The 57671-nt window shown below is 53.4% G+C and carries 53 protein-coding genes, 3 pseudogenes and 1 other annotated feature (2 of these 57 running past the window's edge); of the genes and pseudogenes, 38 read left to right on the top strand and 18 right to left on the bottom strand.

Annotated features, from left to right (window positions below; translation table 11 throughout):
• From atpD to IP582_RS25125, 12 genes and pseudogenes are all read left to right on the top strand, one after another.
• A protein-coding gene (gene atpD / locus IP582_RS25180) for a F0F1 ATP synthase subunit beta (RefSeq protein WP_039080006.1) crosses the window boundary here: on the top strand, positions 1–283 show its 3' end. It extends 1100 nt beyond the left edge of the window; 283 of the gene's 1383 nt are visible here — the last part of the coding sequence; the start codon falls outside the window, past its left edge; it ends in the stop codon at positions 281–283.
• Positions 284–303: 20 nt separating this feature from the next.
• Positions 304–723, top strand: coding sequence for a F0F1 ATP synthase subunit epsilon (locus IP582_RS25175; RefSeq protein ID WP_039080007.1), 420 nt, complete (start codon positions 304–306; stop codon positions 721–723).
• A gap of 331 nt (positions 724–1054) precedes the next feature.
• Positions 1055–2425 carry a bifunctional UDP-N-acetylglucosamine diphosphorylase/glucosamine-1-phosphate N-acetyltransferase GlmU gene (gene glmU / locus IP582_RS25170; protein WP_193794750.1) on the top strand — a complete coding sequence of 457 codons (1371 nt, stop codon included), beginning with the start codon at positions 1055–1057 and terminating at the stop codon, positions 2423–2425.
• A gap of 171 nt (positions 2426–2596) precedes the next feature.
• Positions 2597–4426: a glutamine--fructose-6-phosphate transaminase (isomerizing) gene (gene glmS / locus IP582_RS25165; RefSeq protein WP_039080009.1), complete on the top strand. Its 1830-nt coding sequence runs from the start codon at positions 2597–2599 to the stop codon at positions 4424–4426.
• Between the two features lie 68 nt (positions 4427–4494).
• Positions 4495–5067 carry a hypothetical protein gene (locus IP582_RS25160; protein ID WP_193794749.1) on the top strand — a complete coding sequence of 191 codons (573 nt, stop codon included), beginning with the start codon at positions 4495–4497 and terminating at the stop codon, positions 5065–5067.
• Between the two features lie 273 nt (positions 5068–5340).
• Positions 5341–6381, top strand: coding sequence for a phosphate ABC transporter substrate-binding protein PstS (pstS, locus tag IP582_RS25155; RefSeq protein WP_039080011.1), 1041 nt, complete (start codon positions 5341–5343; stop codon positions 6379–6381).
• Positions 6382–6511: 130 nt separating this feature from the next.
• Positions 6512–7471, top strand: coding sequence for a phosphate ABC transporter permease PstC (pstC, locus tag IP582_RS25150; protein ID WP_193794748.1), 960 nt, complete (start codon positions 6512–6514; stop codon positions 7469–7471).
• Positions 7471–8358 carry a phosphate ABC transporter permease PstA gene (gene pstA / locus IP582_RS25145; RefSeq protein WP_039080013.1) on the top strand — a complete coding sequence of 296 codons (888 nt, stop codon included), beginning with the start codon at positions 7471–7473 and terminating at the stop codon, positions 8356–8358. Before pstC ends, pstA begins: the two co-directional genes overlap by 1 nt.
• A 46-nt stretch (positions 8359–8404) precedes the next feature.
• Positions 8405–9178: a phosphate ABC transporter ATP-binding protein PstB gene (gene pstB / locus IP582_RS25140; protein ID WP_039080014.1), complete on the top strand. Its 774-nt coding sequence runs from the start codon at positions 8405–8407 to the stop codon at positions 9176–9178.
• 136 nt (positions 9179–9314) lie between these two features.
• Positions 9315–10040 carry a phosphate signaling complex protein PhoU gene (phoU, locus tag IP582_RS25135; RefSeq protein ID WP_039080015.1) on the top strand — a complete coding sequence of 242 codons (726 nt, stop codon included), beginning with the start codon at positions 9315–9317 and terminating at the stop codon, positions 10038–10040.
• 608 nt (positions 10041–10648) lie between these two features.
• Positions 10649–12181: pseudogene (locus IP582_RS25130) on the top strand (carbohydrate porin); the annotation flags it as partial.
• 51 nt (positions 12182–12232) lie between these two features.
• Positions 12233–13411 carry an esterase gene (locus tag IP582_RS25125; protein WP_228007932.1) on the top strand — a complete coding sequence of 393 codons (1179 nt, stop codon included), beginning with the start codon at positions 12233–12235 and terminating at the stop codon, positions 13409–13411.
• 38 nt (positions 13412–13449) lie between these two features.
• On the opposite strand, the gene yieH is transcribed toward IP582_RS25125, so the two are convergent.
• A complete protein-coding gene (gene yieH / locus IP582_RS25120) occupies positions 13450–14115 on the bottom strand; it encodes a 6-phosphogluconate phosphatase (RefSeq protein ID WP_039080018.1) in 666 nt (221 codons plus the stop codon).
• Positions 14116–14283: 168 nt separating this feature from the next.
• On the opposite strand from yieH, the gene IP582_RS25115 reads away from it, so the two are divergent.
• On the top strand, positions 14284–15621 hold the full coding sequence (locus IP582_RS25115) for an NCS2 family permease (RefSeq protein WP_039080019.1): 1338 nt from the start codon (positions 14284–14286) through the stop codon (positions 15619–15621).
• A 92-nt stretch (positions 15622–15713) separates the two neighbouring features.
• Here the strand turns inward: IP582_RS25115 and IP582_RS25110 are convergent, their stop codons facing one another.
• The 8 genes from IP582_RS25110 to rpmH all read right to left on the bottom strand — a co-directional run bounded on the left by IP582_RS25110 (position 15714) and on the right by rpmH (position 21739).
• Entirely contained in the window at positions 15714–16280 is a 567-nt protein-coding gene (locus IP582_RS25110) for an NADPH-dependent FMN reductase (RefSeq protein WP_071195141.1), read from the bottom strand.
• A gap of 20 nt (positions 16281–16300) precedes the next feature.
• Complete coding sequence (locus IP582_RS25105; protein WP_193794746.1) at positions 16301–17047, bottom strand: 4'-phosphopantetheinyl transferase superfamily protein; 747 nt, start codon at positions 17045–17047, stop codon at positions 16301–16303.
• Between the two features lie 161 nt (positions 17048–17208).
• Positions 17209–17892 (bottom strand): hypothetical protein, encoded by a 684-nt coding sequence (locus tag IP582_RS25100; RefSeq protein WP_228007931.1) that lies wholly within the window; start codon positions 17890–17892, stop codon positions 17209–17211.
• Positions 17889–19253 (bottom strand): tRNA uridine-5-carboxymethylaminomethyl(34) synthesis GTPase MnmE, encoded by a 1365-nt coding sequence (mnmE, locus tag IP582_RS25095; protein ID WP_193794745.1) that lies wholly within the window; start codon positions 19251–19253, stop codon positions 17889–17891. The genes IP582_RS25100 and mnmE overlap by 4 nt, the downstream gene beginning before the upstream one ends.
• A gap of 103 nt (positions 19254–19356) precedes the next feature.
• Positions 19357–21000, bottom strand: coding sequence for a membrane protein insertase YidC (gene yidC / locus IP582_RS25090; protein ID WP_039080024.1), 1644 nt, complete (start codon positions 20998–21000; stop codon positions 19357–19359).
• Between the two features lie 2 nt (positions 21001–21002).
• Positions 21003–21260 (bottom strand): membrane protein insertion efficiency factor YidD, encoded by a 258-nt coding sequence (gene yidD, locus IP582_RS25085; protein WP_072039764.1) that lies wholly within the window; start codon positions 21258–21260, stop codon positions 21003–21005.
• Positions 21224–21583 carry a ribonuclease P protein component gene (gene rnpA / locus IP582_RS25080; RefSeq protein WP_071195137.1) on the bottom strand — a complete coding sequence of 120 codons (360 nt, stop codon included), beginning with the start codon at positions 21581–21583 and terminating at the stop codon, positions 21224–21226. Before rnpA ends, yidD begins: the two co-directional genes overlap by 37 nt.
• A gap of 15 nt (positions 21584–21598) precedes the next feature.
• Positions 21599–21739, bottom strand: a complete 141-nt coding sequence (rpmH, locus tag IP582_RS25075) for a 50S ribosomal protein L34 (protein ID WP_000831330.1) — start codon at positions 21737–21739, stop codon at positions 21599–21601.
• A gap of 653 nt (positions 21740–22392) precedes the next feature.
• On the opposite strand from rpmH, the gene dnaA reads away from it, so the two are divergent.
• The 4 genes from dnaA to gyrB all read left to right on the top strand — a co-directional run bounded on the left by dnaA (position 22393) and on the right by gyrB (position 28619).
• On the top strand, positions 22393–23790 hold the full coding sequence (dnaA, locus tag IP582_RS25070) for a chromosomal replication initiator protein DnaA (RefSeq protein ID WP_193794744.1): 1398 nt from the start codon (positions 22393–22395) through the stop codon (positions 23788–23790).
• 4 nt (positions 23791–23794) lie between these two features.
• Positions 23795–24895, top strand: coding sequence for a DNA polymerase III subunit beta (gene dnaN, locus IP582_RS25065; RefSeq protein ID WP_039080027.1), 1101 nt, complete (start codon positions 23795–23797; stop codon positions 24893–24895).
• A 207-nt stretch (positions 24896–25102) separates the two neighbouring features.
• Positions 25103–26176 carry a DNA replication/repair protein RecF gene (gene recF, locus IP582_RS25060; protein ID WP_039080028.1) on the top strand — a complete coding sequence of 358 codons (1074 nt, stop codon included), beginning with the start codon at positions 25103–25105 and terminating at the stop codon, positions 26174–26176.
• 28 nt (positions 26177–26204) lie between these two features.
• On the top strand, positions 26205–28619 hold the full coding sequence (gene gyrB / locus IP582_RS25055; protein WP_193794743.1) for a DNA topoisomerase (ATP-hydrolyzing) subunit B: 2415 nt from the start codon (positions 26205–26207) through the stop codon (positions 28617–28619).
• A gap of 33 nt (positions 28620–28652) precedes the next feature.
• On the opposite strand, the gene IP582_RS25050 is transcribed toward gyrB, so the two are convergent.
• Complete coding sequence (locus IP582_RS25050) at positions 28653–29588, bottom strand: LysR family transcriptional regulator (protein WP_193794742.1); 936 nt, start codon at positions 29586–29588, stop codon at positions 28653–28655.
• Positions 29589–29698: 110 nt separating this feature from the next.
• On the opposite strand from IP582_RS25050, the gene IP582_RS25045 reads away from it, so the two are divergent.
• Together IP582_RS25045 and yidA are read left to right on the top strand one after the other, a co-directional pair.
• On the top strand, positions 29699–30724 hold the full coding sequence (locus IP582_RS25045) for an NAD(P)-dependent alcohol dehydrogenase (protein WP_071195133.1): 1026 nt from the start codon (positions 29699–29701) through the stop codon (positions 30722–30724).
• 115 nt (positions 30725–30839) lie between these two features.
• Positions 30840–31652, top strand: a complete 813-nt coding sequence (gene yidA / locus IP582_RS25040; protein WP_039080032.1) for a sugar-phosphatase — start codon at positions 30840–30842, stop codon at positions 31650–31652.
• A 21-nt stretch (positions 31653–31673) separates the two neighbouring features.
• On the opposite strand, the gene IP582_RS25035 is transcribed toward yidA, so the two are convergent.
• A complete protein-coding gene (locus tag IP582_RS25035) occupies positions 31674–32759 on the bottom strand; it encodes an FAD-binding protein (RefSeq protein ID WP_193794741.1) in 1086 nt (361 codons plus the stop codon).
• Between the two features lie 241 nt (positions 32760–33000).
• On the opposite strand from IP582_RS25035, the gene dgoR reads away from it, so the two are divergent.
• The 6 genes from dgoR to IP582_RS25005 all read left to right on the top strand — a co-directional run bounded on the left by dgoR (position 33001) and on the right by IP582_RS25005 (position 39174).
• The gene (gene dgoR / locus IP582_RS25030) at positions 33001–33690 is read left to right on the top strand and encodes a D-galactonate utilization transcriptional regulator DgoR (RefSeq protein WP_039080034.1); all 690 of its coding nucleotides are present in this window, start codon (positions 33001–33003) and stop codon (positions 33688–33690) included.
• Complete coding sequence (locus IP582_RS25025; protein WP_193794740.1) at positions 33687–34562, top strand: 2-dehydro-3-deoxygalactonokinase; 876 nt, start codon at positions 33687–33689, stop codon at positions 34560–34562. Before dgoR ends, IP582_RS25025 begins: the two co-directional genes overlap by 4 nt.
• Complete coding sequence (locus IP582_RS25020) at positions 34546–35163, top strand: 2-dehydro-3-deoxy-6-phosphogalactonate aldolase (protein WP_110295990.1); 618 nt, start codon at positions 34546–34548, stop codon at positions 35161–35163. The genes IP582_RS25025 and IP582_RS25020 overlap by 17 nt, the downstream gene beginning before the upstream one ends.
• The gene (gene dgoD, locus IP582_RS25015) at positions 35160–36308 is read left to right on the top strand and encodes a galactonate dehydratase (protein ID WP_107222679.1); all 1149 of its coding nucleotides are present in this window, start codon (positions 35160–35162) and stop codon (positions 36306–36308) included. Before IP582_RS25020 ends, dgoD begins: the two co-directional genes overlap by 4 nt.
• 250 nt (positions 36309–36558) lie before the next feature.
• Positions 36559–37896: an MFS transporter gene (locus tag IP582_RS25010; protein WP_193794739.1), complete on the top strand. Its 1338-nt coding sequence runs from the start codon at positions 36559–36561 to the stop codon at positions 37894–37896.
• 51 nt (positions 37897–37947) lie between these two features.
• Complete coding sequence (locus IP582_RS25005) at positions 37948–39174, top strand: DUF3748 domain-containing protein (protein ID WP_193794738.1); 1227 nt, start codon at positions 37948–37950, stop codon at positions 39172–39174.
• Here the strand turns inward: IP582_RS25005 and IP582_RS25000 are convergent, their stop codons facing one another.
• Positions 39175–39507, bottom strand: coding sequence for a YceK/YidQ family lipoprotein (locus IP582_RS25000; RefSeq protein WP_107222677.1), 333 nt, complete (start codon positions 39505–39507; stop codon positions 39175–39177). It lies immediately after the preceding gene.
• A 239-nt stretch (positions 39508–39746) separates the two neighbouring features.
• Positions 39747–39821 (top strand) — a sequence feature (ROSE (Repression Of Heat Shock gene Expression) occurs in the 5'-region of heat shock genes and acts as an RNA thermometer to modulate expression.).
• On the opposite strand from IP582_RS25000, the gene ibpA reads away from it, so the two are divergent.
• From ibpA to IP582_RS24985, 3 genes are all read left to right on the top strand, one after another.
• Complete coding sequence (ibpA, locus tag IP582_RS24995) at positions 39815–40228, top strand: small heat shock chaperone IbpA (protein WP_039080040.1); 414 nt, start codon at positions 39815–39817, stop codon at positions 40226–40228. It overlaps the preceding feature by 7 nt.
• 87 nt (positions 40229–40315) lie before the next feature.
• Positions 40316–40744: a small heat shock chaperone IbpB gene (ibpB, locus tag IP582_RS24990; RefSeq protein WP_193794737.1), complete on the top strand. Its 429-nt coding sequence runs from the start codon at positions 40316–40318 to the stop codon at positions 40742–40744.
• Between the two features lie 208 nt (positions 40745–40952).
• Complete coding sequence (locus IP582_RS24985) at positions 40953–42614, top strand: putative transporter (RefSeq protein ID WP_039080042.1); 1662 nt, start codon at positions 40953–40955, stop codon at positions 42612–42614.
• Here the strand turns inward: IP582_RS24985 and IP582_RS24980 are convergent.
• Positions 42561–43327: pseudogene (locus tag IP582_RS24980) on the bottom strand (GntR family transcriptional regulator). The gene IP582_RS24985 and the pseudogene IP582_RS24980 overlap by 54 nt on opposite strands.
• A gap of 222 nt (positions 43328–43549) precedes the next feature.
• On the opposite strand from IP582_RS24980, the gene IP582_RS24975 reads away from it, so the two are divergent.
• The 4 genes from IP582_RS24975 to IP582_RS24960 all read left to right on the top strand — a co-directional run bounded on the left by IP582_RS24975 (position 43550) and on the right by IP582_RS24960 (position 47269).
• A complete protein-coding gene (locus IP582_RS24975) occupies positions 43550–45172 on the top strand; it encodes an alpha-glucoside-specific PTS transporter subunit IIBC (protein ID WP_193794735.1) in 1623 nt (540 codons plus the stop codon).
• Positions 45169–46491, top strand: a complete 1323-nt coding sequence (locus IP582_RS24970; RefSeq protein ID WP_193794734.1) for a 6-phospho-alpha-glucosidase — start codon at positions 45169–45171, stop codon at positions 46489–46491. Before IP582_RS24975 ends, IP582_RS24970 begins: the two co-directional genes overlap by 4 nt.
• A gap of 90 nt (positions 46492–46581) precedes the next feature.
• A complete protein-coding gene (locus tag IP582_RS24965; RefSeq protein ID WP_193794733.1) occupies positions 46582–46929 on the top strand; it encodes a YidH family protein in 348 nt (115 codons plus the stop codon).
• Entirely contained in the window at positions 46919–47269 is a 351-nt protein-coding gene (locus IP582_RS24960; RefSeq protein ID WP_039080047.1) for a DUF202 domain-containing protein, read from the top strand. The genes IP582_RS24965 and IP582_RS24960 overlap by 11 nt, the downstream gene beginning before the upstream one ends.
• A 3-nt stretch (positions 47270–47272) precedes the next feature.
• Here IP582_RS24960 and dsdA read toward each other — a convergent pair whose 3' ends face one another.
• Positions 47273–48607 (bottom strand): D-serine ammonia-lyase, encoded by a 1335-nt coding sequence (gene dsdA / locus IP582_RS24955; RefSeq protein WP_193794732.1) that lies wholly within the window; start codon positions 48605–48607, stop codon positions 47273–47275.
• A 255-nt stretch (positions 48608–48862) separates the two neighbouring features.
• Here dsdA and IP582_RS24950 point away from each other — a divergent pair.
• Positions 48863–49546, top strand: a pseudogene (locus IP582_RS24950) (cellulase family glycosylhydrolase); the annotation flags it as partial.
• A 214-nt stretch (positions 49547–49760) separates the two neighbouring features.
• Here IP582_RS24950 and emrD read toward each other — a convergent pair.
• The 3 genes from emrD to tisB all read right to left on the bottom strand — a co-directional run bounded on the left by emrD (position 49761) and on the right by tisB (position 52244).
• Entirely contained in the window at positions 49761–51002 is a 1242-nt protein-coding gene (gene emrD / locus IP582_RS24945; protein WP_193794731.1) for a multidrug efflux MFS transporter EmrD, read from the bottom strand.
• Positions 51003–51177: 175 nt separating this feature from the next.
• The gene (locus IP582_RS24940; protein ID WP_039080050.1) at positions 51178–52011 is read right to left on the bottom strand and encodes a DMT family transporter; all 834 of its coding nucleotides are present in this window, start codon (positions 52009–52011) and stop codon (positions 51178–51180) included.
• Between the two features lie 143 nt (positions 52012–52154).
• Entirely contained in the window at positions 52155–52244 is a 90-nt protein-coding gene (gene tisB, locus IP582_RS24935) for a type I toxin-antitoxin system toxin TisB (protein WP_064572414.1), read from the bottom strand.
• Between the two features lie 519 nt (positions 52245–52763).
• Between tisB and ivbL the strand changes: the two genes are divergently transcribed.
• From ivbL to ilvN, 3 genes are all read left to right on the top strand, one after another.
• Positions 52764–52862, top strand: a complete 99-nt coding sequence (gene ivbL / locus IP582_RS24930) for an ilvB operon leader peptide IvbL (protein ID WP_103281084.1) — start codon at positions 52764–52766, stop codon at positions 52860–52862.
• A gap of 103 nt (positions 52863–52965) precedes the next feature.
• Positions 52966–54651 (top strand): acetolactate synthase large subunit, encoded by a 1686-nt coding sequence (ilvB, locus tag IP582_RS24925; protein WP_193794730.1) that lies wholly within the window; start codon positions 52966–52968, stop codon positions 54649–54651.
• Positions 54652–54654: 3 nt separating this feature from the next.
• Positions 54655–54945 carry an acetolactate synthase small subunit gene (gene ilvN / locus IP582_RS24920; RefSeq protein ID WP_071195124.1) on the top strand — a complete coding sequence of 97 codons (291 nt, stop codon included), beginning with the start codon at positions 54655–54657 and terminating at the stop codon, positions 54943–54945.
• A 17-nt stretch (positions 54946–54962) separates the two neighbouring features.
• Here ilvN and IP582_RS24915 read toward each other — a convergent pair whose 3' ends face one another.
• A complete protein-coding gene (locus IP582_RS24915) occupies positions 54963–55757 on the bottom strand; it encodes a DeoR family transcriptional regulator (RefSeq protein WP_193794729.1) in 795 nt (264 codons plus the stop codon).
• A 262-nt stretch (positions 55758–56019) separates the two neighbouring features.
• Between IP582_RS24915 and rbsK the strand changes: the two genes are divergently transcribed.
• Entirely contained in the window at positions 56020–56940 is a 921-nt protein-coding gene (gene rbsK, locus IP582_RS24910; RefSeq protein ID WP_039080054.1) for a ribokinase, read from the top strand.
• 93 nt (positions 56941–57033) lie between these two features.
• Positions 57034–57671 carry the 5' end (the start) of an L-fucose:H+ symporter permease gene (gene fucP / locus IP582_RS24905; RefSeq protein ID WP_039080055.1) on the top strand. The gene runs 679 nt beyond the window's last position, so only the first 638 of its 1317 coding nucleotides appear in the window; its start codon is at positions 57034–57036; its stop codon lies off the right edge, out of view.

The following is a 57671-nucleotide window of genomic DNA, read 5'->3' as shown; positions in this document are numbered from 1 at the left end:
TTACCAGGAACTGAAAGACATCATCGCCATCCTGGGTATGGATGAGCTGTCAGAAGAAGACAAACTGGTGGTAGCACGTGCGCGTAAGATCCAGCGCTTCCTGTCCCAGCCGTTCTTCGTGGCAGAAGTATTTACCGGTTCTCCGGGCAAATACGTCTCCCTGAAAGACACCATCCGTGGCTTTAAAGGCATCATGGAAGGCGAATACGATCACCTGCCGGAGCAGGCGTTCTACATGGTCGGTTCCATTGACGAAGCCGTGGAAAAAGCCAAAAAACTTTAACGCCTTAATCGGAGGGTGATATGGCAATGACTTACCACCTGGACGTCGTCAGTGCAGAGCAACAAATGTTCTCTGGTCTGGTCGAGAAAATCCAGGTAACGGGTAGCGAAGGTGAGCTGGGGATTTACCCTGGTCACGCGCCGCTGCTCACCGCCATTAAGCCTGGTATGATCCGCATCGTGAAACAGCACGGTCATGAAGAGTTTATCTATCTGTCCGGCGGCATTCTTGAAGTGCAGCCTGGCAACGTGACCGTACTGGCTGATACCGCTATTCGTGGCCAGGATCTCGACGAAGCGCGAGCGCTGGAATCGAAACGTAAAGCCGAAGAGCACATTAAGAGCTCGCACGGCGACGTGGATTACGCTCAGGCGTCTGCCGAACTGGCGAAAGCTATTGCGAAACTGCGCGTTATCGAGTTGACCAAAAAAGCGATGTAACACCGGCTTAAAGTCAAAAAGCCAGTCTGATTATCAGGCTGGCTTTTTTTATGGGCAAATTCTGTACTTTTATTGGACACATGAATGTTTTGCTCAGGACTTTATTCATGGCTAAAAAAAATAGCAAAAACATTGTCCTGCTCACGATACCCATGCAGGAAGCACCATTTTTGAATATAAAGTACCATGTAAAAGCCAAAAAAATGCCCTAAATTACGATCTGGTAAGGCAGGTTGTGCATTTTACTTTCTTGCCATTTTGCGTTGAAAAAAATGTAGAATTTTCAAGGTGAAACAGTAAAACTTCCACTCAAATTAAAGTCAGGACGCGTATGTTGAACACGAAAATGAGTGTGGTGATCCTTGCCGCTGGCAAAGGCACACGCATGTATTCCGATCTTCCGAAAGTGCTGCATACCCTTGCAGGGAAAGCGATGGTTCAGCATGTCATTGATGCGGCAAATAATTTAGGCGCCGATCATGTACACCTTGTCTATGGGCACGGCGGCGATCTGTTAAAACAAACGCTGCCTGACGAAAAACTTAACTGGGTGTTACAGGCTGAACAACTGGGCACCGGGCATGCAATGCAGCAGGCTGCGCCATTCTTCGCCGACGACGAAGATATCCTGATGCTGTATGGCGATGTGCCGCTGATATCGATCGATACCCTTACCCGTCTGCGTGAAGCGAAGCCGCAGGGTGGCATTGGTCTGCTCACCGTGAAGCTGGATGATCCAAGTGGATACGGCCGTATCACGCGTGAGAACGGTAAAGTAACCGGCATTGTTGAACATAAAGATGCGACTGAGCAGCAGCGCCAGATTCAGGAAATCAATACCGGTATTTTGATAGCTAACGGCGGCGATATGAAACGCTGGCTGAGTCAGCTCACCAATAATAATGCGCAGGGTGAATATTACATCACCGATATTATTGCTCTTGCTTATCAGGAAGGCCATGAAATCGCAGCCGTCCATCCGCAGCGCCTGAGCGAAGTAGAAGGCGTGAACAACCGCCTCCAGCTCTCCCGCCTCGAACGTGTATATCAAACTGAACAGGCTGAAAAATTACTTCTCGCAGGCGTGATGCTGCGCGACCCGGCCCGCTTCGATCTGCGTGGAACGCTGACGCATGGGCGGGATGTTGAGATTGATGCTAACGTGATTATTGAAGGTGACGTCAAACTCGGCAACCGCGTGAAAATTGGCTCAGGCTGTGTCATCAAAAATAGCGTCATTGGCGATGACTGTGAAATCAGTCCTTATAGCGTGCTGGAAGATGCCACGCTTGAAGCCGCCTGTACGATTGGCCCGTTTGCCCGCCTGCGTCCGGGGGCTGAGTTGCAGGAAGGCGCACACGTAGGCAACTTCGTTGAGATGAAAAAAGCGCGTCTGGGTAAAGGCTCGAAAGCGGGTCATCTGACTTACCTTGGCGACGCGGAAATTGGCGACAACGTCAATATCGGCGCGGGAACCATCACCTGCAACTACGATGGCGCCAATAAACACAAGACCATTATTGGTGATGATGTGTTTGTTGGATCCGATACCCAACTGGTGGCGCCGGTGAGCGTGGGTAAAGGGGCAACCATTGCGGCAGGTACGACGGTTACCCGCAATGTCGCCGATAACGAACTGGTCTTAACCCGTGTGCCGCAGGTCCATAAAAAAGGCTGGCAGCGCCCGGTGAAGAAAAAGTAATTTTCATGCCGGAGTAATCCGGCAACCAGGGATGAGGGGATAACATAATCCCCCGCCCGACAAGCAGTACCATAAAAATAACCCCACTCTCTACAAGGCTCGGGGCGCCCGTAAAGGGCAAACAGGTCAGCGACAACGCATGGCACAATGCCATAATCAGGAAATCTAACTATGTGTGGAATTGTTGGCGCAGTTGCGCAGCGTGATATTGCTGAAATCCTTCTGGAAGGCTTACGTCGTCTGGAATACCGTGGTTATGACTCTGCCGGACTGGCAGTGGTTGATGCAGAAGGTCATATGACCCGTCTGCGTCGTCTCGGTAAAGTACAGATGCTGGCTCAGGCTGCGGAAGAGCATCCGTTACACGGTGGTACCGGTATTGCTCACACCCGTTGGGCGACCCACGGGGAACCTTCAGAAGGCAACGCACACCCCCATGTGTCTGAACACATCGTCGTAGTACACAACGGCATTATCGAAAACCACGAACCGCTGCGCGAAGAACTGAAAGCGCGTGGCTACACTTTTGTGTCTGAGACCGATACAGAAGTGATTGCTCACTTAGTGCACTGGGAGCTGGCGAAAGGCGGTACGCTGCGTGATGCTGTTCTGCGTACTATCCCGCAACTGCGTGGCGCGTACGGCACGGTTATCATGGATTCCCGCGATCCGAGTACACTGCTGGCAGCTCGTTCTGGTAGCCCGATGGTTATCGGTCTGGGCATGGGTGAAAACTTTATCGCGTCCGATCAACTGGCTCTGTTGCCGGTAACCCGTCGCTTTATCTTCCTTGAAGAGGGGGATATCGCTGAGGTAACGCGTCGCAGCGTGACGGTATTTGATAAAACGGGCGAGCTGGTTAAGCGCCAGGAGATTGAATCCAATCTGCAATATGACGCAGGCGACAAAGGCGCTTACCGTCACTATATGCAGAAAGAGATCTATGAGCAGCCGAATGCGATTAAAAACACCCTGACCGGGCGTATCAGCCACGGTGAAGTGGATTTAAGCGAGCTGGGCTCCCATGCGAATGATCTGCTGAGCAAGGTTGAGCATATTCAGATCATTGCCTGCGGTACCTCATACAACTCCGGCATGGTTTCTCGTTACTGGTTTGAATCGCTGGCCGGTGTACCCTGTGATGTGGAAATCGCCTCCGAATTCCGTTACCGCAAATCTGCCGTGCGTCGCAATAGTCTGATGATTACGCTCTCTCAATCTGGCGAAACGGCAGACACCCTGGCGGGGCTGCGTTTGTCTAAAGAGCTTGGCTATCTGGGCTCGCTGGCTATCTGTAACGTTCCTGGCTCCTCGCTGGTACGTGAATCCGATCTGGCCATCATGACGAATGCGGGTACGGAAATTGGCGTGGCGTCCACCAAAGCCTTCACGACTCAGCTAACGGTACTGTTGATGCTGGTGGCGAAACTGAGCCGTCTGAAAGGGTTGGATGCCTCAATCGAACATAGCATTGTCCATGGCCTGCAGACGCTGCCGAGCCGCATTGAACAGATGCTGTCTCAGGATAAACGTATCGCACAACTGGCCGAGGACTTCTCTGACAAGCATCACGCGTTGTTCCTGGGGCGTGGCGATCAATACCCGATTGCCCTGGAAGGCGCGCTTAAGCTCAAAGAGATTTCCTATATCCATGCAGAGGCCTATGCCGCCGGTGAACTGAAACACGGCCCACTGGCCCTGATTGACGATGATATGCCAGTCATTGTTATTGCGCCGAACAATGAACTGTTGGAAAAATTGAAATCCAACATTGAAGAGGTTCGCGCGCGCGGCGGTGTACTGTATGTCTTTGCCGACCAGGATGCGGGGTTTGTTGGCAGCGACACTATGCATATCATTGATATGCCTCACGTTGATGAAGTTATCGCTCCTATCTTCTACACTGTTCCGTTGCAATTGCTGGCCTATCACGTGGCGCTGATTAAAGGCACCGACGTGGATCAGCCGCGTAATCTGGCAAAATCAGTCACTGTGGAATAAAGGCGTAACCACGTCATAACGCATAAAAGAGGTTGCCTGGCGGCAGCCTCTTTTTTTTCAGGATGATGATGAATCTGTTGAAACGCATTATCGGGCTTAAATTTTTGGCGCTCATCGACTACTGCGACAAGGTAGATGTGGGGATATCGGGTCGTAAAATGGCGCAATTAAAAGCGCTGGCGGAGGCTTTTCAGGAAATGCCGAAGGCTTACTACATCCGTGGGACGACATATTTCGCCAGCATATTGGTGTTGTTTTATACGTTGCTGTTGAGCTATGCCGGTCTTGCCATTGCGTTCAGAACCGTTACCGGCGGCTGGAGCGTTATTGCAGGTCTTGTTATCTTCATTCTGCTTGTGGTGGCGTTATCAGGAGCAGAGAAAGGAAGAACATTATCCCTGAGATTATTTTTAGCCGTCTGGTCGGCGTTATGTGTTTGTAATCTATTGGTGGCAGGATGGCTGTTGTTCGCCTCTTTCTCATGGCTAAGTGTCGGGTGTTGGGCCGGGAGTTTGCTTATCTTATGGCTGACGCGGCAGGTCATGAACGGGCCAGAACTGACGAAACTAATACAGTGGCGTGCGTCACTCAGAATAGCCCAGTATCGACGTCAGGCATTGACGCAACCCAGGCGAAAATGAATTGATCTAAGGCTACTTTTTGTCGCTTTTTGCTGGGACATCTCGTTGGCATCTACTACTTTTTTAGTGTCATAAAACTAAAATCTTGCTGACATCTCACTGTCATTAATAACGTTATCTTGCTGATAAATCATACAAGATAGGGTTAATCTATGTGAAAGCCGTCATTGTCATCAAACAGTAACAATCATTGCATATAACTGTCATCAAAGTGTCCTATTTTGCTCGTCGTAGCCACTTAAACAACGATTTACGATCCTTGCAGGAGACATTATGAACGTTATGCGTACCACTGTCGCAACTGTTGTCGCCGCGACCTTTTCACTGAGTGCATTTGCAGTTAACGCCGCTGCAAGCCTGACAGGTGCGGGTGCAACTTTCCCAGCGCCGGTGTATGCCAAATGGGCCGATACTTACCAGAAAGAAACGGGTAATAAGGTTAACTACCAGGGTATCGGTTCTTCTGGTGGCGTAAAACAGATCACTGCAAACACCGTTGACTTCGGCGCTTCTGATGCTCCGCTGGCTGACGACAAACTGGCTCAGGAAGGCCTGTTCCAGTTCCCGACCGTAATCGGTGGTGTTGTCCTGGCTGTTAACCTGGAAGGTTTCAAATCTGGCGAGCTGGTGCTGGATGGCAAAACGCTGGGCGATATCTACCTGGGCAAAATCAAAAAATGGGATGATGCGGCAATTGCTAAGCTGAACCCGGGCAAAAAACTGCCTTCTCAGAATATCGCTGTCGTACGTCGCGCTGATGGTTCTGGTACATCTTTCGTATTTACCAGCTACCTGGCGAAAGTTAACGAAGAGTGGAAATCGTCTGTAGGCGCTGGCTCTACTGTTAACTGGCCGACCGGTCTGGGCGGTAAAGGTAACGACGGTATCGCTGCATTCGTACAGCGTCTGCCGGGCTCCATTGGTTATGTTGAATATGCTTACGCTAAGCAGAATAACCTGACCTACACCAAGCTGCTGTCTGCTGATGGCAAACCGGTTAGCCCGACCGAAGCAAACTTCTCCAATGCGACGAAAAACATCGACTGGAGCAAATCCTTCGCGCAGGACCTGACCAACCAGAAAGGTGCCGATGTGTGGCCGATTACGTCCACCACCTTCATCCTGGTTCACAAAGAGCAGAAAAATCCTGAGCAGGGCGCAGAAGTGCTGAAATTCTTCGACTGGGCATACAAAAACGGCGGCAAACAGGCTAATGACCTCGACTACGCTACCCTGCCTGAGAGCGTTGTTGCACAGATTCGCGCTGCATGGAAAACCAACGTGAAAGACAGCAGCGGTAAAGCGCTGTACTAATACCCGCCATACTTCGAGCCTTAGCAGTGTTGGTGTTGGCTGCAACTCGAATTACTTAGGGTATGGCATTACGTTAGCCAGGAAGCACGATAAAATGCGCGCTTCCTGGCCCAAACTTAAAGAGTGATTTATGGCTGCAACCAAGCCGGCTTTTAGCCCCCCGGGCAAAAAAGGTGACATGATTTTCAGCGCGCTGGTAAAACTGGCTGCGCTGATTGTGCTATTGCTGCTTGGCGGCATTATCGTGTCTCTGATTTTCTCCTCCTGGCCGAGTATCCAGAAATTTGGTTTTTCCTTCTTGTGGAACAAAGAGTGGGATGCGCCGAATGAGACCTTTGGTGCTCTGGTTCCGATTTACGGCACGCTGGTAACGTCTTTAATCGCGCTACTGATCGCTGTCCCGGTAAGTTTTGGTATCGCACTTTTCCTGACGGAGCTGGCGCCTGGCTGGCTGAAACGCCCTCTTGGGATCGCGATTGAACTGCTGGCGGCGATTCCCAGTATCGTTTACGGCATGTGGGGTCTGTTTATTTTCGCCCCGCTGTTTGCCAAATATTTCCAGGAACCGGTCGGCAACGTTATGTCCGCGATCCCGTTTGTTGGCGCCCTCTTCTCTGGCCCGGCATTTGGTATTGGTATCCTGGCCGCGGGGGTTATCCTCGCCATTATGATCATTCCGTACATTGCCGCCGTTATGCGCGATGTATTCGAACAAACCCCGGTGATGATGAAAGAGTCTGCCTACGGCATCGGCTGCACCACCTGGGAAGTTATCTGGCGTATTGTTCTGCCGTTCACCAAAAATGGTGTTATCGGTGGCATTATGTTGGGGTTGGGTCGTGCGCTGGGCGAAACCATGGCGGTGACCTTTATCATCGGTAACACCTACCAGCTCGACAGCGCATCGCTCTATATGCCGGGTAACAGTATTACCTCCGCGCTGGCGAACGAATTCGCCGAAGCGGAATCCGGTCTGCACGTTGCAGCCTTGATGGAACTGGGTCTGATCCTCTTCGTCATTACCTTTATTGTGCTGGCGATTTCTAAGTTCATGATCATGCGCCTGGCGAAAAATGAGGGGGCCCGCTAATGGCTACGCTTGAAATGCAAACCACCGCTGAGCTGGCTGAATCCCGTCGCAAGATGCAGGCTAAGCGCCGTACCAAAAACCGTATCGCCCTGACGCTCTCGATGGCGACCATGGCATTTGGTCTGTTCTGGCTGGTCTGGATCCTCCTGTCGACCATTAGTCGTGGTTTTGATGGGATGTCTCTGGCGCTCTTTACCGAAATGACGCCGCCGCCGAACACGGCGGGTGGTGGGCTGGCGAATGCGCTGGCGGGAAGTGCGCTGCTCATCTTCTGGGCGACCGCTGTCGGTACGCCGCTGGGTATCATGGCCGGGATCTACCTGGCTGAGTACGGGCGCAAATCGATTCTGGCCGAAATTATCCGTTTTATTAACGATATTCTGCTTTCCGCACCGTCTATTGTTGTTGGCCTGTTCGTTTACACCATTGTAGTGGCGCAGATGCAACACTTCTCTGGCTGGGCAGGCGTGATTGCGCTGGCGCTGCTGCAGGTGCCCATCGTGATTCGTACCACAGAGAACATGCTAAAACTGGTGCCGGATAGCCTGCGTGAAGCGGCATACGCGCTGGGGACGCCGAAGTGGAAGATGATTTCCGCTATTACCGTGAAAGCTTCTGTCTCCGGGATCATGACCGGCGTGCTGCTGGCGGTTGCGCGTATCGCGGGTGAAACCGCACCGCTGCTGTTTACCGCGCTGTCGAACCAGTTCTGGAGCACGGACATGATGAGGCCGATTGCAAACTTGCCGGTCACCATCTTTAAGTTTGCGATGAGCCCGTTTGCTGAATGGCAGCAACTGGCCTGGGCCGGTGTTCTGATTATCACGCTGTGTGTGCTGCTACTGAACATTCTGGCGCGTGTCATTTTCGCGGCGAAGAAACACTAATTTTTGCGGCGCGGTGAAACGCGGTGCCGAGTGAGGAAAGAGATAAATGAGTATGGTTGATACAACGCCGGGCAAAATTCAGGTTCGCGATTTGAACTTCTATTACGGCAAATTCCATGCCCTGAAAAACATCAGCCTGGACATTGCTAAAAACCAGGTAACGGCGTTTATCGGGCCGTCAGGCTGCGGTAAGTCCACGCTGCTGCGTACATTCAATAAAATGTTTGAACTGTACCCGGAGCAACGCGCAGAAGGCGAAATCCTGCTGGATGGGGATAACATCCTCACCAATACCCAGGATATCGCCCTGCTGCGCGCAAAAGTTGGGATGGTTTTCCAGAAGCCAACGCCGTTCCCGATGTCGATTTACGACAACATCGCCTTCGGTGTGCGTCTGTTTGAAAAGCTGTCTCGTGCCGATATGGACGAACGTGTGCAGTGGGCCTTGACCAAGGCCGCATTATGGAATGAAACCAAGGATAAATTGCACCAGAGCGGATACTCTCTTTCCGGTGGTCAGCAGCAGCGTCTGTGTATCGCCCGTGGGATTGCGATCCGTCCGGAAGTCTTACTGCTGGATGAACCTTGCTCGGCGCTCGACCCCATTTCGACTGGTCGTATCGAAGAATTGATCACCGAGTTGAAGCAGGATTACACCGTCGTCATCGTGACCCACAACATGCAGCAGGCTGCGCGTTGTTCCGATCACACGGCGTTTATGTATCTCGGCGAATTGATTGAGTTCAGCAACACGGATGATCTGTTCACCAAGCCGAAGAAAAAGCAAACCGAAGATTATATTACTGGCCGCTACGGTTGATTTGCCATACTGCTTTCAGGCTCTAACTGTGTTGGCTGCCTTTGTTCACCCCGGTCGTGCCATATAATGCGCCCCGGGGATTCGCTCAGTTGCCGCCTTGTTATAGCCCAAAAATAGTTGGGCATCAGGAGACACCATGGACAACCTCAATCTTAACAAACATATTTCCGGCCAGTTTAACGCCGAGCTGGAAAGTATCCGCACTCAGGTGATGACCATGGGTGGGATGGTAGAGCAACAACTTTCTGACGCGATCACTGCGATGCATAACCAGGACAGCGAGCTGGCTCAGCGCGTTGTTGAGGGTGATAAGCAGGTGAACATGATGGAAGTCGCTATCGACGAAGCCTGTGTGCGTATTATTGCCAAGCGCCAGCCGACCGCCAGCGACCTTCGTCTGGTGATGGCGATTATCAAAACGATCGCTGAGCTGGAACGTATTGGCGATGTTGCCGATAAAATCTGCCGCACAGCGCTGGAGAAATTCTCCTCGCAGCACCAGCCGCTGCTGGTAAGCCTGGAATCTCTGGGTCGCCATACCGTGCAGATGTTGCACGACGTACTGGATGCTTTCGCGCGTATGGATATTGACGAAGCGGTACGTATCTACCGTGAAGACAAGAAAGTGGATCAGGAATATGAAGGTATCGTGCGCCAACTGATGACCTACATGATGGAAGATCCGCGCACCATTCCGAGCGTGTTAACCGCCCTGTTCTGCGCCCGTTCTATTGAACGTATCGGCGACCGTTGCCAGAATATTTGCGAATACATTTTCTATTTTGTTAAAGGCCAGGATTTCCGTCATGTTGGCGGTGATGAACTGGATAAACTGCTCGCCGGGAAAGACCCGAAAGAGTGATTTCCGCGCTCAGCAAATAAAAACGCCAGCGACATATCTGCTGGCGTTTTTTTGCTGATTTGCAGGAGAGTGTCAGATGCAAGGCACTGTTTATTTATAACCCCCACAAGCCTTCCCATTTCTTTCTCCCGAAAACCCGCCGTTCTGATTCTGGAATAAATTAACGACGTTTCTGTATCAGACCCGGTACCGGAATCTGGCCCATAAAAATGTACCGCTGCTGAAATGGTGAACTAAAAACCCGTGGTAAATCACAGTTTATTATTTTGCGCATTGCCGGTGGGTTAAAAATCGCTATGTTGTGGGCTGAAACTGGATTGCTACCGCTTTGCGGGCTAAACCTGACATCTCCCTTCTGGAGGTGCCAGGTTTTTTGTTTTTAGGGCTGAGTAAAAAACAGCCAGCCGCAAAGATGTGTCCAGTACAGGATTGTTACTGCTTTCGACAGGCAAAACCTGAACTCACACCCGATTCATCTCGGGTGGGTTCAGGTTTTTTTTTATCCAAAAAATGGTTGGATGGAAACCATGAAAAAAACAATACCCTTAATTCTGGCATCATCATTTTTATACTCAGTTACCCCTGCGATGGCCGCAACCGGAAATATGACCATCGAACAGCGCCTTGCGGCGCTGGAGAAAGATCTCAGCGAAACAAAAAAGGAATTACAGCGCTACAAGGATGAAGAGAAGAATAAGCAGGCGGTTTACTTTGCGCAGACCGCTTCTGCACCTGCTCCCGCATCTGCGACGGCAAGTACAGCGAAAACGACATCGGCCCCTGCTGCTGTGCTGGTTCAGACAGCGCCAGCGCCGGGTGCTCAGCCATCTAAAACTGAAGATGTTTCATCCATGTCGATAAAAGATCTCAGTAAGTTCGTCAAAGACGAAATTGGCTTTAGTTACAACGGTTATTTCCGCTCGGGATGGGCGACCACCACCAACGGATCGCCCAAATCCTGGGCTATCGGTTCGTTGGGGCGTTTTGGCAACGAATACACCAGTTGGTTTGATTTGCAGTTCTCCCAGCGTGTCTATAACGAAAATGGTAAGAGCGCGAAAGCTGTCGTCATGCTCGATGGTAACGTTGGGCAGTCCTATTCTGCTGGCTGGTTTGGCGACAACAGCACCAATGAAAACTACCTGCAGTTCTCTGATATCTACCTGACCACCACCGGTTTCCTGCCGTTCGCCCCGGAAGCGGATATCTGGGTGGGTAAGCACCAGCTTCCCAAATATGAAGTACAGATGCTCGACTGGAAAACGCAGCGTACTGATGCCTCTGGCGGCGTTGGGATTGAAAACATGAAGCTTGGCAGCGGTAAGCTTGATATCGCGCTGCTGCGTGAAGATATTGATCAATACGATCGCTCACTAAGCCACTCACAGAAACTCAACACCAACACCGTTGATGTCCGCTATAAAGCCATTCCGTTGTGGGATAAAGCAGAACTGATGGTCAATGGTCGTTACGCGATGGCGAACTCGACGGATACGCAGAAAGAGAACGTGAACGACAACGGGTATTACAAATGGAAAGACACCTGGATGTTTGGCACGGCGTTAACGCAGAAATTTAAAAACGGCGGTTATAACGAATTTAGCTTCCTGATGGCCAATAACTCACTGGCAAGCAGCTTTGCCCGTTACAGCGGTTCCAGCCCGTACATCGCGTTCAATGGTCGTTACTATGGCGATCACACCAACGGTACGGCGATTCGTCTGGTCTCGCAGGGCGAAACCTATTTGCGTGACGATGTGATCGTGGCCAATGCGCTGGTCTATTCACGAGGCGAAGATGTCTATAGCTATGAGACTGGCGCTCACAGTGACTTCACCAGCTATCGCGCGGTGGTACGTCCGGCGTATATCTGGGACAAATACAACCAGACGGGCGTAGAACTGGCGTATTTCAACCAGCAGAACAAAAATCAATACGGCGCGAAGTTCAAAGAGGCAGGGTATAAAACCACGCTTTACCATACGCTTAAGGTCAACACCAGTATGCTGACATCCCGCCCGGAAATTCGTTTTTATGGTACCTACATCCATGCGCTGGATAACGAACTGGATAATTTCAGCTTTGCTGATGAGAAAAATAACCAGTTTGCCGCAGGCGTTCAGGCTGAGGTCTGGTGGTAATGCCCGCTTAATAACGCTGCATGAACGACAAAAAAATACGAGGGATTTGATATGAAAAGAAACATCGCCTGTCTGACACTCGCCATCACCGCACTGCTTGGCAGCGCGGCTATTCCCGCCATTGCGGCCCCTTTTCCGGCAACCCCGGATTTGTCGGTGCCGGTCAGCCAGTATGTGACCCAGGTGAATGCCGATAAAAGCATCACCTTTCGCCTGTTTGCGCCAGCAGCAAAACGGGTGTCGGTGGTTACCGGTTCCACCCCGGACAGCTTTGTCTCCCATGATATGAGCAAAGATGAGAGCGGCGTCTGGTCCTGGAAAAGCGAATCTCTGGCGCCGAATCTGTATGAATATTACTTTGATGTGGATGGTTTCCGTTCGGTAGACACGGGAAGCCGTTTTCAGAAACCGCAGCGTCAGGTCAATACCAGCCTGATCCTGGTTCCGGGAAGTATTCTCGACGATCGCGCCGTACCGCATGGCGATCTCTTGACGGTGACTTATCACTCAAAAGCGTTGAGCTCAGAGCGTCGCGTCTATGTCTGGACACCGCCAGGTTATAACGGCAAAGGCGAGCCGCTGCCGGTCCTCTATTTCTATCATGGTTTTGGTGATACCGGTCTTTCGGCTATCGATCAGGGGCGCCTGCCGCAGATCATGGACAACCTGCTGGCCGAAGGGAAAATCAAACCGATGCTGGTGGTCGTGCCGGATACGGAAACCGACATCGCGCAGGCGGTTGCGGAAAACTATCCGCCGAAAGAGCGTCGGAAAACTTTCTATCCGCTGAATGCTAAAGCGGCCGATCGCGAACTGATGCATGACATCATCCCGATGGTTGATGCGCGGTTTAACGTACGCAAAGATGCAAGCGGGCGCGCGCTGGCCGGGTTATCGCAGGGCGGTTATCAGGCGCTGGTCTCAGGGATGAACCATCTTGATAGCTTTGGCTGGCTGGCAACCTTGAGTGGCGTAACCACCACAACCGTTCCGGATGCGGGTGTTACCGCTCAGCTTAACAAGCCTCAGGAGATCAACAAGCAACTGCATAACTTCACAGTGGTGGTCGGTGAAAAAGATTCCGTCACGGGCAAAGACATTGCCGGTCTGAAAAACGATCTTGAGAAGCAAGGCATTAAATTTGACTACAAGATGTACCCGGGTCTGAACCACGAAATGGATGTCTGGCGTCCGGCGTATGCCGAGTTTGTGCAGAAACTGTTTAAGTGATGCATTACGCCTCTCCTGTTAAGGAGAGGCGTTTACCGTTAGCGTGTAATGTTCCAGCCGCGCGCTTTCCACAATGCCGGAAGTTGCGACAACTCGGTGAACGTGGTCACCTGCGGATGGTCGATCGGTTTGTTATGCGGATCGGCACAGAAATAAAAGACTTCCATGCCTGCAGCAATACCCGACTGTGCGCCCGCCACCGAATCATCAATCAGAATGCAGCGCGTTGTATTCACATTCAGCGCTTTTGCCGCATGGAACATCAGTTCCGGGTCGGGCTTCCAGCGTTGAATATCGTAGCCGCTGAACAGCAGATTCGGGAAATGGTGCAGAAGACCGGTTTTGCCAAGTGAATGCTCCATTTTGCTTACCGGGCCGTTAGAGACCACACAGACAGGCACGGTGACTGCATCAAGTAGCTCTTTCGCCCCCGGAATGATTTCCAGCTCGGAATCAAACAGCCGCGCCACTTCGCTGCGAAATACTGGCTCCAGTTTGGTTTTGTCCAGCGTCACGCCGTGTTCTTCGCCTGTCACCTCGATTATCTCGTAGAGTTTCATGCCTTTGAAACGTTTGAACACCTCTTCAAGATCGAGCGTGATGCCAAATTCTTTAAACATATGCACATATGCGCGCGAACAGATGACTTCACTGTCTACCAGGGTGCCGTCACAGTCGAAAAATACTGCTTCAATTTGGGACATGCCGTTTCCTGTATATTGCAAGTTTATCGTTTACTTAAGGCAGATTACCCCACGCAATCGTTGCCGTATAAGCAAATTCAATGAAAAAAAGTGTGTGATAACCGTCAACATTGTCTCATTTTGGTATAGGATAGCGACGAATTTTCCCTCCTTGTTCGGAAATTGATAATGAGCCAACAACACACTACCCAGGCGTCGAGCCAAGGGTTGCTTGAGCGCGTGTTTAAACTGCGTGAACATGGCACATCGGCACGCACCGAAGTGATCGCCGGTTTCACCACGTTTTTGACGATGGTCTACATCGTTTTTGTTAACCCGCAGATTTTGGGTGTCGCCGGGATGGACACCAGTGCGGTCTTCGTCACCACCTGTCTGATTGCCGCGTTCGGCAGTATCCTGATGGGTCTGTTTGCTAACCTGCCGGTTGCACTGGCACCCGCGATGGGCCTGAATGCCTTCTTCGCGTTTGTGGTGGTGGGCGCGATGGGGCTCTCCTGGCAAATTGGGATGGGCGCGATTTTCTGGGGTGCAGTAGGTCTGCTGTTGCTGACTATTTTCCGCGTTCGTTACTGGATGATTGCCAACATTCCGGTGAGCCTGCGTGTGGGCATCACCAGCGGTATTGGTCTGTTTATCGGTATGATGGGCCTGAAAAACGCCGGTGTGATTGTGCCGAACAAAGATACGCTGGTGGCCATTGGTAACCTGACGTCTCACAGCGTCCTGCTGGGTGTTCTGGGCTTCTTTATCATTGCTGTTCTGGCTTCCCGCAATATTCATGCTGCGGTACTGATTTCTATCGTCGTGACCACTCTGCTGGGCTGGATGATGGGCGATGTGCAGTATCACGGGATTATTTCCGCGCCGCCGAGCGTGGCGAGCGTAGTGGGTAATGTTGATCTGGCCGGGTCGTTCAACATTGGCCTGGCAGGCGTTATCTTCTCCTTTATGCTGGTTAACCTCTTTGACTCCTCCGGTACCCTGCTCGGTGTGACCGACAAAGCGGGTCTGGTTGATGAGAACGGTAAATTCCCGCGCATGAAGCAGGCGCTGTATGTCGACAGTATCTCTTCCGTGGCGGGTTCGTTCATCGGTACCTCTTCGGTGACCGCCTATATCGAATCCTCATCCGGTGTCTCTGTTGGTGGCCGCACAGGTCTGACTGCCGTTGTCGTCGGCATCCTGTTCCTGCTGGTTATCTTCCTGTCGCCGCTGGCCGGAATGGTTCCTGCTTACGCTGCTGCGGGCGCGCTGATTTATGTTGGCGTTCTGATGACATCCAGCCTTTCTCGCGTAAAGTGGGATGATCTGACCGAAGCGGTCCCGGCGTTTATTACTGCCGTGATGATGCCGTTCAGCTTCTCAATTACCGAAGGGATCGCGCTGGGCTTTATCTCTTACTGTGTGATGAAGCTGTTCACTGGGCGCCTGCGTGACCTCAGCCCGTGTGTGGTTGTGGTTGCGGTGCTCTTCGTGCTGAAAATCGTCTTTATCGACGCCAAATAAGCAGTAAGCCCTTTTCGAAGAAAAGGGCTTTAGTGTTTGCGCGCTCTCCCACGCGGAGAGGGCTGGGGTGAGGGCATCACCCCGCACTTCGCTTACGCTTTTACCCGCTGAATATAGTCGCCAAAGGCCGTCAACTGCCCGGTCAGATGATCGAGCGTGCTTTGATCCACCACTTCTCCCGTCTGCTGATCGACTTTGCTTTGAATCACACCGCCCATAAATTCTGGCTTGTTCATTACCATGGCATCAAGGAAAACCAGGATTTGCCGCAGGTGATACTGGCAACGCGCGCCGCCAATCGCGCCCATTGAACTGGTCTGGATAAGCACCGGTTTGCCGGACAGCGGTTGTTCAGGAAGACGTGAAAGCCAGTCAATGGCATTTTTCAGCCCACCGGGTACGGAATAGTTATATTCCGGGGTCACAATGACCACGCCATCCGCTTCGCGAATCTGTTGTGCAATCTCTTCGATACGGGCGGGAAAACCCTCTTCCTGCTGCAAATCGGCGTCATACAGCGGAATATCACCGATGGACGGCAAAGGTAAGACTTCCATGCCCGCCGGGGCCAGTTTGGGTAGCGTCCGCGCAACCATCGCGTTAAACGATCCTTTACGCAAACTACCCAGTAACGTCACAACGTTAAGTGATGCAGACATAATGACTCCTTGCGATCGGGTCAGTTAATAATAAGGGCTTTTTCTGCTGGCAAACTGGTGAAGCGCATCAGGCGGGAGACGGGATCGTTCGCGCGTGTCTGCACGTCTGGCAGAAAGCGCCACCCATTTTTACTATCAAACTCCCAGATCTTGAGGCTCTCGATGGCCGGCGTCACCGCAACCGACCAGATCAAGACGTCCTCAGCATCACATAAAACTTCGACCTGAGCCAGTTGGGGAACGCGCAGTCGTCCGGCGCCAGGTAGCAGTTGCAACATGCCGGGGGAATCCTGCATTTGATTGAGAAGCTTAAGCACGCTTTGTCTCAGGGTTGAGAGCTGCGCCTGTGCTTCGTTGGGATCGTTCTGGTTGTTGATCCAGAGCTGTTCGTTGCTGCTGAACTGCCAGGATTTTTGTGCATGGGGGCTGTGAAAACTGCGGGTGGCGCGCTGTAACTCCATGTCCAGACCACACTCGCCTTCGGTAGTGATCGCCACGCCAACCATATTTCCGGCGTATGCCAGAGAGAAATGTGGCAGGCCAGGATCGGAAAATTTCGGGCGTCCGCTGGATTCAATTATGATGTCCGGGAGTTCGCTGATGCCATAAAGCATAAATATCATTTCAGCGAGCAGTGCCCGTGAAGCCAGATAGCGCGACTGCTGGTGTTCAGGAAGTTGCCGGGCGCTGTTATGACAGGCCTGGGAGAGCCGCGTTGAAACTAAACATCCCTCTGAGAGGATCCCTCGTGCAAAATGCGTTGCCATTTTCCCTCCGTGATAATGGTCTGATGCAGGAAACGATAATCAACATTATCGCGCATACCGCATAGGTTTTAATGCGGAAAAACGCTGATGAAAAGGCCAATCTGGCCACATTTACAATAAATTTAGTCAATATGTGCCCATCTACATATTTCCTGCACAATTCATTCAATCGGCAGCACGCGTGTCCAGTTGTAATTCACCTGAGCCAGTTTCAGAGTCCCTTCTACGCTGCCGTAGCGTTGCTGGCGATTTGCGAGGAAAAAGTGCCGTAATGATGGGGCCAGGTATTGTGCCTGATAACGTAATAGCGTTGTGTGCCAGAATGGCGGTGGCAGGGGGGTATGCGCATGGCGGTCAATCAGATGATTGCGCCAGGGGGAGGCCAGTAGCGCGTCGCAAAATTGCTGGCGTGCCTGTTGGCTTTTTTCATCGGGAATACCAGCCAGCAAAATCTGACCCGGTAGCGCAACCAGCCGTAGTCCATTTATGCGCACAGTATGTTGCCGCCAGCGCTGCCAGAGCGTCAGTAAAGAGGCCATATTCTCAGGCGGCTCTGCGGCGCTATAAAGCGGCAGCGTGATCGGGAGAAAGGTAAAGTGCAGGCCGTCGGCGGGCATGACATCGGCCAGCGTATCATCGCTCACCCGTATCGCAAGCTGCTGGCGCAGCGAGGCGACGGCAGTGGAAAGAGGGGGCTGAATCCCGCTCGCCAGCGCCAGTTTGTGCGGGTCGTAATAAGCTTGTTGCATGATCTCGCCGCAATCAGGCGCCTTCTGCCAGGCGACCAGCGTGCGTTCACTGGTCGCTTCGTAGAGGGCGGACAGGGCATCGGCCATCTGGCTCATTTACCGATACAGAAGCTGGAGAAAATACGGCCCAGCAGATCGTCGGAGGTAAACTCACCGGTGATCTCACTCAATGCCTGCTGTGCCAGTCTCAGCTCTTCTGCCAGCAGTTCGCCTGCCCAGGCACCCAGTAGCTGCGCTTTACCCTGTTCAAGGTGACTGGCAGCGTCTGAGAGCGCCTGCAGATGGCGACGACGTGCCAGGAAGCCGCCTTCCATATTGGTATCAAAGCCCATGCTCTGCTTGAGATGATTACGCAACTCATCCACGCCTTCGCCAGTACGTGCCGACAGGCGGATAAGTGAGTGACCATTCACATCGCTGATGCCTGGCGTTTCACCGGTCACATCCGATTTGTTACGCACCACGGTAATGGGCAATTTGGCGGGCAGACGTGCAATAAAATCCGGCCAGATATCCGCCGGGTCAACGGCGCTGGTGGTAGTGCCATCCACCATAAACAGTACGCGGTCTGCCTGTTCAATCTCCTGCCAGGCACGTTCAATGCCGATACGCTCAACTTCGTCGCTGGCATCGCGCAGCCCGGCGGTGTCGATGATATGCAGCGGCATACCATCGATGTGGATATGCTCGCGCAGCACGTCGCGGGTAGTGCCGGCGATGTCGGTCACGATCGCCGCCTCACGGCCAGCCAGTGCGTTCAGCAGGCTCGATTTCCCGGCGTTTGGACGGCCGGCAATCACTACCTTCATCCCTTCGCGCAGCAGGCTGCCCTGGCGCGCTTCGGCGCGCACGGCATCCAGATCGCCCATCACGCTGTTAAGCTGAGCTTCAATTTTGCCGTCAGACAGGAAGTCGATTTCCTCATCCGGGAAATCAATAGCCGCTTCCACGTAGATACGCAGGTGAGTGAGTGCTTCCACAAGGTGATTAATGCGTGCGGAAAACGCCCCCTGCAGCGAGTTCAGCGCCGAGCGTGCCGCCTGTTCTGAACTGGCATCAATCAGATCGGCAATGGCTTCCGCCTGGGCTAAATCGAGCTTGTCATTGAGGAATGCTCGTTCGGAGAACTCTCCCGGTTTCGCAATGCGTACGCCCGGAAGTGTCAGAATACGTTTGAGCAGCAGATCGAGGATCACCGGGCCGCCGTGGCCCTGCAGTTCCAGCACGTCTTCGCCAGTGAATGAATTCGGGCCTGGAAACCACAGCGCGATGCCCTGATCTAACGCGGTGCCGTCGGCATCCCTAAACGGCAGATAGTCGGCGTAGCGCGGTTTTGGCAGCTTACCCAGCACGGCTTGCGCGACATCACGCGCGTTGAGGCCGGAAATACGCAGGATACCAACGCCACCGCGTCCCGGTGGGGTAGCCTGGGCGACGATCGTGTCGTTATGGCTCATGATATGTCCCATTGAATCCCAATAAAAAGGGCGGTCATGAGACCGCCCTGTCATTACTATTCTGATTACCGGGTGGCGCTACGCTTACCCGGCCTTCACCGAATCAGGAGCTTTTCTTCTCGCGGCTATGCAGCCCACGTTTCTCCAGACCACGGTAAATCAGCTGCTGCTGAATAATGGTCACCAGGTTGCTGACGATATAGTACAGCACCAGACCTGACGGGAACCACAGGAAGAACACCGTAAAGATGACCGGCATAAAGGTCATGATCTTCTGCTGCATCGGGTCGGCCACGGTGGTCGGAGACATCTTCTGAATGAAGAACATCGTCACGCCCATCAGGATCGGCAGGATGTAGTACGGGTCTTGTGCAGACAGGTCATGGATCCACAGGGCGAACGGCGCATGGCGCAATTCAACGGAACCCATCAGCATGTAGTACAGCGCAAGGAAGATTGGCATCTGGATAACCAGCGGGAAGCAACCACCCAGCGGGTTAACTTTCTCTGCTTTGTACAGCGCCATCATTTCCTGGCTCTGACGCTGCTTGTCATCGCCCAGACGCTCACGCATTGCCGCAATCTTCGGCTGCAGCATACGCATTTTCGCCATGGAGGTGTACTGCGCTTTAGTCAGCGGGTACATGATGCCACGAACGATAAAGGTAATTGCGATGATGGAGAAGCCCCAGTTACCCAGGAAGCTGTGGATCCATTTCAGCAGTTTGAACAGCGGCTGAGAGATAAACCACAGCCAGCCGTAATCCACGGTCAGATCCAGGTGCGGCGCAACGGCAGCCATTTTATCCTGAATTTCCGGGCCGACCCACAGGGTGCTGCCCAGCGTACTGGTTTGACCCGGCTGAACCAGAACCGGTTCAGATTTATAACCGATAGCGGCAATACCGTTGCCCAGGTTCGCCGTGTAGAAGTTATTGGTGCCTTCGTTACGCGGAACCCATGCGGTAGCGAAATACTGCTGTAGCATGGAGACCCAACCGCCTTTTGCGCTGACGTTCAGGTTTTCGTTATCGGCGATGGTGTCAAATTTGTATTTTTCATACTTCGCGTCTGGCGTGGAGTACGCAGCGCCACGGAAAGTATGCAATGCAAAGTTGCTGCTGCCGGTGTCGCGGTGCGACGGCAGATTGATGGACTGTTTCAACTGACCGAAAGTAGCGACTTCCAGCGGTTTCTCGCCGGCGTTCTGCACATTGTAACCTACGTTCACCGCATATTCACCGCGTTTCAGGGTGAAGGTTTTGGTGAAGGTGTTACCAGCAGCATCGGTATAGGTCAGCGGAATGGCCAGTTCGTTCTGGCCATCAGCCAGCACAAACGCATCTTTTTCACTGTTGTACAGAGGACGTGGGCCGTTCGCCGGATTATCCGGGCCGTCGCGACCGGTCAGACCGCTCTGCGCCTGATAGATAAACTGCGGGGTCGTTTCCAGTAACTGGAACGGCTCGCTGGAACCCAGCTCTTTCGGATAACCCAAAAGCTGTGCCTGCTCGACATCACCACCACGGGTGTTGATAGTCAATTCCAGCACGTCGGTTTTAACCGTAATCAGTTTCCCCTGGCCACTGGCTGGTACGCCCTGGTCGGCTGCGCTACCCGCTGCGGTGGTCGTAGTCTGCGTGGTCTGCTGCTGAGGCTGAGGATTTTTATCCTGCTCCCAGGCTTGCCAGATCATGAAAGACACGAACAACAAAGCGATGACAAAAAGATTGCGTTGCGAATCCATCGTTAGTGTTCTCTGGTATTAAAGGGTCCTGGCGGGACGGGGTCGTCTCCACCCGGGTGTAAAGGGTGGCATTTTAATACGCGTTTCACTGTCAACCAACTGCCTTTTATCACTCCAAACCTGCGCAATGCCTCAATTCCATAGCGAGAGCATGACGGGTTGAAACGGCAACGCGGCCCGAGTAGCGGACTAATCAGGATTTGATAGACCCGAATCAGGCCTATCAGGAGCCGAGTGCCAGGCGACAATGGCGGCGCCATAATTTTTCCAACGCTTCCGAAAGAGCACGGTTATCGAGGTCAGCAACCCCCTTTTTCGCCACTACCACGAAATCCATTGCGGGAAGTTCATGTTGACGCAAACGAAAACTTTCACGCGTCAGACGTTTAATCCGATTGCGTTCATGTGCGCGTTTAACGTTTTTCTTAGCGACGGTAAGACCGATACGGGGATGCCCCAGCGAATTCAGGCGGCCGAGGATGGTGATTTGCGGCGTGCCAGCCCGTTGTGGCTGCTGGAAGACGAAAGTGAAATGACTGGGAGTTAACAAACGTAACTCCCTGGGAAATGCGAGCTTAACCACTCAGGGTTAGCTTTATTACTTGGAAACGGTCAGACGTGCGCGGCCTTTAGCGCGACGACGAGCCAGAACCTGGCGACCATTTTTAGTAGCCATACGAGCACGGAAGCCGTGAGAACGGTTGCGCTTCAGTACGGACGGTTGAAAAGTGCGTTTCATGGCGATTTCTACCTAAACTTGAATAAATTCAATGGCTTTTTGGATACCCGAACGAATATCGTACGACGGACGCCGAAGCCATGGGTGATTAAAGAGGCCGGATTGTAATAATTGTACACTCCGGAGTCAATTCTCTTTCCTTATAACACGCTTATTTTTGCACAGTTTCGCGTAAAAAATAAGCAGTGCTCGACGACTAAAAACGAGCAAAGCACGCCGGGTGGTGGATTATACGGCCTGGCGGGCAAAGCGCAAGGATCCGCCTGGATCTTCATTAGATCGATTAAGCAGGAAATTGGCATTACTCATTAAATTTTCCAATATGCGGCCTAAATCGTCCCGCACTGCACCTGGGATCGATTACACTTACCCGATTCCGAATCCCCCTGTGGATAAATCGTGAAGAATCTGTGATAAACAGAAGATCTCTGACGCAGTTTAGGCTATGATCCGCGGTCCCGATCGCGATCCGTGGATCGTGAACAGGGCAAAGTACACTTTCCTCAACGGTGCAATGATGCAGCCAGAAGGAAGCGTGTAAAACCGCAGATAGCGGTTCGCACGTCACCCTCGTTGGGTCTGATCGACGTGTGTCAACAATCATTAATGTTTCTGCCTTTTATTTATCGATTTTTGTTCGAGTGGAGTCCGCCGTGTCACTTTCGCTTTGGCAGCAGTGTCTTGCCCGATTGCAGGATGAGTTACCAGCCACAGAATTCAGCATGTGGATCCGCCCGTTGCAGGCGGAACTGAGCGATAACACGCTGGCTTTGTATGCGCCAAACCGTTTTGTGCTCGATTGGGTAAGAGACAAGTATCTCAATAATATCAATGGGCTGCTGAACGATTTCTGCGGTGCGGACGCCCCGCAACTGCGCTTTGAGGTCGGTACAAAGCCCGTCACGCAGGTCCACAGAGAACCTGCTCATGTCGCCACGCCTGTACAGACGACTCACGTTCAGCCGCAGCGCGCTGCGCCGGCAGTACGTCCTGGCTGGGACAACGTTCCCGCACCGGCGGAACCGACCTACCGCTCCAACGTTAACCTTAAACACACCTTTGATAACTTCGTCGAAGGTAAGTCGAACCAGTTGGCGCGCGCGGCGGCGCGCCAGGTGGCGGATAACCCAGGCGGCGCCTACAATCCACTATTCCTTTATGGTGGAACGGGTTTGGGTAAAACTCACCTGTTGCACGCGGTGGGTAATGGCATCATGGCGCGTAAACCCAACGCCAAAGTGGTGTATATGCACTCCGAGCGTTTTGTCCAGGACATGGTAAAAGCCCTGCAAAACAATGCGATCGAAGAGTTTAAACGCTACTACCGATCCGTTGACGCGTTGCTTATCGATGACATCCAGTTCTTTGCCAATAAAGAACGATCGCAGGAAGAGTTTTTCCACACGTTTAACGCGCTGCTGGAAGGGAATCAACAGATCATCCTGACGTCGGATCGTTATCCTAAAGAGATCAACGGCGTTGAAGATCGTCTTAAATCCCGCTTCGGTTGGGGGCTGACGGTCGCGATCGAGCCGCCTGAGCTGGAAACCCGCGTTGCGATCCTGATGAAAAAGGCCGACGAGAATGACATTCGTCTGCCGGGTGAAGTGGCCTTCTTTATTGCCAAGCGTTTACGCTCTAACGTGCGTGAACTGGAAGGGGCGCTGAACCGCGTTATTGCCAATGCCAACTTTACGGGCCGGGCGATTACTATCGATTTCGTGCGTGAAGCGCTGCGTGATTTGCTGGCGCTGCAGGAAAAACTGGTCACCATCGACAATATTCAGAAGACGGTGGCAGAGTATTACAAGATTAAGGTCGCGGACCTGCTGTCGAAGCGTCGCTCCCGTTCAGTCGCGCGTCCGCGCCAGATGGCGATGGCGCTGGCGAAAGAGCTTACCAACCACAGTCTGCCGGAAATTGGCGATGCGTTTGGTGGCCGTGACCATACTACCGTGCTACACGCCTGCCGCAAGATTGAGCAGTTGCGTGAAGAGAGCCACGATATCAAAGAAGATTTTTCCAATTTAATCAGAACATTATCGTCGTGACGCTATGAAATTTACCGTTGAACGTGAACACCTTTTAAAGCCGCTGCAACAAGTTAGCGGCCCGCTGGGCGGTCGTCCGACGTTGCCCATTCTCGGTAATCTGCTGCTTCAGGTTGCAGACGGTACGCTTTCGCTGACCGGTACCGATCTTGAAATGGAAATGGTGGCCCGTGTTGCGCTCGTCCAGCCGCATGAGCCCGGCGCGACTACCGTCCCGGCGCGGAAATTCTTTGATATCTGCCGTGGTTTGCCGGAAGGCGCGGAAATCGCCGTCCAGCTCGAAGGTGAGCGTATGCTGGTGCGTTCTGGTCGCAGCCGCTTCTCCCTTTCCACGCTCCCTGCCGCCGATTTCCCGAATCTGGATGACTGGCAAAGCGAGGTGGAGTTCACTCTGCCGCAGGCCACGATGAAACGTCTGATTGAAGCCACCCAGTTCTCGATGGCGCATCAGGATGTGCGTTACTACTTAAACGGCATGCTGTTTGAGACCGAAGGTGAAGAGCTGCGTACCGTGGCAACGGACGGCCACCGCCTGGCGGTCTGCTCTATGCCTGTCGGTGTGAGTTTGCCAAACCATTCGGTGATCGTGCCGCGTAAAGGGGTGATTGAGTTGATGCGTATGCTCGACGGCGGGGACAACCCGCTGACCGTGCAGATCGGCAGCAACAACATCCGTGCGCATGTTGGTGATTTTATCTTCACATCGAAGCTGGTTGACGGTCGTTTCCCGGATTATCGCCGCGTATTACCGAAAAACCCGGACAAACATCTGGATGCGGGTTGCGACATTCTTAAGCAGGCTTTTGCCCGTGCCGCCATTCTCTCGAACGAGAAATTCCGCGGCGTGCGTCTGTATGTCAGCGAAAACCAGTTGAAAATCACCGCTAACAACCCGGAACAGGAAGAAGCGGAAGAGATACTGGATGTGACCTACTCCGGTAGCGAAATGGAGATTGGTTTTAACGTTAGTTATGTGCTGGACGTACTTAATGCGCTGAAGTGCGAAAATGTGCGTATTATGCTGACGGATTCCGTTTCGAGCGTGCAGATTGAGGATGCGGCTTCGCAATCCGCAGCTTACGTTGTTATGCCTATGCGATTGTAGAATCTGCAAAGGGGCTGGTTTACTTGCCATTTCGCCTTCCGGCAGTGCTCGACAAAACGCTATGCGTTTTGGACGTCTGTAAGACGGTCCGAAGGACGAGCGGAGCGAGCAAATGCTCACGTACTTCGTGTACGCTCCGCTTTCTGCGCGCTGGCGGTAGACGAACTGGCTGCGACACCCACGCCCTTTGAATGATGACGAGCTGATATGTCGCTATCCCGACTCCTAATCAAAGACTTCCGCAATATTGAAAATGCGGATCTCGCCTTATCTCCCGGCTTTAACTTCCTGGTTGGCGCGAACGGCAGCGGCAAAACCAGCGTGCTGGAAGCTATCTATACGCTTGGTCATGGCCGGGCGTTTCGCAGTTTGCAAATAGGCCGCGTCATTCGCCATGAGCAGGAGTCATTTATTCTGCACGGGCGTTTACAGGAGGCGGAGCGGGAAATCGCCATTGGTCTGACGAAAGACAAACAAGGCGACAGCACCGTGCGTATCGACGGAACGGATGGCCACAAGGTCGCGGAACTGGCGCTGCTGATGCCAATGCAGTTGATTACGCCTGAGGGGTTTACATTACTCAACGGCGGCCCCAAATACAGAAGAGCATTTCTCGACTGGGGATGCTTTCACAACGAAGCCGGATTCTTTACCGCCTGGAGCAACCTGAAGCGGCTGCTCAAACAGCGTAATGCCGCGCTACGGCAGGTAAGCCACTACGGCCAGTTGCGCCCGTGGGATAAAGAACTGATTCCGCTGGCGGAACAAATCAGCCTGTGGCGTGCCGAATACAGTGCCGGTATCGCCGAAGATATGGCCGACACCTGCAAACAATTTTTACCGGAGTTCTCTCTGACCTTTTCTTTCCAGCGCGGCTGGGAGAAAGAGACGGATTATGCCGAGGTGCTGGAGAAGAACTTCGAACGCGATCGCCTGCTGACTTACACCGCACACGGCCCGCACAAAGCGGATTTCCGTATACGTGCCGACGGCGCGCCGGTGGAAGATACGCTTTCCCGTGGGCAGCTAAAACTCCTGATGTGTGCGCTACGTCTGGCGCAGGGGGAATTTTTAACCCGCGAGAGCGGTCGCCGCTGTTTGTACCTGATAGATGATTTTGCCTCGGAGCTGGATGATGCGCGTCGCGGACTGCTTGCCAGCCGCTTAAAAGCCACGCAATCACAAGTTTTCGTCAGCGCCATCAGCGCTGAACACGTACTGGACATGTCGGACAAAAATTCGAAGATGTTCACCGTGGAAAAGGGTAAAATAACGGATTAACCCAAGACAAAATGAGCGAGAAACGTTGATGTCGAATTCTTATGACTCCTCCAGTATCAAAGTCCTGAAAGGGCTGGATGCGGTGCGTAAGCGCCCGGGTATGTATATCGGCGATACGGATGACGGCACCGGTCTGCACCACATGGTATTCGAGGTGGTAGATAACGCTATCGACGAAGCGCTCGCAGGTTACTGTAAAGACATCGTTGTCACGATCCACAGCGATAACTCCGTCTCCGTACAGGATGACGGTCGTGGGATCCCAACCGGTATTCACCCGGAAGAGGGTGTCTCAGCAGCCGAAGTCATCATGACCGTGCTGCACGCGGGCGGTAAGTTCGATGATAACTCCTATAAAGTATCCGGTGGTCTGCACGGCGTAGGCGTTTCAGTGGTTAACGCCCTGTCACAGAAACTGGAGCTGGTTATCCAGCGTGATAATAAAGTTCACCGTCAGATCTACGAACACGGTGTGCCGCAGGCGCCGCTGGCCGTGACCGGTGATACAGAAAAAACCGGTACCATGGTGCGTTTCTGGCCGAGCTATGAAACCTTCACCAACGTCACCGAATTTGAGTATGAAATTCTGGCGAAACGTCTGCGCGAGCTGTCCTTCCTGAACTCCGGCGTATCCATCCGCCTGAAAGACAAGCGCGACGGCAAAGAAGACCATTTCCACTACGAAGGCGGCATCAAGGCATTTGTTGAATATCTCAACAAGAATAAAACGCCGATCCACCCGAATATCTTCTACTTCTCCACCGAAAAAGACGGTATTGGTGTTGAAGTGGCGCTGCAGTGGAACGATGGTTTCCAGGAAAACATCTACTGCTTTACCAATAACATTCCGCAGCGCGACGGCGGTACCCACCTTGCAGGCTTCCGTGCGGCGATGACCCGTACCCTGAACGCCTACATGGATAAAGAAGGCTACAGCAAAAAAGCGAAAGTCAGCGCCACCGGTGACGATGCCCGTGAAGGCCTGATTGCGGTCGTTTCCGTGAAGGTGCCGGACCCGAAATTCTCCTCGCAGACCAAAGACAAGCTGGTCTCCTCTGAGGTGAAATCGGCGGTTGAACAGCAGATGAACGAACTGCTGAGCGAATACCTGCTGGAAAACCCGTCCGATGCGAAGATCGTGGTTGGTAAAATTATTGATGCGGCGCGTGCCCGTGAAGCGGCGCGTAAAGCCCGTGAAATGACCCGCCGTAAAGGCGCACTCGACTTAGCGGGCCTGCCGGGCAAACTGGCGGACTGTCAGGAACGCGACCCGGCGCTGTCTGAACTGTACCTGGTGGAAGGGGACTCTGCGGGCGGCTCTGCGAAGCAGGGGCGTAACCGTAAGAACCAGGCGATTCTGCCGCTGAAAGGTAAAATCCTTAACGTTGAGAAGGCACGCTTCGACAAGATGCTCTCTTCTCAGGAAGTGGCGACGCTCATCACCGCGCTCGGCTGCGGTATCGGTCGCGACGAGTACAATCCGGACAAATTGCGTTATCACAGCATCATTATCATGACCGATGCGGACGTCGACGGCTCGCACATCCGTACGCTGCTGTTGACCTTCTTCTATCGTCAGATGCCGGAAATCATTGAGCGTGGCCATGTCTATATTGCCCAGCCACCGCTGTACAAAGTGAAAAAAGGCAAACAGGAACAGTACATCAAAGACGATGAGGCGATGGATCAGTATCAAATCGCTATCGCTCTGGACGGTGCAACTCTGCACACGACCGAAGGCGCACCAGCCCTGGCCGGTGAAGCGCTGGAAAAACTGGTCTCTGAATACAATGCCGCGCAGAAGATGATTGGCCGTATGGAACGTCGCTTCCCGCGCGCACTGCTGAAAGAGCTGGTGTACCAGCCAACGCTGGCCGAAGCCGATCTGAGCAACGAGCAGGCCGTTACCCGCTGGGTGAATGCGCTGGTCACCGAGCTGAACGAGAAAGAGCAGCACGGTAGCACCTGGAAGTTCGATATTCGCGAAAATGCGGAACTGAACCATTTCGAGCCGATTATTCGCGTGCGTACCCACGGTGTCGATACGGATTATCCGCTGGATAATGAATTTATCGCCGGGGGCGAATATCGCCGTCTCTGCACGCTCGGTGAAAAACTGCGTGGTCTGATCGAAGACGATGCGTTTATCGAACGCGGTGAGCGTAAGCAGCCGATCGCCAGCTTTGAGCAGGCGCTGGACTGGCTGGTTAAAGAGTCCCGTCGTGGTCTTGCTATCCAGCGTTATAAAGGTCTGGGCGAGATGAACCCGGATCAGCTATGGGAAACCACCATGGATCCGGAAAGCCGTCGCATGCTGCGCGTGACCGTTAAAGATGCGATTGCCGCCGACCAGTTGTTCACCACCCTGATGGGTGATGCCGTTGAACCGCGCCGTGCCTTTATCGAAGAGAACGCCCTGAAAGCGGCGAATATCGATATTTAATCATCGTTGTACAGCTATATCTGAGCCGCGCTTTTAGCGCGGCTTTTTTATAGGATCTGGAAAATCCAGCGACATCGCCGCCGGTAAGCGGCTCACCAGTGTGTCTATGGCAATTCTCACCCTCAGCGGCAGGTGCGGCGTCTTCTGCCAGACTGCATGAACGTCAAAGCGTACATTCGGTGCCTGCCTGAAAAGCAGGGTGAGTTTTCCATTTTGAATCTCTTTGCTTGCCATCCAGCAGGGCAACCATGCAATGCCGTGTCCGGCTATTGCTGCGTCGCAGATCGCCTGTAAATCATCCATATTGAGTGATGATCGCAGAACAAGGGTTTGCGGTTTTCCTTCGTTGTCCGCAAGCTGCCAGGGTAAAATTCTGCCTGCCTGCAGATAGTTAATGGCCGTATGCTGACGTAAATCGGCAACGGTTTCAGGATGACCTTTTCTCCTCAGATAATCCGGCGCGGCGCACAGAACCATTTGGTGCTCTCCCAGCTTTCTGGCGGCCAGCACGGTGCTGTCTGCCAGTATGCCGTTACGCACCGCCATATCGAATCCTTCCTCCACGAGATCCACCACCCTGTCGCTGAATGACATTTCCAGCTCAAGCCCCGGATGCTCTTGCGCCAGCGTTATCAGCAGCGGAGCGACGCACTGACGACCAAAGAGCACCGGCATCGCTACACGCAGACGGCCACTCACCTGCTGCTTCCCTGTTTCCAGTAGCGATTCTGCGCTACGGATCTCCTCCAGTGCGCGCAGGCAACGCTCATAAAAAAGCGCGCCGTTATCGGTCAGCCGCTGGCTGCGGGTGGTGCGCTGAAACAGACGCACCCCAAGCCGTTGTTCAAGCCGGGCGATGCTTTTTCCCACTGCCGAGCGCGACAAATGCAGGCGGACAGCGGTCTGAGCAAAACTGCCTGCTTCAACGGCCGCCACGAAAACCGGAATGTCCTTTAGCGTATCGCTCATCAATTGTATCCATTATGGCATCAATAAAGAGAAAACTTATCGCCACTGGCGACACTGAGTCAACGATAGACTGTCGGTACTGAAACTCATTTGATAGCAGGAGAAATACGATGACAGAGACGATACAACGCTGGTCAATGGACGCCCTCGGGCGCGAAAACCTCAGACTTACCGAGGTACCCCTTCCGCAACCTGGCCCCGGTGAAGTCCGTGTACGGGTGAATGCCGTTGCGCTCAACTATCGCGATAAAATGGTCATTGAAGGCAACATGCCAATTTCGCGCTCCTTCCCCTTTACGCCGGCTTCTGACATGGCGGGCGTCGTGGACAGTACGGGCGAGGGCGTCACACGTTTCAAATCCGGGGCACGCGTCATCTCCAGCTTCTTCCCGGAGTGGATCGACGGCAAGCCAAAAGCGGACGCACGCCATTTGCCCTACCGAACCCTTGGCGGTTACTTCCAGGGCATGCTGGCTGAGTACGTGATTATGAATGAAAACTGGCTGGTTGCCGCCCCGGAAACGCTGGATGACGCAGAGGCCAGCACCTTGCCTTGTGCAGGGTTAACGGCCTGGTTCGCGCTGGTGGAGCGGGGAAATTTACGCGCCGGTCAGTCGGTGCTGGTGCAGGGGACGGGCGGTGTGGCGATATTCGCGCTGCAAATCGCTAAAGCGCATGGTGCGCACGTGTTTGTCACGTCCGGCAGTGATGAAAAACTGGCGCAGGCCAAAAAGTTGGGGGCTTATCAGGGGGTTAACCGGTTAAAAGGCGACTGGGCAGAGGCGATTCTTACGCTGACCGACGATCGCGGTATTGACCATATTATTGAAACCGTGGGCGGGGAAAATCTGAAGCATTCCCTGCGAGCCGTAGCGGTTCATGGGCGAATCTCGGTCATTGGTGTGCTGGCCGGAAATGAAATATCGCTCTCTGCCAGCGAGCTATTGCTGAAATCGCCGGTGGTTCAGGGGATTGGTGTCGGTCACCGTCGTGCGCTGGAAGATCTTGTGCGCGCTGTTGATGTCAACGGACTGAAACCTGTTATTGAGCACCGTTACCACTTTAACGAGCTTGAAAGGGCGCTTGAGCACCTCGACCGCGGTGCGTTTGGCAAAATAGTTCTCACCCGCGAGTAAGCCGTCGCTCCCTGGGATAGGTGTAAAAGGGGTGCTTTTGTTGCGCAATGTAGCTCTGTTTTTGTGGGCTAAATCGCGTTAGCATGAGGCAGCACTCATTTATCCCGGGGAACTCATGGCTATCAAACTTATTGCAATCGACATGGACGGAACGCTGTTGTTGCCGGACCACACCATCTCGCCAGCGGTTAAAAACGCCATTGCGGCTGCACGCGAACGTGGAGTGAAAGTGGTGCTGACGACAGGTCGCCCTTACGCCGGGGTTCATGCCTACGTCAAAGAGCTGCACATGGAACGGGAAGGTGATTACTGCATCACTTATAACGGCGCGCTGGTGCAAAACGCCCATGACGGCAGCACGGTGACGCAAACGGCGCTGAGCTATGACGATTACCGCTATCTGGAAAAACTGTCTCGTGACGTTGGTTCGCACTTTCATGCGCTTGACCGCAATACGCTCTACACCGCCAACCGCGATATCAGCTACTACACGGTTCACGAATCCTACGTCGCCACTATTCCGCTGGTCTTCTGCGAGCCGGAAAACATGGATCCGAACACCCAGTTCCTCAAGGTGATGATGATTGATGAGCCGGAAATCCTCGATAAAGCCATTGCCCGTATCCCGGCAGAAGTGAAAGAGAAATACACCGTGCTGAAAAGCGCGCCGTACTTCCTCGAAATGCTCGATAAGCGCGTCAATAAAGGGACTGGGGTGAAATCCCTGGCCGACGTTCTGGGCATCAAACCCGAAGAGATCATGACCCTTGGCGATCAGGAAAACGACATCGCCATGATCGAGTATGCGGGGGTGGGTGTGGCAATGGGTAACGCCATTCCGTCGGTGAAAGAAGTGGCCAACTTTGTCACCAAATCCAATCTTGAAGATGGCGTAGCGTATGCCATTGAGAAGTTTGTACTCAATTAATCTGCCGCCAGGCAGGGGCGATTATGCCCTTGCCTGCGTAGGCGTCTGCTGCTGCACCGGGATATGACCAATCCCACTTTTCATGATTAGACTGCGTATCCAGGGTGTCGTCAGGCAGCGGTTTTTGATGACTTTTCCCAGCAACTTCATGCGTAATCGACGCGTTTTCTTCCAGTATGCCGCGTTGAGGTTTTGTGTTTCTCCGCGCAACACCTCTGCCAGGATTTCCGCGCTATCCAGTGCATAGCTTATGCCTTCCAGCGAACTGGCGCTGATAAACCCTGCCGCTTCGCCAATCAGAAACGCATTCTCTTTTCCGCAGACAAAATCTGCCCAGCGGGACGGGCACAGCACTGTGCATTTCTCTGTTTTCACCGCGTCGCCAAAGCGGAAATCGAACGGTTCAAGGCGCTGCTTGAGGCGGCTAAAATTCTCCCTGCCATCCTTCATGGCAAATGCCCCACCGAAAATGAAATAACCGTCTTTGCAGATACTCCATGAATAACAATCGGTTGTCTCATTATCAAACACACAGGAATAAAACGGCGATGGGTGACAGTCTTTGAACCACTGCTGCAGCGAGACGTACTTGCGGATCTCATGATCGGGATATAGCAATCGCCGCACCATCGAGTTCGCACCATCGCCGCCCACCAGGTAATCTGCCGTTGCTTCATGGGTTTTACCGTCAACCGCATACGTTAAATGCCAGCGGTTATCCTGTCGGCAGACCTTCTTGCACAAGGCGTCGTGGTGAACGGTGACCGAAGCGGGGATTAATGATTTCATCCATAAATCAAAGGCGTGTCGGTCGATATTAACGTAACTGCGTTGATAGTTACGCGTTATCCCCGTTTGCATATCCAGCGTTTGTACACTGAAAATTTGCGGATCGGCCATCACCTGCACCGGCAGCGTAATCCCGGCACGGATAAACGAACGTTGCGCGTCCGGGGCCAGCAATCCGCCACACGGCTTCATAAATCCGCCCGTACCCTGCTGCTGTTTTTTATCTAACGCCAGCACGCTCATGCCGCCTGCTAACTGCCGCGCCAGCGCTGCTCCCGCAGGCCCCAGACCAATAATCGCCACATCAAAATGCTGCATATCTCCTCCTCATGTTGATAAGGACGATAAGCGGCTCGGGTGAAGTTACGGTGAAGTGAAGGGGGTTAATTTTGTGATCTGTCGTTCATTTTGCGATCTAAATTGTAGTACAACAATAAATTATTGTACTACATTCAGCTCCAGCAAAAGAAAAGTACGCTCTGTTTGTACTGCAAGGATGAGGTGAAAATCGCCGGTCGAGGTAAAGTAGGCATGCATACACAGTGAATAAGGGCATGCCATGACTCTCACCAAAACCGACCGTATCGTCATCACGTTAGGGCACCAGATTGTGAGCGGGAAATATGTCCCCGGCTCAGCGCTTCCGTCAGAAGCAGAACTCTGCGAGGAGTTTGAAACCTCGCGCAACATCATTCGTGAAGTATTTCGCTCCTTAATGGCGAAGAGGCTCATCGAGATAAAACGCTATCGCGGTGCGTTTGTCGCGCCGCGTAATCAGTGGAATTACCTCGATACCGAAGTACTGCAGTGGGTACTGGAAAATGACTATGACCCGCGACTCATCAGCGCGATGAGCGAGGTGCGAAATCTGGTCGAGCCTGCCATTGCCCGCTGGGCGGCGGAGCGCGCTACCTCAAGCGATCTGGCGCAAATAGAGGCGGCGCTCAACGACATGATTGCGAACAACCAGAATCGCGATGCGTTCAATGAGGCGGATATTCGTTATCACGAAGCGGTACTGGAGTCGGTACATAACCCGGTGTTACAGCAACTGACCGTGGCAATCAGCTCGCTTCAAAGAGCGGTATTTGAACGAACCTGGATGGGCGATGAAGCCAACATGCCAAAAACGCTCCAGGAACATAAGGCGCTGTTCGATGCGATACGGCATCAGGACGGCGATGCAGCAGAGCAGGCGGCGCTCACCATGATCGCCAGCTCTACCCGAAGGCTTAAGGAAATCACATGACATCTCGCTACATCGCAATTGACTGGGGGTCGACCAACTTACGTGCCTGGCTTTATCAGGGTGCGGAATGCCTGGAGAGCAGGCAATCAGAAGCCGGTGTTACGCGCCTGAATGGTAAATCCCCACAAGCGGTGTTAGCAGAAATTACCCACGGCTGGCGCGATGAAAAAACGCCCGTCGTGATGGCAGGCATGGTGGGCAGCAATGTTGGCTGGAAAGTGGCACCATACTTACCCGTTCCTGCCTTTTTCTCCGCCATTGGCGAGCAGTTGACTGCCGTTGGCGACAATGTCTGGATTATTCCCGGCCTGTGCGTTTCTCGCGACGATAACCACAACGTGATGCGTGGCGAAGAGACGCAACTGCTGGGCGCTCGCGAACTTTCTCCCTCTTCTGTTTATGTCATGCCGGGCACCCATTGCAAATGGGTGCGCGCAGATGCACAGCAAATCCATGATTTTCGCACCGTGATGACCGGTGAATTGCACCATCTATTGCTGCGCCATTCGCTGGTGGGGGCGGGCTTGCCCGAGCAAGAACCGTCATCGGCGGCTTTTACATCCGGGCTTGAACGCGGCCTCGCTACCCCCGCCATTCTGCCGCAACTGTTCGAGGTCCGTGCTGCTCACGTGCTGGGCAATCTGCCGCGCGAACAGGTTAGCGAGTTTTTATCGGGCCTGCTGATTGGCGCCGAAGTCGCCAGCATGGCTGAGTACGTTATCGATCATCAGGTCACCATCGTTGCGGGAAAGGCACTGTCCGGCCGCTATCAACAGGCGCTGGAAGCGACTGGCCGCAAAGCTGTGGTCATTTCTGGTGACACCGCATTTCAGACAGGAATAAGGAGCATCGCTCATGCAGTGGCAAACTAACCTTCCGCTCATCGCAATATTACGTGGCGTTACCCCCGATGAAGCGTTGGCGCATGTCGGCGCGGTCATTGACGCGGGATTCGATGCGGTAGAGATCCCGCTCAACTCGCCGCAATGGGAAAAAAGCATTCCGGCCATCGTCGCGGCGTATGGCGACAAGGCGCTGATCGGCGCGGGTACCGTCCTTAAGCCGGAGCAGGTTGACCAACTGGCTGAGATAGGCTGCAAATTGATCGTCACCCCCAATATTCAGCCTGAGGTTATTCGCCGCGCGGTGAGCTACGGCATGACGGTCTGCCCGGGCTGTGCGACTGCCAGCGAAGCTTTTACCGCGCTTGATGCGGGTGCGCAGGCGCTGAAAATTTTCCCCTCTTCGGCCTTTGGCCCGGACTATATCAAAGCGTTGAAAGCGGTCTTGCCATCGGACGTACCGGTCTTTGCCGTGGGTGGGGTGACGCCAGACAACCTGGCGCAATGGATTAAGGCTGGCTGTGTGGGGGCAGGGCTGGGCAGCGATTTGTATCGTGCCGGGCAGCCCGTGGAACGCACCGTGCAGCAGGCAACCGCATTTGTTAACGCGTATCGAGAGGCAGTGAAATGAAAATAACGAAACTCACCACTTACCGTTTACCCCCGCGCTGGATGTTCCTGAAAATCGAGACCGACGAAGGGGTGGTTGGCTGGGGAGAACCGGTCATCGAAGGACGTGCCCGCACGGTAGAAGCGGCAGTGCATGAACTGAGTGATTATCTGATTGGCCAGGACCCGGCGCGCATCAATGACTTATGGCAGGTGATGTACCGCGCTGGTTTTTACCGTGGCGGCCCGATTCTGATGAGTGCGATTGCCGGTATTGACCAGGCGCTGTGGGATATCAAAGGCAAAGTCCATAACGCGCCGGTCTGGCAACTGATGGGCGGCCTGGTGCGTGACAAAATCAAAGCGTATAGCTGGGTCGGCGGTGACCGTCCGGCGGAAGTGATCGACGGCATTAAAACCCTGCGCAATATCGGTTTCGATACCTTTAAGCTGAACGGTTGCGAAGAGATGGGCGTGATTGATAATTCCCGCGCGGTAGATGCCGCAGTGAATACCGTGGCGCAAATTCGTGAAGCCTTTGGCAATGAGATTGAATTCGGTCTCGATTTCCATGGTCGTGTCAGTGCGCCAATGGCAAAAGTATTAATTAAAGAACTCGAGCAGTATCGCCCGTTATTTATTGAAGAACCGGTCTTGGCGGAGCAGGCGGAATATTATCCGCGACTGGCGGCGCAAACGCATATTCCGATTGCCGCAGGCGAACGTATGTTCTCGCGTTTTGAATTTAAACGCGTGCTGGAAGGCGGTGGTATTTCTATATTGCAGCCGGATTTATCCCACGCTGGCGGGATTACCGAGTGCTATAAAATTGCCGGAATGGCCGAAGCTTATGATGTGGCACTGGCACCGCACTGCCCGCTCGGCCCGGTGGCGCTGGCGGCCTGTCTGCACGTGGATTTCGTTTCCCACAATGCGGTATTCCAGGAGCAGAGTATGGGCATTCACTACAATAAAGGCGCTGAATTGCTCGACTTCGTGAAAAATAAAGAAGATTTCAATATGGAAGGCGGTTTCTTTAAACCCTTGATGAAACCAGGGCTGGGTGTGGATATTGATGAAGAGAAAGTCATTGCGTTAAGTCAGAATGCGCCGGACTGGCGTAATCCGGTTTGGCGGAATGAAGACGGCACCGTCGCCGAATGGTAAATGCGCTTCATACTTCGCACTGGTGGCGCGTTGGCTGCGTTTTCTTACCCCGGTCACATACTTTTGTATGCTCCCGGGGATGTGAAAACTTGCCGCGTTACTCGGCTTGTCGCCTCGCCCCTTTGGGGCCAGCGCAAGCGCTGTTCAAAAACGCTAATGCGTTTTGTCCCCCGGCACGAATTATTTAGCGCATTACGTGTAGCATTTTAATTAATAAATAAATTCAAACACCCTCTGTAATTTACCGGGCATGGTGAGCGGCTTCGCTATGCCCAAAATCTGGAGACAGATTGCGATGGATATTTCAGTTACTGCTGCAAAAGTCGGTCGTCGGCGTTATCTGACGCTGGTGATGATCTTTATTACGGTTGTTATTTGTTATGTCGACAGGGCCAACCTCGCGGTGGCTTCCGCGCATATTCAGCAAGAGTTCGGTATTACCAAAGCGGAAATGGGCTATGTCTTTTCTGCCTTTGCCTGGCTTTATACCTTGTGTCAGATCCCCGGCGGTTGGTTCCTTGACCGGGTCGGCTCTCGCCTTACTTATTTTATCGCCATCTTTGGCTGGTCGGTGGCGACCCTGTTCCAGGGCTTTGCGACAGGATTAATGTCGCTGATTGGTCTGCGCGCCATCACCGGGATTTTTGAAGCGCCCGCCTTTCCGACTAACAACCGCATGGTGACAAGCTGGTTCCCGGAACACGAACGCGCTTCCGCCGTGGGCTTTTATACCTCCGGTCAGTTTGTCGGCCTGGCATTTCTTACCCCGCTGCTTATCTGGATTCAGGAACTGCTGAGCTGGCACTGGGTATTTATCGTTACCGGCGGGATTGGCATTATCTGGTCGTTAATCTGGTTTAAGGTCTATCAGCCGCCGCGTCTGACTAAAAGCGTCACCCATGAAGAGCTGGAATACATTCGCGAAGGCGGTGGTCTGGTAGATGGCGATGCGCCTGTGACCAAAGAGGCGCGCCAGCCGCTCACCAAAGCCGACTGGAAACTGGTGTTCCACCGTAAACTGGTCGGTGTTTACCTGGGGCAGTTCGCCGTCACCTCTACATTGTGGTTCTTCCTGACCTGGTTCCCGAACTATCTGACCCAGGAAAAAGGTATCACCGCGCTGAAAGCCGGGTTTATGACCACGGTACCGTTCCTCGCCGCGTTCTTTGGCGTGCTGCTCTCTGGCTGGCTGGCGGACAGGCTTGTGCGCAAAGGCTTCTCCCTTGGCGCGGCGCGTAAAACGCCCATTATCTGCGGCCTGCTGATCTCCACCTGCATTATGGGCGCGAACTACACCAATGACCCGATGTGGATCATGACGCTGATGGCCATCGCATTCTTTGGCAACGGTTTCGCCTCTATCACCTGGTCGCTGGTCTCCTCCCTTGCGCCGATGCGTCTTATCGGGCTGACGGGCGGTGTCTTTAACTTTGTCGGCGGTCTGGGTGGTATCACCGTGCCGCTGGTGATTGGTTACCTGGCACAGAGCTACGGTTTTGCCCCGGCGCTGGTGTATATCTCCGTGGTGGCGCTGATTGGCGCACTCTCCTACATCCTGCTGGTCGGTGACGTAAAACGGGTAGGTTAATTCCCCCGCCTTGCGCTACCCTGATGCCAAATAGGGCATCAGGGTATCCGCATGAAGCAAATCACTCGCGCGCCGCGCAACCATCAACTCACCAATATTCACACCTGGACACCGGACAGTCAGTGGCTGGTGTTTGATGTACGCTCCTCCGGCGCGTCTTTTACCGGTGAAACCATTGAACGCGTCAATATCCATACGGGCGCCGTTGAGGTTATCTATCAGGCGAAAGAGGGGGCACACGTTGGCGTAGTGACCGTTCATCCTCATGAAGAGAAATACGTTTTTATCCACGGCCCGGAAAACCCGGATACTGACTGGCATTATGATTTTCACCATCGTCGCGGCGTCATCCACGCCGACGGCAAAACTGCCAATCTGGACGCGATGGACATCACCCCCCCCTTTACGCCGGGCGCGCTGCGCGGCGGTAGCCATGTGCATGTCTTTAGCCCCAACGGTGAGAACGTCAGTTTTACCTATAACGATCATGTTATGCATGAGCTGGACCCGGCGCAGGATTTGCGTAACGTCGGTGTCGCCGTACCTTTTGGCCCGGTACACCCCCCGCTCACACATCCACGCGAGTATGCGGGAAGCCACTGGAGCGTGTTGGTAAGCCGTACCACCCCAGCGCCTGCTCCCGGCAGCGATGAGATCAACCGTGCGTATGAAGAAGGTTGGGTGGGCAACGATAAACTGGCCTTTATTGGCGATACGCTGTCATTAACAGGCGAGAAAGTGCCGGAGCTGTTTATCGTGGACCTGCCGAAATCGGCGCAGGGATGGAAACAGCCAGGTGATACGCCGCTGGAGGGTACGCCGACAAGCCTGCCTGCTCCACCCGCCGGGGTTTTGCAACGGCGCCTGACCTTTACCCATCAACGTGCCTTTCCTGGGCTGGTTAACGTACCGCGCCATTGGGTGCGCAGTAACCCGCAGGGCACTGCGATTGCATTTTTAATGCGTGATGATGCGGGTATTGTCCAGCTTTGGCTGATCTCGCCACAGGGGGGCGAACCGCAGCAGTTAACCCACACGGAAACGGGCATTCAGTCTGCCTTTAACTGGCATCCTTCGGGGGCGGCGTTGGGCTTTGTGCTGGATAATCGTATCGCGCTGTGCGATGCCGCTTGCGGCAACATCACCTTTTTGACAACCGATCACGGCAATCCGCCGTCTGCCGACGCCGTCGTGTTCTCGCCGGACGGTCTGTCTATCGCCTGGATGGAAGAGATTGCGGGTTTCCGCCAGATCTGGATGACGGAAACGGGTATGTAATTACTGCTTAGCCATGGGGGCGGGTGGAATCGCGTTGTCCGTCGCCATGGTGGCCTTTTCGCTTTTCTCAACGCGAGATTTAACGGAGCTGTCGGTGCGGAACATATCCCACGGCAACAGTATCGTATCCATGACCGCGGTAAAAGGCATATCCAGAACCACCAGGGATTTCATACCGATATTGGTGTCATCGTCGGATAACATCGTGGAGCTTGCTTTCATACCCGGATACAGGCCTTCCTTGCCTCCGGTATGCGACATCACGCTGGAGCAACCACTGAGTAACACCATTCCACTAAGCAGCGTCGAAATAAACAGAGTATTTTTCATCATTCATTAATCATCGTTATAGGCAGTATGAAGACTGCTGCTGGCGTTATATCTGTCCTGCGCCGAAATAAACAGCCTCCATGCTGCGCTCTGTGGCGACATTCGCACTTTCACCTTTTGTGCTGTGATCCCAGTCTATGCAAAGCGCGAGAAACTGCAAAAAAAAGTCAGAAAAAGACCCTTGAAAACATAAGCGTCACCCCTATTTTAAGAATGTAGCCGGAAGACACGCCGGAAGGGTGTTGGGCTACTGCAGCCTGTCCATTGTGGAAGGCAAACGACAATCTCGCTGATTTCAGGAGCTTTATTTATGCGTAACTTCGATCTCTCTCCGCTTTATCGTTCAGCTATTGGTTTCGACCGTCTGTTCAACCTGCTGGAAAACAATCAAAACCAAAGCAACGGCGGCTATCCTCCGTACAACGTTGAATTAGTTGACGAAAACCATTATCGCATCGCGATCGCGGTAGCGGGGTTCGCGGAAAGCGAACTGGACATCACCGCGCAGGACAACCTGCTTATCGTGAAAGGCGCGCATGCGACCGAACAGAAAGAACGTACCTACCTCTACCAGGGCATCGCCGAACGTAACTTCGAGCGCAAATTCCAGCTTGCCGAAAACATTTATGTTAAAGGCGCAAATCTGGTGAATGGCCTGCTGTACGTTGATCTTGAACGCGTTATTCCGGAAGCAAAGAAACCGCGTCGCATTGAGATTAACTAATTACCTGAACTGAATGCTTGCCGTCAGGGAGCATATGCGAGCCACCGGCTTGCAGGAACTTACTCGCTTCTTAGAAGGAGAAATATCATGCGTAACTACGATTTATCCCCGCTGCTGCGTCAGTGGATCGGTTTTGACAAACTGGCTAACGCGCTGCAAAGCACCACTGAGCAACAGACATTCCCGCCCTATAACATTGAAAAGGGCGATGACAACCATTACCGCATTACGCTGGCTCTGGCCGGATTCAACCAACAAGAGCTGGATATTCAACTGGAAGGTACCCGGTTAGTGATCAAAGGTTCGCCGGAAAAACCGGCCAATGAGCCTAAATGGTTGCACCAGGGGCTGGTTCTTCAACCTTTTACCCTGAGCTTTACGCTGGCGGAAAATATGGAAGTCTCTGGCGCGACCTTCGCTAACGGCTTACTCCATATTGACCTGACCCGTAACGAGCCGGAAGTCATTGCGCCACAACGGATCGCCATTAGCGAACGTCCTGCGCTAAACAGCTAATACCTGTTATGGCAGGCGCCCAAACCGGGCGCCTGCGCTCTTTCACATCGAGAGGGCGCAAACACCAAAACGGTCACCTCAGGGTGGCCGTTTTGCGTTTACTTTGCTGCCGTTTCGGCGGGGCTTTTTTGTGCGCCAAAGCCCATACATCCTGCTATAGCTCTGAGAGAATCCTTGATAATTACAATGTTATTCACAGGGAGCCATCATGAGTGATATAGCGTTAACCGTAAGCATGCTGGCGCTGGTCGCGGTCGTCGGTTTGTGGATCGGCAATGTAAAAATACGCGGCGTGGGTTTTGGGATTGGTGGCGTGCTTTTCGGCGGTATTATCGTCGGCCATTTTGTTGATCAGGCTGGGATTACCCTGAGCAGCCCGATGCTGCATTTCGTGCAGGAGTTCGGCCTTATCCTCTTCGTCTATACCATCGGTATTCAGGTCGGGCCGGGCTTTTTTGCCTCGCTGCGCGTTTCCGGGCTACGCCTGAACCTGTTTGCCATTCTGATTGTGATACTTGGCGGCCTGGTCACCGCTATTTTGCACAAACTCTTCAATATTCCGCTGCCAGTCATTCTGGGGATTTTCTCTGGTGCGGTCACCAACACCCCGGCTCTTGGGGCCGGGCAGCAGATCCTGCATGACCTGGGAACACCGTCTAACGTTCTCGATCAGATGGGGATGAGCTATGCGATGGCCTACCCGTTTGGCATCTGCGGCATTTTACTGACCATGTGGCTGATTCGCGTCGGTTTTCGCATCAACGTTGAGCAGGAGGCGCAACTGCATGATGCGGGCGTTAGCTCGGGTAACTCGTTGATCAAGACCATCAATATTCGCGTGGAAAACCCGAACCTGAACAATATGGCGATTCAGGATGTGCCGATGCTGAACAGCGATAAAATCATCTGTTCGCGCCTGAAACGCGATGAATTGCTGATGGTACCTTCGCCGGGCACCATTATTCAGGTTGGCGACCTGTTGCACCTGGTTGGTCTGCCGAAAGATCTGCATAGCGCGCAACTGGTGATGGGCCAGGAGGTGGACACCTCGCTCTCAACGCGGGGGACCGACCTGCGCGTTGAGCGTGTGGTCGTCACCAACGAAAAAGTCCTTGGGAAACGCATTCGCGATCTGCATTTCAAAGAGCGCTATGACGTGGTGATTTCCCGTCTTAACCGCGCCGGGGTCGAACTGGTAGCCAGCAGTGATTCCAGCCTGCAATTCGGTGACATTCTCAACCTTGTCGGGCGTCAGGCGGCAATTGATGCGGTGGCTTCTGAGGTGGGGAACGCGCAGCACAAACTCCAGCAAGTCCAGATGCTGCCTGTCTTTATCGGTATTGGATTGGGGGTGTTGTTGGGGTCGATTCCCGTCTTTGTTCCTGGCTTCCCGGTGGCATTAAAACTGGGGCTCGCGGGCGGGCCGCTTATCATGGCGCTGATCCTTGGGCGTATCGGCAGCGTGGGTAAACTCTACTGGTTCATGCCGCCCAGCGCCAACCTTGCTCTGCGTGAGCTGGGTATCGTGCTGTTTCTCGCGGTGGTTGGACTGAAATCCGGTGGTGATTTTATCGCGACGCTGACCCACGGCGATGGGTTTAACTGGATGTGCTACGGGATTTTTATTACCGCTATTCCCTTGCTGACCGTCGGGATTCTGGCGCGGTTGTTTGCGAAGATGAACTATCTGACCCTGTGCGGCATGCTGGCCGGTTCGATGACCGATCCCCCGGCGCTGGCTTTTGCCAACGGCCTGCATGCCACCAGCGGCGCCGCCGCGCTCTCGTATGCCACGGTTTATCCACTGGTGATGTTCTTACGTATCATCACGCCGCAATTGCTGGCCGTACTGTTCTGGGGTGTCAGTTAGCACTTTTCCGGGTGGATACGCCGCAGATGGTAGTCCACCTGGTAATCACGTGTATTACGGAACATAACGGAATAATTCAGGAACTCGCCGCTGTCACTGTAGGAAAGGGAAGTGATTCTCAGCAGCGGCGTCTGTTCCGGAACATTCAGATATCCTCCCAACGATTTATCTGCCAGCACGGGAGTCAGACTCTCATAATTACCGCTGATGGTTATCCCACACTCCTTCTCAATGTAATCAAATTTCGACCCCTCGAGATGCGCCAGTGACAGATTGCGAAACAGCTTCACGGGCATAAAGCTATCCTCCAGCATCAGGGGTTTCCCTTCCACGTAACGCATCCGGCGTGAAAAGTAGATCCGCTCATCCACCTGAATCCGCAGCAGGCTGGCAATGGCGGGTGGCGCGGGCATCACCTCGAACTGCAGAACCTTACTCTGTACTTCTTTACCCTGCTGGCGCAGTACCTCCACCAGCCCGGTCAGATTGGTGGTTTCATGGTGCACATCCTTGCGTGCAACAAATGTCCCGCTGCCATGGCGGCGTTCAACCAGCCCCCAGCTCACCAGCAGATCTAACGCCTTGCGAATTGTCATTCGCGCCACGCCAAACTCTTGCGCCAGCGCTTTTTCTCCCGGCAGCGGGCTGCCGATATTGTAGTCCGACGAATTCAGCCGCAGCCGTAACCTGTCGGCGATGGATTTGTAGATCACCAGTAGACCTCTCTGCCCTTATCAGGCCGTGGATGCGGTTATGACACGTCCATATTTACAACCGAAAGTAGACCTGACAGGTCAAATTAAAACCATGAATGTGATCACGAATCGCAGCGGCACGCCATGTTCGCGTATGAGTAAATTCTTATGCTCATTCCAGGCCAGCAAAAAACCATAAAGGCCTCTACTCCCTACAGGTTGTTACATGAGGATTTAAAAATGCTCAGTCAAATACAACGTTTTGGCGGTGCCATGTTTACCCCGGTATTACTGTTTCCGTTTGCCGGGATCGTGGTGGGAATCGCTATCATGCTTAGCAACCCGCTGTTTGTCGGCGAGGCCTTAACCGCCCCGGATAATCTGTTCGCTCAAATTGTTCACATCATTGAAGAGGGCGGCTGGGCAGTATTTCGCAATATGCCGCTGATTTTTGCCGTCGGTTTACCGATTGGCCTGGCGAAACAGGCGCAGGGCAGAGCCTGTCTCGCAGTGTTGATTAGTTTCCTGACCTGGAATTACTTCATCAACGCGATGGGGATGACCTGGGGGCATTTCTTTGGCGTTAACTTCTCTGCAGAACCCGTAGCCGGAAGCGGGCTGGCGATGATCGCGGGTATCAAAACGCTCGATACCAGCATCATCGGGGCTATTATCATTTCAGGCATCGTTACCGCTATTCACAACCGCTTTTTCGACAAGCCGCTTCCGGTCTTCCTGGGTATTTTCCAGGGCACCTCGTTTGTCGTTATCCTCGCGTTTTTCGTGATGATCCCCTGCGCCTGGCTCACCCTGATGGGCTGGCCAAAAGTACAGATGGGCATCGAATCCCTGCAGGCTTTCTTACGCTCCGCTGGCGCGTTGGGCGTGTGGGTTTACACCTTCCTGGAACGTATTTTGATCCCCACCGGATTACACCACTTTGTCTACGGTCCGTTCATCTTTGGCCCGGCGGCGGTAGAAGGCGGTATCCAGGTCTACTGGGCGCAGCACCTGCAAGAATTCAGCCAGAGCACCTTGCCGCTGAAAACGTTGTTCCCGGAAGGCGGATTTGCGCTGCACGGCAACTCAAAGGTGTTCGGCTCAGTCGGGATTGCGCTGGCAATCTGGTATACGGCGTCAGCGGAAAACCGCGTTAAGGTCGCGGGCCTGCTGATTCCGGCAACGCTTACCGCCGTGCTGGTGGGCATTACTGAACCACTTGAATTCACTTTCCTGTTTATCTCGCCGCTGCTGTTTGCCATTCATGCCGTGCTGGCGGCATCAATGGCGACAACGATGTATGTTTTTGGCGTTGTGGGCAATATGGGCGGCGGACTGCTTGACCAGTTCCTGCCCCAGAACTGGATTCCGATGTTCCACAACCACGCCCCGATGGTCTTCACCCAGATTGGTATTGGCGTCTGCTTTACCGGTCTCTATTTCGTGGTTTTCAAAACGCTGATTGAACGACTGAACCTCAAAACCCCTGGTCGGGAAGAGAGCGAAATCAAACTCTACAGTAAGGCTGATTATAAAACGGCGCGCGGGCAAACCACCGCACCGGCCGCAGCCAGCCAACAGATCGGTCAAGCCGCCGGATTCTTACAGGCTCTTGGCGGCGCGGCAAACATCGAAAGCATCAACAACTGCGCCACCCGCTTACGCATCGCGCTGGTTGATATGGCGCAAACCCAAAGCGATGAAGTCTTTAAAGCCCTGGGCGCACACGGTGTGGTGCGACGCGGCAACGCCATTCAGGTGATTGTCGGTCTGCATGTTCCCCAGGTGCGCGACCAGCTTGAATCGCTGATGAAAACCCCTTTAACGAACGAACAAACCACCATGACGGAGGCTGTATCATGAAAAAATTCTCAGTTGTCATTGCAGGCGGCGGTAGTACTTTTACTCCCGGTATTGTCCTGATGTTATTAGCTAACCGTGATCGCTTCCCGCTGCGTGCTCTGAAATTCTATGACAACGATGGCGCACGTCAGGAGACCATCGCGGAGGCGTGCAAAATCATCCTCAAAGAACAGGCGCCGGAGATTGCCTTTAGTTACACCACCGATCCGAAAGCGGCCTTTACCGATGTCGATTTTGTGATGGCGCATATCCGCGTGGGTAAATACCCGATGCGCGAAAAAGACGAGAAAATCCCGCTGCGCCATGGCGTGCTGGGCCAGGAAACCTGCGGACCGGGTGGAATTTCCTACGGTATGCGCTCTATCGGCGGTGTGCTGGAACTGGTGGACTATATGGAGCAGTATTCCCCGAATGCCTGGATGCTGAACTACTCCAACCCGGCGGCTATTGTCGCGGAGGCGACTCGCCGTCTGCGCCCGAACGCCAAAATTCTCAACATTTGCGATATGCCGATCGGCATTGAAGGACGTATGGCTCAGATTGTCGGACTGAAAAACCGCAAAGAGATGCGTGTGCGTTATTACGGTCTGAATCACTTTGGCTGGTGGACGTCGATTGAAGATCTAAACGGTAATGATTTGATGCCAAAGTTGCGGGAATATGTGGCGAAAAATGGTTATGTGCCGCCATCTGACAACGCCCATACAGAAGCCAGTTGGAATGATACCTTTGCTAAAGCAAAAGACGTGCAGGCGCTTGATCCTGATACCATGCCGAACACTTACCTGAAATATTATCTCTTTCCGGATTACGTGGTGGCGCACTCCAATCCAGAACGCACCCGTGCCAATGAAGTAATGGATCATCGTGAGAAGCATGTTTTCAGCGCTTGCCGGGCGATTATTGAAGCCGGTAAATCCTCCGCCGGGGAGCTGGAAATCGATGAGCATGCGTCGTATATCGTCGATCTGGCGACCGCGATTGCGTTCAATACCCAGGAGCGCATGTTGTTGATTGTGCCGAATAACGGCGCAATTCATAACTTTGATGCTGACGCGATGGTGGAAATCCCCTGCCTGGTCGGTCATAACGGCCCAGAGCTACTCACTGTGGGGGATATCCCACACTTCCAGAAAGGGTTGATGAGTCAGCAAGTGGCGGTGGAAAAACTGGTGGTGGATGCCTGGGAGCAGCGCTCGTATCAGAAATTATGGCAGGCGATCACGCTGTCCAAAACCGTACCGAGCGCCTCGGTTGCGAAAGCGATTCTGGATGACCTGATTGAAGCCAATAAAGAGTATTGGCCAGAACTACACTAATCTTCCTGACCGGCATCACCCGATGCCGGTTTTTTGTCCTTGTCGATTTACGCTATGCTGATGCCAGCCTGAGCATGACAAGGAGCCTTCATGAAAATTTCCCACCTCGGTGAAGCGCCGGATTACCGCTTCTCACTGGCCAATGAGCGCACTTTCCTGGCGTGGATACGCACCGCGCTGGGCTTTCTGGCTGCAGGGGTCGGGCTTGATCAACTGGCGCCGGAGTTTGCCACGCCGCTGATTCGTCAGGTGCTGGCGCTGCTGCTCTGTCTGTTTGCTGGCGCGCTGGCGGTTTACGGCTATATGCGCTGGCTACGCAATGAAAAAGCGATGCGCCTGAAAGAAGACCTGCCCTATACGCGAAGCCTGCTGGTGATAAGCGCCGTTCTGTTGACGGTGGCTATCGTGGTGATGGGACTGGTGCTGTATGGCGGATAACCGCAAGGCGCGCCGCGCGGCAGATCCAGGGCTACAGCCGGAGCGCACTTCGCTTGCCTGGCTGCGTACCTTTTTTGGCTATATTGCCCTGCTTGCCTTTGCGGTGAAGCACAACTGGCAGCACTCGGGGATCACCTTCTGGATCTCGCTGGTGGTGCTGCTGTTGGTCGGCGGTATGCTGTGGCGTTATACGCGCAAACGCACCCTGATGGATGTAGAAAGCAGCGATTTCGCAAAGCCTGGCGCGATCCGCGATAAGTTGCTGATTGCGCTGGCTGTGCTCTCTCTTTCGCTGCTGTTTGGGCTAACGCATATCCGCCATATCCTGAGTTCTCTGTAAGCGTCAGAGCTGCCGGGCTTTTGCCAGATACTGCGTCATCTCTTCTTCTGGCACCATGCCCCCTCCGGTCGCCCAGACGATGTGGGTGGCGTTGTCTAACTGTTGCGCCGTAAGTCCCTGTAAAATTTGATATTCCGCGCTCGCGAAAACGCGCTGTGGTCCCGCCATTCCTGCCAGTGCGGAGGGCTCAAGGCGGATATTTTCTTCCTGCGCAAGCATACCGAGCAGGTCATACATCGTTTGATCGCCAAGCGTATAAAAGCCATCCAGCAGTCGTTGCATGGCACGGCCCACAAACCCGGACGCTCTGCCTACCGCCAGGCCGTCTGCCGCAGTGACATTATCAATACCTAAATCCTGAACGGAAATAGCATCGTGCAGCCCGGTATACACCCCCAGCAGCATGCAGGGAGAATGGGTCGGCTCAGCAAAAAAGCAGTGCACGTTATCACCGAACGCCAGTTTCAGGCCGAAGGCCACACCGCCAGGACCGCCGCCCACACCGCACGGCAGATAGACAAACAGCGGGTTTTCGGCATCCACCACCCGGCCTTGCTCTGTAAGCTGCGTTTTCAGACGCTGCCCGGCAACTGCATAGCCCAGAAAAAGCGTGCGCGAGTTTTCATCATCAATAAAGAAACAGTTTGGGTCGGACTGTGCTGCCTTGCGCCCCTGCTCCACCGCCACGCCGTAATCTTCCTCATATTCGACGACAATTACGCCGTGGCTGCGTAGTTTGGCTTTTTTCCAGGCTCGGGCGTCGGCAGACATATGTACCGTGACCTTAAAGCCGATACGGGCGCTCATAATGCCAATCGACAGCCCCAGGTTACCGGTCGAGCCGACGGCAATGCTGTACTGGCTAAAGAACTGTTTGAATTCAGGGGAGAGCAGCACGCTGTAGTCATCGTCGATGCTCAGCAAACCGGCTTCCAGCGCCAGTTTTTCCGCGTGAGCCAGCACTTCATAAATGCCGCCACGGGCTTTGATGGAGCCCGAGACCGGCAGATGGCTGTCTTTTTTCAGCAGCATTTCACCACTGATACGCTGTCCGTAAACCTTTTCCAACCGCTTTTGCATCGACGGAATGGCAACCAGTTCAGATTCAATGATGCCGCCAGAAGCTGCCGTTTCAGGGAAGGCCTTTGCCAGATAGGGCGCGAAACGGCTGAGACGTGCATGGGCGTCCTCAACGTCCGCCTGCGTGAGGCCGACATAAGGCAGCCCCTGCTCAAGAGAGGTCGTGGCCGGGTTAAACCAGGTCGTTTCCTGCAAATCTATCAAGGCTTGTAACTGTGGGAACGTCGCGATGAGTGTCTGTATTTGGTCAGGATTCATGTTAATTTCTGCACAATAAACGAAAGGTGTATGCTCTACAGTGGTCGATTTTTTTTATAAGCGCCAGCATCGACAACGTTTACGACGGTATATCCGGGCATAATCTTCATATTCTGTCGCATAACTGCGAATTTATTACGTTTATACGCTACGTATTCGGCGATAAATCATGCTAAATACATGTAATCACCACCGATTTTGGCAAGGTCAATTGTGTTAAAACCACTGTTAGCGATTGCTCTTCTTCTGGCGGGCATGCCTGCGTTTGCTGCTGATACGCCGCTTACGGCGACACGCTACGCTCAGGAACTGGGCGTGGGGATGGATGTCGACTGGGCGCGAACCGAGCGCGGTATCCGCGAGTTCGATCCGCTTATCGTCCGTGATTTCTATGCGGAGGGGATTCGCCACGTACGTATCCGGGTGGCCGATCCGTTAACCGAAGCCCGCCTCATTCACCTGCGCAAGCTGGTGGAGGCCTGCGAAAAATACGGTGTGATCCCGATAATCTCCTACCAGGCAGATACCTTTAAGGCTGAGCCGGTCGCAAAAAACGAAGCCCAACTGGTCGCCTGGTGGTCAACGATGGCGAACTACTTTGGCACCGAACATCCAATGCTGGGGTTCGACCTGATTTATGAGCCTTCGGATAAGCTCAATCACGATCTCTCTGCGCTTAACCGTGCGTATGAAAATATCATCAAGACCATCCACGACATCGATCCGCAGCGCATGATTTTTATTGCGCCGCGTCTGCGGGCCGCGCCTGAGGATTTAATGTCGTTGAAATTGCCAGGGCGTAGCCAGAACTACTTGCTGGCAGAGTGGCATATCTTCCCGTGGGGGCCATTGAAAAATAATGGCAAGTATCCGTGGACATCGGGTACGGCGGCTGAGAAAGCGGCAATCAGAGCACGCATTAACACCGCGGTGCATTGGCAGCAAAAAACCGGTCACGCAACCTGGGTTGGCGGCTGGTCGGTGGGGGAAACCATTAAAAGCCCGCCAGGTGAATCGCAACTGGCATTCGCCGCGTTTATGGCCTGCGAACTGAATAAGGCGCAGATCCCCTTCGCCCTCAATGCGGATACGCAATTTTATGATGGCGAAGAGGGGGCGTGGCGTCCGACAACCGAACCGTTGCTGAAAGCGATTATTTCACCGGACTGTGAGAAGGCTGATGCGAAGCCGGATCGCCGGGAAGGGAAGCCGCCTGTTCATGTTCATGGCGCTTCTGGCGCAGCGCCAGCGGCAGCCAGCTCAGCACAATCAAAAGCCCTGCCAGCGTCATCAGCATCCCAAGGCTAAACTGGCTGGTCTGGGGAAGCTGAGCGGAGAACCACGCAAGGGCGCCTGATCCCATATTTTGCATGCCACCTACCAGCGCCCCCGCCGTGCCCGCCAGAAAAGGGAACGGCTCCATTGCGCCACTGGTCGCCAGCGGAAAGAGCATGCCCGCCCCGAAGAAGAACAGTGCGGCGGGAACCAGCAGCGTCCAGACCGTCATCACGCCAAACCAGCCGGGGATCCACATCATTACGCCTGCCAGCAGACAACTGGCGACCGCCTGCCACATCAGTGTGGAGAAGCGCGCATTTTGCCGCCCGGCGAACCAGGCACCGAAAAAGGCGGCCGGAATGGGCAGAATAAACAGGATACTGACCGCCATACTCGAAAGCCCAAGCGTAGCGCCCATCAGCACGCCTGAGCAGGCTTCAAACACCGCGATACCCGCCAGCCCGCCAATCAGCATCAGCAAATAGCAGTTAAACATGCCGTTACCCAACAGGGTTTTATAACGGGCAATCAGGCCCATTTTTACGGTACCGGTCGGGCGCGTTTCCGGCATCCAGCGCGCCATGCTGTACGTGACGCCAGCACAGAGCACCAGCAGGAAAGCAAAACAGGCGCGCCAGCCCCAGAGGGTAGTCAGCAAGCCGCCAATCAACGGCGCAAGCAGCGGGCTTACCAGAATGCCCATGTTCAGCAAACTGTTAGCGTGGCGTAATTCGGTGCCGGAATAGAGATCGCGCGGCAGGGTACGTGCCATGACGCCGCCGACGCCGGTCCCCATGCCCTGAAAGGCGCTGGCGACTATCAGTACGGTCAGGCTGTGGGTCGTGGCAGCGACCAGTGTTGCCAGCATAAACACCGTTAAGCCGCAGAGGATCGCCGGACGGCGGCCAAAACGGTCGGCTAACGGGCCGTAAAAGAGTTGTGATACGCCATAGGTGAGCAGATAGGCGGCCATGACATTCTGCACCGCCCCTTCACGGGCACTGAGATCCTGCGCCATACCGGCAATCGCGGGAATATAAATGGTTTGCGCCATCTGCCCCACGGCCACCAACAGGACCAGCATCAAGAGTAAACTGACATTACGCTGTCTTTTCATTTCGCTGAATACGTTTTAAAAATAGATAAATAAAGAATATGGTGCTGCCATAACCGTAAAATGCGAGAGGAATCTACCACAGTAATGTGACACAACAAGATGCGGGGTCAGAAAGAGCGGCCGCCGCCAGGCAGGATTTGTAAACAATCATCGGCAACATTTGTTGCCAGCGTGATCAGGACAGGCGCAGCAAAATAGCCCCCGCAGCGATGCCACAAGCGGCAACGATGCGTAATCCGGCAACCTTTTCTTTGAGCATTAAAAAGGCGAGCAGTGCGCCAAAGAGAATGGAGGTTTCACGCAGTGCGGCGACCACCGCCAGCGGTGCCTGCGTCATCGCCCATAGCGCCAGGCCGTACGAGCCCATGGTACCAATGCCGCCAGGCAGCCCTTTTTTCCAGTTGTTCACCAGATAGTGAGAGACTTCACGGCGGCGAGCGATCATCGCCCAGGCCAACAGACAAAAACCGTTCATGAAAAAGGTCCAGAGGGTGTAACCGAACGCGCTACCCGCAAGACGTACACCAGTGCCGTCCACCAGCGTGTACCCGGCGATAAAACAGGAGTTGAGCAGCGCAAGCCAGATCCCACGCGTTGAGCTGTGTCGCCCGTTACAAGCCATGCCAAGAATGGACAGACAAATGACCGCGATACCGAGCCAGGCAAAGGTGGATAATGTATCCCCGAGGAACAGAACGCTGATCAGGGCCACCAGAAGTGGCGCGGTGCCGCGCATCAACGGGTAGGTCTGACTCATATCGGAAACTTGATACGTTTTAGCGACCAGCACCGTATAGACAACCTGTAGCAGGCAGGAAACGGCGAGATAAGGCACGCTGGCGAGCGACGGCTGAGGTGAGAAGGGCAGCATGACCAGGGCGATTAAAGCCGCAGAACCGCTGACGCAGATGGCGGAATAGAGCTTGTCGCTGCCCGCTTTAACAATCGCGTTCCAGCTCGCATGCAGAAGTGCGGCAAACAGCAGAATACAAAAAACAGTAACAGTCATGAGTACGTAGTGTCAGTGGGTGGCGTAAAAACGTACCATGAAAGCATTGATCGGAGCGACTATTCTGTGCGGTGACGAAGACAGCCTGCGTTTATTAAAGAGGGGCGGCTGCCCGCCCCTCTTAGGTACGACTTGAACCAGAATTACCGCAGTAATTTCAGGACAGCTTCAAGCAGTTGCAGCAAGGCAACTATGAGTTTCAGGATAAGGATAACCATATCCATTTCGCCCATACGTTTCTCCTTTGGCAAGGAGCACGACCGGCTGGCGTACCTTTCCGCTGCCTGTAACCAGCCGTTTTGTTGGCGTAACACAGTGTGCTCTCAAGGGGTTAAGGCACTGACGGCACCACCCGTTTCAGCCAGGACTTTATGTGCGCCCGTATCATAGCGGTCCCCTCATACACCGTGGTCGGCAAGATCATTATAAATTCATACTGTAAATATATACAGTGATTTCTGGACGAAATTTGCATCCTGTTTCATACTCAAACTGCTCGTAGTGTGTGCATAATTTGCGCGCAGGATTAATTGATCGTATAGTTTCACTGTTGACGTAACACAGTGTGCTTGCGGCCACCAACCGCAAAAACCTGCTAAAAACCTCGCTCCGGCGGGGTTTTTTGTTTTTATTGTCTGATTATTAAAATGTGATCGGCGACGCATATTGCCGTTGTGATGTAAAAACCGGTTGTCCAAATGCCATTCCTGTGTTTGTATAAATCCTGTTAATTATTCAAACACGAGTCCCCAATGAACGCTTCCACTATGACGATGAACCTACTAAAAACCGCGCATAACGCCGCGGTGGTCGTCGTGCGTGTGGTGGTGGTCGTCGGCAATGCGCCGTAGGGACTGGAACAACACACGATTCCAAAACCCCGCCGGCGCAAACCGGCGGGGTTTTTCGTTCAAAGCCTCCCGGAAAGTCGGCCCAGAAGAAAAGGACTGGAGCATGGCAAGTTCGGGCACAACACAAACGACACGCTTTACCGGCGCACAATTGATCGTTCATTTACTGGAACGCCAGGGCATTACCACGGTAGCGGGTATTCCTGGCGGGACCGTTCTCCCGCTGTATGACGCGTTAAGTCAGAGCACGCAAATTCGCCACGTCCTGGCACGCCACGAGCAAGGCGCCGGATTTATCGCCCAGGGCATGGCCCGTACCGAAGGTAAACCCGCCGTCTGTATGGCCTGTAGCGGGCCAGGCGCCACCAACCTGGTGACCGCCATCGCCGATGCGCGTCTCGATTCCATTCCGCTGGTATGTATCACCGGCCAGGTGCCTGCTTCCATGATCGGCACCGATGCGTTCCAGGAAGTCGACACTTACGGCATCTCTATCCCCATCACTAAGCACAATTACCTGGTTCGGGATATCGCCGAACTTCCGCAGGTGATGAGCGACGCGTTTCGCATTGCGCAATCCGGTCGTCCCGGCCCGGTGTGGATAGATATTCCTAAAGATGTTCAGACCGCGACCATCGAACTGAGCGAGTTGCCGGAGCCGGGCGGCAGAGCGCCAGCTCCGGCGTTTGACGCGAAAAGCGTGCAGGAAGCGGCGGCGATGATTAATGCCGCACAGCGTCCGGTGCTGTACCTGGGCGGCGGGGTGATTAACGCGCCGGAACAGGTGCGCGCCCTGGCGGAAAAAGCGAATCTGCCGACCACCATGACCTTGATGGCGCTGGGCATGTTGCCAAAAGCGCATCCGCTGTCGCTTGGGATGTTGGGTATGCACGGCGCGCGTAGTACCAACTTTATTCTGCAAGAATCTGATTTGCTGGTTGTTCTTGGTGCGCGTTTTGATGACCGGGCGATTGGTAAAACCGAGCAGTTCTGCCCGAATGCGAAAATCATTCATGTGGATATCGACCGCGCCGAACTGGGTAAAATCAAACAGCCACACGTTGCCATTCAGGGCGATGTGGGTGAAGTGCTGGCACAATTGCTGCCGCAAATTGACGCGCAGCCGCGTGAGGAGTGGCGTGGTCTGGTGGCGCAATTACAGCAGGAATTCCCGTCTGCCATTCCGCAGGGCGGTGACCCGCTGACCCATTACGGCCTGATCAATGCCGTTGCCGCCTGCGTCGATGACGAGGCGATCATCTCCACCGACGTGGGCCAGCATCAGATGTGGACCGCACAGGCCTATCCGCTCAATCGACCACGTCAGTGGCTGACCTCCGGCGGGCTGGGCACTATGGGCTTCGGCCTGCCAGCGGCGGTAGGTGCTGCGTTGGCGAACCCGCAACGCAAAGTGATCTGCTTCTCCGGGGACGGTAGCCTGATGATGAACATTCAGGAGATGGCCACCGCCGCAGAAAATAATCTGGATGTGAAAATTATTCTGATGAACAACGAAGCGTTAGGTCTGGTGCATCAGCAGCAGAGCCTGTTTTACAAGCAGGGCGTGTTCGCGGCGACGTATCCGGGAATGGTTAATTTTATGCAGATTGCCGCCGGTTTTGGCCTGCAAACCTGTGATCTCAACAACGAGGCTGACCCGCATGCCGCGCTGCAGGAGATCATAGCTCGCCCTGGTCCGGCGCTCATCCACGTGCGCATCGACGCCGAAGAAAAAGTGTATCCGATGGTGCCGCCTGGTGCGGCAAATACTGAGATGGTGGGGGAATAAGCCATGCAACAGACAGTTTCTGACAACGTAATTCTCGAACTCACCGTGCGTAACCATCCGGGTGTGATGACCCACGTCTGCGGCCTGTTTGCCCGCCGTGCGTTTAACGTGGAAGGCATACTCTGTTTGCCAATCAAAGACAGCGAGCAGAGTCGCATCTGGCTACTGGTGAATGACGATCAGCGTCTGGAACAGATGATTAGTCAGATTGAGAAGCTGGAAGACGTGGTACAGGTCGTGCGTAACCAGTCTTCACCAGGGATGTTCAACAAACTGGCCGTGTTCTTTGAGTAAGGCGACATCAGGCTCGCTTAGCGGGCCTGATCGTTTTCTGAGTCCGGTGTAATCACTTTCACAAACCCGTTACGGCAATGGGTCGGGTAATCCGCTGGTAATGGACGGTCGCTGATTAACACATCAAACCCGGACAGCGGCGCAATGCTCGCCGGGGCGACCTCATCAAACAGGGCATGGCGTGCCAGCAGAATTTTGCACATGCCGTGCTCCATCGCCTTTCGCTTCATGGGCAAATCATCCAGGTTAAACCAGGTTACGCCGTGGTGTTCGTGCACGCCGCTGGCGGAAATAAACACTTTTCGCGGGTTTAATGAATCTAACAGCGAGGGATTATTCGGATCGTAAAAGGCATCGCTTTTGGCGCGCCAGATGCCACCGCAGAGCATGGCCGTTGCGTTAGGCTTGGCGGTAAGCGCGACAAATACCTGATGGGAATAGCAGATGCCTGTAAAGGTAATGTCATCCGGGATCATGCTGATAACCAGCGGCATTTCCGGCCCATTATCAAAAAAGACCAAATCGTTCTCGCTCACCAGTCCGGCGGCAAGGATGGCGACAGGTAAATCATCACGATGGTGGGGGCGTAGGGTAGGTTGCGGTGCGGCGATGGGGGCGGATGGTTTGTTCACCATCACGATATAGCCCCCCAACAGCGCTAACGGCAGCGGTTCGTCGTCCTGACTAAAGTCCCTGCGAATGGTCATGACAGACACTTCCAGCATACGCGCGGCATCTTTTAAGTGGATCCGGTCAGTCTTTTTCAGTAACTCCACCAGACGTCGGATACGTTCTTTTTGCTTCGTTTCCACTCTCTTTCTCCGCTCTGCTTTGGTCTGCTGTGTTTCTAAAGTAACATTTTCTATCAATCAGGAACACGTAATGATATCAACACTATAATCCTGTTACCCGGCAAATAAAAGTGATGTGGCGCGGTATGTCAGGGATTTTGCGGTGTTGGAGGGTAACAAATGTGATTCTCTAATCGCGATCATGGTCACAAATGGTACTAAAATAACATGTTAATGTTACTAAAATATCATTGTTATGTGATTGTTTCTGAGAGGTAGCAAAATGGATATCGCAGTCATCGGCTCCAATATGGTGGATCTCATCACCTATACCAACCAGATGCCGAAAGAGGGAGAAACCCTTGAAGCCCCTGCCTTCAAAATCGGGTGCGGTGGTAAAGGCGCGAATCAGGCGGTGGCCGCCGCTAAAATGAATTCGAAAGTGATGATGTTGACCAAAGTGGGTGATGATATCTTTGCGGACAATACCATCCGTAATCTGGAGTCCTGGGGAATTAACACCACCTATGTGGAAAAAGTCCCCTGTACCAGCAGCGGCGTCGCGCCGATTTTTGTCAATCCCAACTCCAGCAACAGTATTTTAATTATTAAAGGCGCAAACAAATTTCTCTCTCCGGAAGATATCGATCGTGCTGCTGAAGATTTGAAAAAATGCCAGTTAATTGTCCTGCAACTGGAGGTACAATTAGAAACGGTATATCACGCCATCGAATTTGGTAAAAAGCATGGTATTAAGGTCTTATTAAATCCTGCCCCCGCACTGCGTGAACTGGATATGACCTACGCCTGTAAATGTGATTTCTTTATTCCCAATGAGACCGAGCTTGAAATTCTGACCGGCATGCCAGTCGACACCTATGATAATATTCGTACGGCAGCACGGAGCCTGATTGATAATGGCCTGAATAATATTATCGTGACCATGGGTGAAAAGGGTGCGCTATGGATGACCCGCGAGCGCGAAGTTCACGTTCCGGCGCACAAGGTCAACGCCATTGATACCAGTGGCGCGGGCGATGCCTTTATCGGCTGTTTTGCCCACTACTATGTCCAGGGCGGCGATGTCGAAGCGGCAATGAAAAAAGCCGCGCTGTTCGCTGCTTTTAGTGTGACTGGCAAAGGCACACAATCGTCTTACCCGAGCATTGAACAATTTAATGAGTACCTGGCTTTACATGAATAATAACCGCTGAGTTTATTCTGTAGCAGGCGCATCATTGCCGCCTGCTGTTCGGAATAAGACAGTGATAAACCCTGCACATTGAAAGGTAGCACTATGAACGAAAAAAATATCGTTCAGATGCCCGACGGGTATTTGAATAAAACCCCTTTGTTCCAGTTTATTTTGTTATCCTGTTTATTCCCGTTATGGGGATGCGCCGCTGCGTTAAATGATATTCTCATTACGCAATTTAAAAGCGTGTTCTCATTAAGTAACTTTGCCTCTGCGTTAGTGCAGAGTGCGTTTTATGGCGGCTATTTCTTAATTGCGATCCCGGCTTCTCTGGTTATTAAAAAGAGCAGCTATAAAATTGCGATATTAATCGGGCTGACCCTTTATATCGTCGGTTGTTCGCTGTTCTTCCCGGCCTCGCATATGGCGACCTATACCATGTTCCTGGCGGCGATATTTGCCATCGCCATTGGGCTGAGTTTTCTTGAAACCGCGGCCAATACGTACAGTTCGATGCTGGGGCCAAAATCACATGCGACTCTGCGCCTGAACATCAGCCAGACCTTCTACCCGATTGGCGCGGCGGCGGGCATTTTGCTCGGTAAGTACCTGGTTTTCTCCGAAGGTGAGAGTCTGCAAAAGCAGATGACCGGGATGACACCCGAGCAGATTCATAATTTTAAAGTGTTGATGCTCGAAAACACCCTTGAGCCCTATAAATACATGATTATGGTGCTGGT

The sequence above is a fragment of the Citrobacter sp. BDA59-3 genome (genome assembly GCF_015167655.1).
GTDB lineage: Bacteria > Pseudomonadota > Gammaproteobacteria > Enterobacterales > Enterobacteriaceae > Phytobacter > Phytobacter diazotrophicus.
This window is presented reverse-complemented; position numbering and strand designations above follow the sequence as displayed.

Bases quoted from the DNA above. Each gene is read 5' to 3' on its own strand.
- glmS (WP_039080009.1), top strand. From the start codon at position 2,597: ATGTGTGGAATTGTTGGCGCAGTTGCGCAGCGTGATATTGCTGAAATC.
- dsdA (WP_193794732.1), bottom strand. From the start codon at position 48,607: ATGAATCCTGACCAAATACAGACACTCATCGCGACGTTCCCACAGTTA.
- ilvB (WP_193794730.1), top strand. From the start codon at position 52,966: ATGGCAAGTTCGGGCACAACACAAACGACACGCTTTACCGGCGCACAA.
- dgoD (WP_107222679.1), top strand. From the start codon at position 35,160: ATGAAAATAACGAAACTCACCACTTACCGTTTACCCCCGCGCTGGATG.
- IP582_RS25110 (WP_071195141.1), bottom strand. From the start codon at position 16,280: ATGTCTGCATCACTTAACGTTGTGACGTTACTGGGTAGTTTGCGTAAA.
- yidD (WP_072039764.1), bottom strand. From the start codon at position 21,260: ATGGCGCCGCCATTGTCGCCTGGCACTCGGCTCCTGATAGGCCTGATT.
- dnaN (WP_039080027.1), top strand. From the start codon at position 23,795: ATGAAATTTACCGTTGAACGTGAACACCTTTTAAAGCCGCTGCAACAA.
- IP582_RS25010 (WP_193794739.1), top strand. From the start codon at position 36,559: ATGGTGAGCGGCTTCGCTATGCCCAAAATCTGGAGACAGATTGCGATG.
- IP582_RS25025 (WP_193794740.1), top strand. From the start codon at position 33,687: ATGACATCTCGCTACATCGCAATTGACTGGGGGTCGACCAACTTACGT.
- IP582_RS25050 (WP_193794742.1), bottom strand. From the start codon at position 29,588: ATGAGCGATACGCTAAAGGACATTCCGGTTTTCGTGGCGGCCGTTGAA.
- IP582_RS25100 (WP_228007931.1), bottom strand. From the start codon at position 17,892: ATGAGCCAGATGGCCGATGCCCTGTCCGCCCTCTACGAAGCGACCAGT.
- dgoR (WP_039080034.1), top strand. From the start codon at position 33,001: ATGACTCTCACCAAAACCGACCGTATCGTCATCACGTTAGGGCACCAG.
- yieH (WP_039080018.1), bottom strand. From the start codon at position 14,115: ATGTCCCAAATTGAAGCAGTATTTTTCGACTGTGACGGCACCCTGGTA.
- IP582_RS24985 (WP_039080042.1), top strand. From the start codon at position 40,953: ATGAGTGATATAGCGTTAACCGTAAGCATGCTGGCGCTGGTCGCGGTC.
- recF (WP_039080028.1), top strand. From the start codon at position 25,103: ATGTCGCTATCCCGACTCCTAATCAAAGACTTCCGCAATATTGAAAAT.
- yidC (WP_039080024.1), bottom strand. From the start codon at position 21,000: ATGGATTCGCAACGCAATCTTTTTGTCATCGCTTTGTTGTTCGTGTCT.
- IP582_RS24975 (WP_193794735.1), top strand. From the start codon at position 43,550: ATGCTCAGTCAAATACAACGTTTTGGCGGTGCCATGTTTACCCCGGTA.
- IP582_RS25115 (WP_039080019.1), top strand. From the start codon at position 14,284: ATGAGCCAACAACACACTACCCAGGCGTCGAGCCAAGGGTTGCTTGAG.
- IP582_RS25000 (WP_107222677.1), bottom strand. From the start codon at position 39,507: ATGATGAAAAATACTCTGTTTATTTCGACGCTGCTTAGTGGAATGGTG.
- IP582_RS24960 (WP_039080047.1), top strand. From the start codon at position 46,919: ATGGCGGATAACCGCAAGGCGCGCCGCGCGGCAGATCCAGGGCTACAG.
- IP582_RS24965 (WP_193794733.1), top strand. From the start codon at position 46,582: ATGAAAATTTCCCACCTCGGTGAAGCGCCGGATTACCGCTTCTCACTG.
- IP582_RS24940 (WP_039080050.1), bottom strand. From the start codon at position 52,011: ATGACTGTTACTGTTTTTTGTATTCTGCTGTTTGCCGCACTTCTGCAT.
- ibpB (WP_193794737.1), top strand. From the start codon at position 40,316: ATGCGTAACTACGATTTATCCCCGCTGCTGCGTCAGTGGATCGGTTTT.
- yidA (WP_039080032.1), top strand. From the start codon at position 30,840: ATGGCTATCAAACTTATTGCAATCGACATGGACGGAACGCTGTTGTTG.
- ilvN (WP_071195124.1), top strand. From the start codon at position 54,655: ATGCAACAGACAGTTTCTGACAACGTAATTCTCGAACTCACCGTGCGT.
- rpmH (WP_000831330.1), bottom strand. From the start codon at position 21,739: ATGAAACGCACTTTTCAACCGTCCGTACTGAAGCGCAACCGTTCTCAC.
- IP582_RS25020 (WP_110295990.1), top strand. From the start codon at position 34,546: ATGCAGTGGCAAACTAACCTTCCGCTCATCGCAATATTACGTGGCGTT.
- IP582_RS25105 (WP_193794746.1), bottom strand. From the start codon at position 17,047: ATGGCAACGCATTTTGCACGAGGGATCCTCTCAGAGGGATGTTTAGTT.
- IP582_RS25035 (WP_193794741.1), bottom strand. From the start codon at position 32,759: ATGCAGCATTTTGATGTGGCGATTATTGGTCTGGGGCCTGCGGGAGCA.
- emrD (WP_193794731.1), bottom strand. From the start codon at position 51,002: ATGAAAAGACAGCGTAATGTCAGTTTACTCTTGATGCTGGTCCTGTTG.
- ivbL (WP_103281084.1), top strand. From the start codon at position 52,764: ATGAACGCTTCCACTATGACGATGAACCTACTAAAAACCGCGCATAAC.
- pstA (WP_039080013.1), top strand. From the start codon at position 7,471: ATGGCTACGCTTGAAATGCAAACCACCGCTGAGCTGGCTGAATCCCGT.
- IP582_RS24970 (WP_193794734.1), top strand. From the start codon at position 45,169: ATGAAAAAATTCTCAGTTGTCATTGCAGGCGGCGGTAGTACTTTTACT.
- IP582_RS25175 (WP_039080007.1), top strand. From the start codon at position 304: ATGGCAATGACTTACCACCTGGACGTCGTCAGTGCAGAGCAACAAATG.
- mnmE (WP_193794745.1), bottom strand. From the start codon at position 19,253: ATGAGCCATAACGACACGATCGTCGCCCAGGCTACCCCACCGGGACGC.
- rbsK (WP_039080054.1), top strand. From the start codon at position 56,020: ATGGATATCGCAGTCATCGGCTCCAATATGGTGGATCTCATCACCTAT.
- pstC (WP_193794748.1), top strand. From the start codon at position 6,512: ATGGCTGCAACCAAGCCGGCTTTTAGCCCCCCGGGCAAAAAAGGTGAC.
- IP582_RS25005 (WP_193794738.1), top strand. From the start codon at position 37,948: ATGAAGCAAATCACTCGCGCGCCGCGCAACCATCAACTCACCAATATT.
- IP582_RS25125 (WP_228007932.1), top strand. From the start codon at position 12,233: ATGAAAAGAAACATCGCCTGTCTGACACTCGCCATCACCGCACTGCTT.
- phoU (WP_039080015.1), top strand. From the start codon at position 9,315: ATGGACAACCTCAATCTTAACAAACATATTTCCGGCCAGTTTAACGCC.
- IP582_RS25045 (WP_071195133.1), top strand. From the start codon at position 29,699: ATGACAGAGACGATACAACGCTGGTCAATGGACGCCCTCGGGCGCGAA.
- tisB (WP_064572414.1), bottom strand. From the start codon at position 52,244: ATGGGCGAAATGGATATGGTTATCCTTATCCTGAAACTCATAGTTGCC.
- pstS (WP_039080011.1), top strand. From the start codon at position 5,341: ATGAACGTTATGCGTACCACTGTCGCAACTGTTGTCGCCGCGACCTTT.
- ibpA (WP_039080040.1), top strand. From the start codon at position 39,815: ATGCGTAACTTCGATCTCTCTCCGCTTTATCGTTCAGCTATTGGTTTC.
- IP582_RS25160 (WP_193794749.1), top strand. From the start codon at position 4,495: ATGAATCTGTTGAAACGCATTATCGGGCTTAAATTTTTGGCGCTCATC.
- pstB (WP_039080014.1), top strand. From the start codon at position 8,405: ATGAGTATGGTTGATACAACGCCGGGCAAAATTCAGGTTCGCGATTTG.
- gyrB (WP_193794743.1), top strand. From the start codon at position 26,205: ATGTCGAATTCTTATGACTCCTCCAGTATCAAAGTCCTGAAAGGGCTG.
- glmU (WP_193794750.1), top strand. From the start codon at position 1,055: ATGTTGAACACGAAAATGAGTGTGGTGATCCTTGCCGCTGGCAAAGGC.